This window comes from Streptomyces sp. NBRC 110028, assembly GCF_001417735.1.
Taxonomy (GTDB): Bacteria; Actinomycetota; Actinomycetes; order Streptomycetales; family Streptomycetaceae; genus Streptomyces.
In genome coordinates this window covers 115,344-171,293 of sequence record NZ_BBUZ01000022.1, presented here as the reverse complement: position 1 = coordinate 171,293, position 55,950 = coordinate 115,344, and the positions used below count along the sequence as shown (strand labels likewise).

General features: G+C 70.7%; 54 protein-coding genes, 1 tRNA gene and 2 pseudogenes (2 of these 57 running past the window's edge). 37 read left to right on the top strand and 20 right to left on the bottom strand.

Annotated elements, in window-relative coordinates; genetic code table 11:
* Window positions 1-481, bottom strand: partial view of an SDR family oxidoreductase gene (locus tag ASC60_RS00895; RefSeq protein WP_055545681.1) — the 5' portion only. Its footprint begins 206 nt before the window's first position; the window shows 481 of its 687 coding nt (coding positions 1-481); it begins with the start codon at window positions 479-481; the stop codon falls past the left edge of the window.
* A 120-nt stretch (window positions 482-601) separates the two neighbouring features.
* On the opposite strand from ASC60_RS00895, the gene ASC60_RS00890 reads away from it, so the two are divergent.
* Complete coding sequence (locus tag ASC60_RS00890) at window positions 602-1,162, top strand: TetR/AcrR family transcriptional regulator (protein ID WP_055545679.1); 561 nt, start codon at window positions 602-604, stop codon at window positions 1,160-1,162.
* A gap of 321 nt (window positions 1,163-1,483) precedes the next feature.
* Here ASC60_RS00890 and ASC60_RS00885 read toward each other — a convergent pair whose 3' ends face one another.
* Window positions 1,484-2,185, bottom strand: coding sequence for an MFS transporter (locus ASC60_RS00885; protein WP_055545677.1), 702 nt, complete (start codon window positions 2,183-2,185; stop codon window positions 1,484-1,486).
* 83 nt (window positions 2,186-2,268) lie between these two features.
* Here ASC60_RS00885 and ASC60_RS43660 point away from each other — a divergent pair, with 83 nt between their 5' ends.
* Window positions 2,269-2,802 carry a nitroreductase family deazaflavin-dependent oxidoreductase gene (locus tag ASC60_RS43660; protein WP_079038077.1) on the top strand — a complete coding sequence of 178 codons (534 nt, stop codon included), beginning with the start codon at window positions 2,269-2,271 and terminating at the stop codon, window positions 2,800-2,802.
* 31 nt (window positions 2,803-2,833) lie between these two features.
* Here the strand turns inward: ASC60_RS43660 and ASC60_RS00875 are convergent, their stop codons facing one another.
* The 3 genes from ASC60_RS00875 to ASC60_RS00865 form a co-directional block, all read right to left on the bottom strand.
* Window positions 2,834-4,552, bottom strand: a complete 1,719-nt coding sequence (locus ASC60_RS00875; protein ID WP_055547059.1) for a chloride channel protein — start codon at window positions 4,550-4,552, stop codon at window positions 2,834-2,836.
* Window positions 4,553-4,762: 210 nt separating this feature from the next.
* Window positions 4,763-5,254 (bottom strand): MarR family winged helix-turn-helix transcriptional regulator, encoded by a 492-nt coding sequence (locus tag ASC60_RS00870; RefSeq protein ID WP_055545673.1) that lies wholly within the window; start codon window positions 5,252-5,254, stop codon window positions 4,763-4,765.
* 102 nt (window positions 5,255-5,356) lie between these two features.
* Window positions 5,357-6,118, bottom strand: coding sequence for a class I SAM-dependent methyltransferase (locus ASC60_RS00865; RefSeq protein ID WP_055545671.1), 762 nt, complete (start codon window positions 6,116-6,118; stop codon window positions 5,357-5,359).
* A gap of 50 nt (window positions 6,119-6,168) precedes the next feature.
* Between ASC60_RS00865 and ASC60_RS43920 the strand changes: the two genes are divergently transcribed.
* From ASC60_RS43920 to ASC60_RS41980, 3 genes are all read left to right on the top strand, one after another.
* Window positions 6,169-6,507: a hypothetical protein gene (locus tag ASC60_RS43920; RefSeq protein ID WP_370592878.1), complete on the top strand. Its 339-nt coding sequence runs from the start codon at window positions 6,169-6,171 to the stop codon at window positions 6,505-6,507.
* 391 nt (window positions 6,508-6,898) lie between these two features.
* Window positions 6,899-7,264 carry a PadR family transcriptional regulator gene (locus tag ASC60_RS00860; protein WP_055545669.1) on the top strand — a complete coding sequence of 122 codons (366 nt, stop codon included), beginning with the start codon at window positions 6,899-6,901 and terminating at the stop codon, window positions 7,262-7,264.
* Window positions 7,261-7,839 (top strand): hypothetical protein, encoded by a 579-nt coding sequence (locus ASC60_RS41980; RefSeq protein ID WP_055545667.1) that lies wholly within the window; start codon window positions 7,261-7,263, stop codon window positions 7,837-7,839. Before ASC60_RS00860 ends, ASC60_RS41980 begins: the two co-directional genes overlap by 4 nt.
* A gap of 313 nt (window positions 7,840-8,152) precedes the next feature.
* Here ASC60_RS41980 and ASC60_RS00850 read toward each other — a convergent pair.
* The 3 genes and pseudogenes from ASC60_RS00850 to ASC60_RS00835 all read right to left on the bottom strand — a co-directional run.
* A pseudogene (locus tag ASC60_RS00850) lies at window positions 8,153-8,644 on the bottom strand (serine/threonine-protein phosphatase); the annotation flags it as partial.
* A 245-nt stretch (window positions 8,645-8,889) separates the two neighbouring features.
* Entirely contained in the window at window positions 8,890-9,150 is a 261-nt protein-coding gene (locus ASC60_RS00845) for a hypothetical protein (protein WP_044581650.1), read from the bottom strand.
* Between the two features lie 316 nt (window positions 9,151-9,466).
* Window positions 9,467-10,051, bottom strand: a complete 585-nt coding sequence (locus tag ASC60_RS00835) for a DUF5994 family protein (protein WP_055545665.1) — start codon at window positions 10,049-10,051, stop codon at window positions 9,467-9,469.
* A 260-nt stretch (window positions 10,052-10,311) separates the two neighbouring features.
* Between ASC60_RS00835 and ASC60_RS00830 the strand changes: the two genes are divergently transcribed.
* From ASC60_RS00830 to ASC60_RS00820, 3 genes are all read left to right on the top strand, one after another.
* Window positions 10,312-10,839, top strand: coding sequence for a DUF5994 family protein (locus ASC60_RS00830; RefSeq protein ID WP_055545663.1), 528 nt, complete (start codon window positions 10,312-10,314; stop codon window positions 10,837-10,839).
* A 763-nt stretch (window positions 10,840-11,602) separates the two neighbouring features.
* On the top strand, window positions 11,603-11,863 hold the full coding sequence (locus tag ASC60_RS00825) for a CopG family transcriptional regulator (protein ID WP_055547057.1): 261 nt from the start codon (window positions 11,603-11,605) through the stop codon (window positions 11,861-11,863).
* Window positions 11,860-12,303, top strand: coding sequence for a PIN domain-containing protein (locus ASC60_RS00820; protein ID WP_055545661.1), 444 nt, complete (start codon window positions 11,860-11,862; stop codon window positions 12,301-12,303). The genes ASC60_RS00825 and ASC60_RS00820 overlap by 4 nt, the downstream gene beginning before the upstream one ends.
* 414 nt (window positions 12,304-12,717) lie before the next feature.
* Here ASC60_RS00820 and ASC60_RS00815 read toward each other — a convergent pair whose 3' ends face one another.
* The 6 genes from ASC60_RS00815 to ASC60_RS00790 form a co-directional block, all read right to left on the bottom strand.
* Entirely contained in the window at window positions 12,718-13,119 is a 402-nt protein-coding gene (locus ASC60_RS00815; RefSeq protein ID WP_055545659.1) for a hypothetical protein, read from the bottom strand.
* Entirely contained in the window at window positions 13,116-13,364 is a 249-nt protein-coding gene (locus ASC60_RS00810) for a hypothetical protein (protein ID WP_055545658.1), read from the bottom strand. The genes ASC60_RS00815 and ASC60_RS00810 overlap by 4 nt, the downstream gene beginning before the upstream one ends.
* Window positions 13,365-13,765: 401 nt before the next feature.
* Window positions 13,766-14,056 (bottom strand): hypothetical protein, encoded by a 291-nt coding sequence (locus ASC60_RS00805; RefSeq protein ID WP_055545656.1) that lies wholly within the window; start codon window positions 14,054-14,056, stop codon window positions 13,766-13,768.
* Window positions 14,053-14,454 (bottom strand): DUF6247 family protein, encoded by a 402-nt coding sequence (locus tag ASC60_RS00800; protein ID WP_063787051.1) that lies wholly within the window; start codon window positions 14,452-14,454, stop codon window positions 14,053-14,055. The genes ASC60_RS00805 and ASC60_RS00800 overlap by 4 nt, the downstream gene beginning before the upstream one ends.
* 260 nt (window positions 14,455-14,714) lie before the next feature.
* Window positions 14,715-15,008, bottom strand: coding sequence for a hypothetical protein (locus tag ASC60_RS00795; protein ID WP_055545655.1), 294 nt, complete (start codon window positions 15,006-15,008; stop codon window positions 14,715-14,717).
* A 190-nt stretch (window positions 15,009-15,198) separates the two neighbouring features.
* A tRNA-Gly gene (locus ASC60_RS00790) sits at window positions 15,199-15,272 on the bottom strand.
* 561 nt (window positions 15,273-15,833) lie between these two features.
* Between ASC60_RS00790 and dcd the strand changes: the two genes are divergently transcribed.
* Window positions 15,834-16,409, top strand: coding sequence for a dCTP deaminase (gene dcd, locus ASC60_RS00785; protein WP_055545653.1), 576 nt, complete (start codon window positions 15,834-15,836; stop codon window positions 16,407-16,409).
* A gap of 6 nt (window positions 16,410-16,415) precedes the next feature.
* Window positions 16,416-16,913 (top strand): phosphoribosyltransferase, encoded by a 498-nt coding sequence (locus ASC60_RS00780; protein ID WP_055545651.1) that lies wholly within the window; start codon window positions 16,416-16,418, stop codon window positions 16,911-16,913.
* Between the two features lie 44 nt (window positions 16,914-16,957).
* Here the strand turns inward: ASC60_RS00780 and ASC60_RS00775 are convergent, their stop codons facing one another.
* Window positions 16,958-17,917, bottom strand: a complete 960-nt coding sequence (locus ASC60_RS00775; protein ID WP_055545647.1) for a Yip1 family protein — start codon at window positions 17,915-17,917, stop codon at window positions 16,958-16,960.
* Window positions 17,918-18,015: 98 nt separating this feature from the next.
* Complete coding sequence (locus tag ASC60_RS00770) at window positions 18,016-19,539, bottom strand: VCBS repeat-containing protein (RefSeq protein WP_055545645.1); 1,524 nt, start codon at window positions 19,537-19,539, stop codon at window positions 18,016-18,018.
* A 418-nt stretch (window positions 19,540-19,957) separates the two neighbouring features.
* On the opposite strand from ASC60_RS00770, the gene ASC60_RS00765 reads away from it, so the two are divergent.
* A complete protein-coding gene (locus ASC60_RS00765; protein ID WP_234356729.1) occupies window positions 19,958-22,948 on the top strand; it encodes a SpoIIE family protein phosphatase/ATP-binding protein in 2,991 nt (996 codons plus the stop codon).
* A gap of 56 nt (window positions 22,949-23,004) precedes the next feature.
* Here the strand turns inward: ASC60_RS00765 and ASC60_RS00760 are convergent, their stop codons facing one another.
* The gene (locus tag ASC60_RS00760; RefSeq protein WP_055545644.1) at window positions 23,005-25,281 is read right to left on the bottom strand and encodes a (Fe-S)-binding protein; all 2,277 of its coding nucleotides are present in this window, start codon (window positions 25,279-25,281) and stop codon (window positions 23,005-23,007) included.
* A gap of 260 nt (window positions 25,282-25,541) precedes the next feature.
* Between ASC60_RS00760 and dnaK the strand changes: the two genes are divergently transcribed.
* The 6 genes from dnaK to ASC60_RS00730 all read left to right on the top strand — a co-directional run bounded on the left by dnaK (window position 25,542) and on the right by ASC60_RS00730 (window position 30,997).
* On the top strand, window positions 25,542-27,413 hold the full coding sequence (gene dnaK, locus ASC60_RS00755) for a molecular chaperone DnaK (RefSeq protein ID WP_055545642.1): 1,872 nt from the start codon (window positions 25,542-25,544) through the stop codon (window positions 27,411-27,413).
* Entirely contained in the window at window positions 27,410-28,069 is a 660-nt protein-coding gene (grpE, locus tag ASC60_RS00750) for a nucleotide exchange factor GrpE (protein WP_055545640.1), read from the top strand. The genes dnaK and grpE overlap by 4 nt, the downstream gene beginning before the upstream one ends.
* A gap of 54 nt (window positions 28,070-28,123) precedes the next feature.
* On the top strand, window positions 28,124-29,302 hold the full coding sequence (dnaJ, locus tag ASC60_RS00745) for a molecular chaperone DnaJ (RefSeq protein WP_055545638.1): 1,179 nt from the start codon (window positions 28,124-28,126) through the stop codon (window positions 29,300-29,302).
* A gap of 4 nt (window positions 29,303-29,306) precedes the next feature.
* On the top strand, window positions 29,307-29,792 hold the full coding sequence (locus ASC60_RS00740) for a heat shock protein transcriptional repressor HspR (protein ID WP_055545636.1): 486 nt from the start codon (window positions 29,307-29,309) through the stop codon (window positions 29,790-29,792).
* Window positions 29,793-30,008: 216 nt separating this feature from the next.
* Window positions 30,009-30,650 (top strand): Uma2 family endonuclease, encoded by a 642-nt coding sequence (locus ASC60_RS00735; protein ID WP_234356728.1) that lies wholly within the window; start codon window positions 30,009-30,011, stop codon window positions 30,648-30,650.
* 74 nt (window positions 30,651-30,724) lie between these two features.
* Window positions 30,725-30,997, top strand: a complete 273-nt coding sequence (locus ASC60_RS00730; protein ID WP_055545634.1) for a hypothetical protein — start codon at window positions 30,725-30,727, stop codon at window positions 30,995-30,997.
* Between the two features lie 15 nt (window positions 30,998-31,012).
* On the opposite strand, the gene ASC60_RS00725 is transcribed toward ASC60_RS00730, so the two are convergent.
* On the bottom strand, window positions 31,013-31,447 hold the full coding sequence (locus ASC60_RS00725) for an ATP-binding protein (protein ID WP_055545632.1): 435 nt from the start codon (window positions 31,445-31,447) through the stop codon (window positions 31,013-31,015).
* A 278-nt stretch (window positions 31,448-31,725) separates the two neighbouring features.
* On the opposite strand from ASC60_RS00725, the gene ASC60_RS00720 reads away from it, so the two are divergent.
* From ASC60_RS00720 to proP, 4 genes and pseudogenes are all read left to right on the top strand, one after another.
* The gene (locus ASC60_RS00720) at window positions 31,726-32,532 is read left to right on the top strand and encodes a helix-turn-helix transcriptional regulator (RefSeq protein ID WP_370592846.1); all 807 of its coding nucleotides are present in this window, start codon (window positions 31,726-31,728) and stop codon (window positions 32,530-32,532) included.
* Window positions 32,533-32,543: 11 nt separating this feature from the next.
* Window positions 32,544-32,744, top strand: a complete 201-nt coding sequence (locus ASC60_RS00715) for a DUF397 domain-containing protein (protein ID WP_055545628.1) — start codon at window positions 32,544-32,546, stop codon at window positions 32,742-32,744.
* Between the two features lie 741 nt (window positions 32,745-33,485).
* A pseudogene (locus ASC60_RS42520) lies at window positions 33,486-33,705 on the top strand (hypothetical protein); the annotation flags it as partial.
* A 102-nt stretch (window positions 33,706-33,807) separates the two neighbouring features.
* On the top strand, window positions 33,808-35,337 hold the full coding sequence (gene proP / locus ASC60_RS00705; protein WP_199830867.1) for a glycine betaine/L-proline transporter ProP: 1,530 nt from the start codon (window positions 33,808-33,810) through the stop codon (window positions 35,335-35,337).
* 12 nt (window positions 35,338-35,349) lie between these two features.
* Here proP and ASC60_RS00700 read toward each other — a convergent pair whose 3' ends face one another.
* Window positions 35,350-35,754 carry a pyridoxamine 5'-phosphate oxidase family protein gene (locus ASC60_RS00700; protein WP_055545622.1) on the bottom strand — a complete coding sequence of 135 codons (405 nt, stop codon included), beginning with the start codon at window positions 35,752-35,754 and terminating at the stop codon, window positions 35,350-35,352.
* Window positions 35,755-35,877: 123 nt separating this feature from the next.
* Here ASC60_RS00700 and clpB point away from each other — a divergent pair, with 123 nt between their 5' ends.
* On the top strand, window positions 35,878-38,472 hold the full coding sequence (clpB, locus tag ASC60_RS00695) for an ATP-dependent chaperone ClpB (RefSeq protein WP_055545620.1): 2,595 nt from the start codon (window positions 35,878-35,880) through the stop codon (window positions 38,470-38,472).
* A gap of 105 nt (window positions 38,473-38,577) precedes the next feature.
* Window positions 38,578-39,114 (top strand): YbjN domain-containing protein, encoded by a 537-nt coding sequence (locus ASC60_RS00690; RefSeq protein ID WP_055545618.1) that lies wholly within the window; start codon window positions 38,578-38,580, stop codon window positions 39,112-39,114.
* Between the two features lie 87 nt (window positions 39,115-39,201).
* On the opposite strand, the gene ASC60_RS00685 is transcribed toward ASC60_RS00690, so the two are convergent.
* Complete coding sequence (locus ASC60_RS00685; RefSeq protein WP_055545616.1) at window positions 39,202-40,371, bottom strand: pyridoxal phosphate-dependent aminotransferase; 1,170 nt, start codon at window positions 40,369-40,371, stop codon at window positions 39,202-39,204.
* A gap of 750 nt (window positions 40,372-41,121) precedes the next feature.
* Between ASC60_RS00685 and ASC60_RS00680 the strand changes: the two genes are divergently transcribed.
* The 14 genes from ASC60_RS00680 to ASC60_RS00615 all read left to right on the top strand — a co-directional run.
* Window positions 41,122-41,685, top strand: coding sequence for a DUF2617 family protein (locus ASC60_RS00680; RefSeq protein WP_055545615.1), 564 nt, complete (start codon window positions 41,122-41,124; stop codon window positions 41,683-41,685).
* A gap of 95 nt (window positions 41,686-41,780) precedes the next feature.
* The gene (locus ASC60_RS00675) at window positions 41,781-43,376 is read left to right on the top strand and encodes a polyamine aminopropyltransferase (RefSeq protein ID WP_055545614.1); all 1,596 of its coding nucleotides are present in this window, start codon (window positions 41,781-41,783) and stop codon (window positions 43,374-43,376) included.
* A gap of 122 nt (window positions 43,377-43,498) precedes the next feature.
* Window positions 43,499-44,350 (top strand): SRPBCC domain-containing protein, encoded by an 852-nt coding sequence (locus ASC60_RS00670; RefSeq protein WP_055545612.1) that lies wholly within the window; start codon window positions 43,499-43,501, stop codon window positions 44,348-44,350.
* A 57-nt stretch (window positions 44,351-44,407) separates the two neighbouring features.
* Window positions 44,408-45,220, top strand: a complete 813-nt coding sequence (locus ASC60_RS00665) for an aldose epimerase (RefSeq protein WP_055545610.1) — start codon at window positions 44,408-44,410, stop codon at window positions 45,218-45,220.
* Between the two features lie 53 nt (window positions 45,221-45,273).
* A complete protein-coding gene (gene pyrE, locus ASC60_RS00660) occupies window positions 45,274-45,813 on the top strand; it encodes an orotate phosphoribosyltransferase (protein ID WP_055545608.1) in 540 nt (179 codons plus the stop codon).
* A 410-nt stretch (window positions 45,814-46,223) separates the two neighbouring features.
* Complete coding sequence (fbaA, locus tag ASC60_RS00655; protein WP_055545606.1) at window positions 46,224-47,246, top strand: class II fructose-bisphosphate aldolase; 1,023 nt, start codon at window positions 46,224-46,226, stop codon at window positions 47,244-47,246.
* A 149-nt stretch (window positions 47,247-47,395) separates the two neighbouring features.
* Window positions 47,396-48,973 (top strand): MFS transporter, encoded by a 1,578-nt coding sequence (locus ASC60_RS00650; RefSeq protein ID WP_055545604.1) that lies wholly within the window; start codon window positions 47,396-47,398, stop codon window positions 48,971-48,973.
* 85 nt (window positions 48,974-49,058) lie between these two features.
* On the top strand, window positions 49,059-49,472 hold the full coding sequence (locus ASC60_RS00645) for a DUF3151 domain-containing protein (RefSeq protein ID WP_055545602.1): 414 nt from the start codon (window positions 49,059-49,061) through the stop codon (window positions 49,470-49,472).
* A 222-nt stretch (window positions 49,473-49,694) separates the two neighbouring features.
* Complete coding sequence (locus ASC60_RS00640; protein ID WP_234356727.1) at window positions 49,695-50,579, top strand: tryptophan 2,3-dioxygenase family protein; 885 nt, start codon at window positions 49,695-49,697, stop codon at window positions 50,577-50,579.
* Window positions 50,572-51,801 (top strand): kynureninase, encoded by a 1,230-nt coding sequence (gene kynU, locus ASC60_RS00635; RefSeq protein ID WP_055545600.1) that lies wholly within the window; start codon window positions 50,572-50,574, stop codon window positions 51,799-51,801. Before ASC60_RS00640 ends, kynU begins: the two co-directional genes overlap by 8 nt.
* A 3-nt stretch (window positions 51,802-51,804) precedes the next feature.
* Window positions 51,805-52,674, top strand: a complete 870-nt coding sequence (locus tag ASC60_RS00630) for an alpha/beta hydrolase (RefSeq protein WP_055545598.1) — start codon at window positions 51,805-51,807, stop codon at window positions 52,672-52,674.
* Window positions 52,675-52,785: 111 nt separating this feature from the next.
* Entirely contained in the window at window positions 52,786-54,174 is a 1,389-nt protein-coding gene (locus ASC60_RS00625; RefSeq protein WP_055545596.1) for a sensor histidine kinase, read from the top strand.
* Window positions 54,171-54,890: a response regulator transcription factor gene (locus tag ASC60_RS00620; RefSeq protein ID WP_055545594.1), complete on the top strand. Its 720-nt coding sequence runs from the start codon at window positions 54,171-54,173 to the stop codon at window positions 54,888-54,890. The genes ASC60_RS00625 and ASC60_RS00620 overlap by 4 nt, the downstream gene beginning before the upstream one ends.
* Window positions 54,891-54,953: 63 nt before the next feature.
* Window positions 54,954-55,950 carry the 5' portion of a cytochrome P450 gene (locus tag ASC60_RS00615; protein WP_055545591.1) on the top strand. Its footprint extends 221 nt past the window's final position, so 997 of the gene's 1,218 nt are visible here — the first part of the coding sequence; the start codon lies at window positions 54,954-54,956; the stop codon falls past the right edge of the window.

The following is a 55,950-nucleotide window of genomic DNA, read 5'->3' as shown; positions in this document are numbered from 1 at the left end:
GTGCCAGCTCCTCCCGGGCCGCGTCGGTCAGCGCCCATGCCGCGGCCTTGGCCGCCGCGTAGGACCCGAGGCCGGCCGGGTGCAGCCAGGACAGCACGGACAGGACGTTGAGCACGGCGCCGCCGCCGTTGCCCTCGATGACCGGGGTGAACGCCCGTGTCACGGCGAGCGGGCCGAAGAAGTTCGTCTCCATCTCCAGGCGCACCGCGTCCAGGCCGCCCGCGACCAGCGGCGTGGCGGTGGAGATGCCCGCGTTGTTCACCAGCAGTGTCACGTCGGATGCGGTGCGGGCCGCGGCCCGGATCGACTCCTCGTCCGTCACGTCCAACCGCAGCGGGGTGACGCCCGGAAGATCCACCGTCTCGGGGCGGCGGGCCGCCGCGTAGACCTTCGCTCCGCGCTCCACGAGCTGGACGGCCAGGTGGCGGCCCAGTCCCCGGTTGGCGCCGGTGACCACCGCGACCGCGTTCGTCAGTTCCATGTGTGCTCCCAGCGATGCGGGGCCGTTCGACCCGGCCCACACTCATTAGATGATGACGACAATCTAAAACCTCCCCTAGGATAGATGTCAACCGGCATCCAATCGGGAGGTGGCTGGCTGATGGGCCGCGTATCGAAGGCGCAGGCGGAGGAGAACCGCAGGCGGGTCGTGGAAACCGCCTCCCGGCTGTTCCGGGAACAGGGAACCCAGGTCAGCGTCACCGACCTGATGAAGGCGGCCGGTCTGACCCACGGCGGCTTCTACAAGCAGTTCGTCTCCAAAGAGGCGCTCGTCGACGAAGCCACCGCCCACGCGTTCGACGGGCTCACCCGGCTCCGCGACGAAGGCCTCAAGCGGCACGGCGGGCAGCGCGGCGCCGCTCAGCGGGAGCTGATCGACAGCTACCTGTCCATCGAGCACCGCGACAGCGCGGCAGACGGGTGTCCCGCTGCCGCGCTCGCCGCCGACATGGCGCGCGAACCCGGAGATCGCGAGGCCCGCCGCGTCTACACCGAGGGAGTGGGAGAGTTCGCCGAGTGGCTCGCCACCGAGGACCAGGACGGCATCACCCGGCTGTGCACCATGCTCGGCGCACTGGTCCTGGCCCGGGCCACCAAGGACTCCCCGCTCTCCGAGGAGATCCTCACCGCCGCGCACGCAGCCTTGACGACCACCAGCTGATCAGGGATGCGGTGGCGGACGGCAGGCCGCAGGAAACCACCGGCCTGTCCGGGGCAAGGCCGCATGCGGGGCCGACGGTGAGAGCGCGCCATTGCCCCTGGAGGCCCTGCCTGGGGGCCCATGCCGGGGCTGGGTAACGTGGTTTTTCCTCCGCCAGAGGCAACAAGAGGTCGCGGAGGGCATCGACGCGAGGGTGCGTGCGGCGCGCGACAAGGCCCTCTCCCGGCCACGGCCGGCGCGGGAAGCCTGACGGTGAAGGGGCTGGGGCGAATCGATGCGCCTCAGCCCGCCTCCGCTTTCGCTCGGGTCAGGGCTGGTGGGTCAACCGGGTGGCTTGGCTGCGAGGGTGGCCAGGGCGAGGCAGACGGCCATGACTGCTGCCATCGGCGCGGGGCTGTGGGTGCCGAACAGCCCGACCAGCGGGGAGGCGGCCGCGCCGAGGAGGAACTGGCCGCCGCCCAGGAGGGCGGAGGTGGCCCCGGGCGCCGTGCGCCCGCGGCTTTGGGCGATGGTGACCACCGCGGGGAAGAAGACCCCGAACGCGGTGAGGGAGAGCGAAAGGCACAGCCATGTCACGGACAGGGTGCTGCCGACGGTCACTTGGACGAGCAGCAGGGCCGCTGGGCCCGCCATCGCCAGTACGGCACTGCCGATGAGCAGGGTTTCGGCGGACCAGCGTGTGGCCAGCCGTCCGAAGGCCGGACTGCCGGCCATGTTGCCGAGGGCATTGACGCCGTAGACGAGGCCGGCGAGGCTCGGGGCGAGGTGGTGGATGTCCTGGAAGACGAAGGTGGTCCCGGCGATATAGGCGAAGACCGCCGCCCCGCCGAAGGCCAGGGTGAGCACCGGGGCGATGACGGTGCGCCGGGCGGCCACCTGGCCGATGGTGCGAAGGCTGCCGATCAGCCCTCCGGTCAGGCGCGCATGTGGCGGACGGGATTCCGGGACCCAGCGCAGTACGCCCAGGACGAGGAGCAGACCGACGAGGGCGAGCGCCGCGAAGACGTAACGCCAGGACACCACGAGCAGCAGGGCTCCCCCCGCCAGTGGGGCCAGAACCGGGGCCGTGGCGGTGATCGGCCAGTTCGGAGGGCGTCAACGCGCCGCTGTGCCGAAGGTTCGCCAGCACCGAAGCGGCCAGTCGCGTCAGCGCCCGGCCGCTTCCCGGCTGCTCGGCGCGAAGCCGCGACGCAAGCCGGGACACCCCCCAGCGCAGCGACTCGGCCAGCAGGAGATCCGGCTTCGCTTGGCGGACGGGACGCACCAGTGGTCTGCCGCGGCAGACCGTCCTGGAGGTGACCGGCCGTGATCCGGAGACCGGCGCCTATCACCTCGCCTCCGGGTTCGGCCCGGGAGCGCAGTGGTACCGCAACATCCAGCGCACCCCTCACGTCACCGTCCAGGTCGGACGGCGCCGGACATCCGCGGTCGCCGAGCCGCTGGGCCCGGAGGAGTCCGGGCGCCTGTTGGCCGCCTACGCCCTGCGCCATCCGCGCCTGGCCCGCGGCCTGATGCGCATGTGCGGCCTGGAGCCCGACGGCAGCGCCGAGGACTACGACCGCATCGGACGCGCCCACATCCCCTTCGTCCGGGTCCTCCCCGACGAACGCCCCGCGCGGCGGTTGAGCCCCGGCGCGTAAACGCCGCCGAGCCCAGGTCAGGGGCCCCAGGTCAGGGGGCCGCCGGCGAGGCCGGGTGCGCGGGGGTGTGGAGGGCGCTCAGGACGGTCTGGTGGGTGAGCCAGCCGACCGGCTCGCCGTGCTCCGCGCCCAGGACGGGAACCCCGGCGCCGTCGGCGGCGACCAGCGTGTGCAACGCCCCGGACAGTGGCATGCCGGCGGTCACCGTCTGAGGCCGCTCGGCGAGGTCGGCAACGGTGCATGGGGTGGCGGGCGCGTCGAGGGCGGGGTCGGGCTCGGTGAGCGCTTCGGCCACGGCGCGTGCGGTGACCACGCCCAGATACCGCCCGTCCCGGCCGGTGACGGGGAGGACACCGTGCCCGGAGCGGGCGAGGGTGTCGGCGGTGTCCGTCAGCGGCAGCGTTCCGGGGAGGGCGGTGGGGAGGTCCTCCATCACGTCGTGGACGGTCGCGCCGGACAGCGGGGAGGTGAGCCGCGCGCTGTCCAGGTCGATGCCGCGGCGGCGGAGCTTGAGGGTGTAGATGGTGTCGCGCGACAGCAGGCGGCTGGTCAGGGTGGCCAGGACGATGGCGAGCATCATCGGCAGGATGATGGAGTACTCGCCGGTCAGCTCGAACAGCACGATCACCGCGGTGATCGGGGCGCGGGCCGAGCCGGCGAAGGCCGCACCCATGCCGACGAGCCCGTAGGCGCCCACCGCTCCTGTGGCGCCGGGCAGGAGCTGGTGGGCGGTGACACCGAACGCGGTCCCGGTCATCGCGCCGAGAAAGAGGCTGGGGGCGAACACCCCGCCCGAACCGCCGATGCCGATGGTCAGACTGGTCGCGACGATCTTGCCGACCAGCAGGACCAGCAGCAGGCCGACGGCGTACCTGCCCTTGATGGCGTTCTCCAGGACCGGGTAGCCCACCCCGTACATCTGGGGCAGCGCCAGCAGCAGTCCGCCCAGCAGCAGTCCGCCGACGGCCGGGCGCAGCCACTCCGGGCCGCGCCAGGCCCAGTCGCAGGCGTCCTCGATCAGGTAGAGCACCCGGGTGAACGCCACGCCGACCGCGCCCGCGACCGCCCCGAGCAGCGCGAACAGCAGATACTGCGCGGGATGTCCGACGTGGAAGGCGGGCAGCGTCAGGAACGCCTCGTTCCCCAGCGCCGCCCGGCCGATGACGCTGGCGGTGACGCTGGAGAGGACCACGGCGCCGAAGGACTCCACGGCGAAGTCCCGCAGGATCAGCTCCATGGCGAAGAACACCCCGGCCAGCGGGGCGTTGAAGGTGGCGGCGATCCCACCGGCCGCACCGCACGCGACCAGCAGCCGCCTGCGGTCCTCCGGCATCCGCAGCACGCCCCCCACGGTCGAGCCCAGCGCCGAACCGATCTGCACGATCGGTCCCTCCCGGCCCACCGAGCCGCCCGACCCCATGCACAGGGCCGAGGCCAGTGCCTTGACCACCGCGACCTGCGGGGCGATCCGGCCCCCGCGATGGGCGACCGCGTACATCACCTCCGGTACGCCGTGTCCGCGCGCCTCCTTGGCGAAGCGCTGCACCAGCGGCCCGTACAGCAGGCCGCCGACCACCGGGGCCAGCACCACGAACCATGGGCCGAGCCATGGCAGGCCCGGGTGGGCGGCGTGTCCGGCGGCGGAGTAGTCGGCGTGGCCCGACAGCAGCCGGGTGAAGGTCTGGATCAGCCACCGGAAGGCGATCGCCCCCAGCCCGGCGCCACAGCCCACCACCAGCGCGAGCGCGATCACCCTTCCCTGCCCCTGCGGTACGCCGCTCAGCAGCCGGGTGCCCGCTCGCGCGGGAAGAGAGGGCGTTCGCCGGAGACCGATCGTTTCGCTACCCATATTTGCATTATGCAAAAGAATGGGTGTGGTGCACAGGTGACACCCGTCGGGTCAGCAGTGAGGAACGGATACCGGGGGTGCCCTGTGCGCGCTGAAGCCGCCCCCGGGTGGTCACCAGGTCGCGTGCGCCTGCGGTCCCCCCTCGACCGACGGCTCGCCGCCCGCTTCCGTGAACGCCCGCAACGCTTCGATGAGATGGCGTCGCTTGCCGGGCGGCATCTCATCGACAATGCGCGCGATCTCCCGCCGCCGCCTGCCGGTGGCCTCGCTCACGACCCGCCTGCCGTCCCTGGTGAGGGAAATCACACTGGCGCGCCGGTCCTCGGCGGAGACACCCCGCGCGGCCATGCCCGCCGCGACCAGGCGGTCGATCATGCGCATCGCGGTCGACGGCTGCACCCCCAGCTCCCCGGCCAGCCCGGACAGGCTCAACGGCCCCCGGCCGTCGAGGACGACCAGCATCCGGAACTGCGGCAGCGTCAGGGTTTCCTCCACCGCGGCCAACGACCGGGCGGAAACGGCGACGAGCAGCCGGGACGCGGTCAGCAGGGCGGTGACCATCGCCTCGGCATCGGACTCGGAGGCGGATGAAGGCTGGGGCATACGCCCTTTCTATCGTCCTGGCTCCGAGGCCGCGTGCCCGGCGGTCCCCGATATGGCGTCCGCCCACGTGAGGAGAACCCGGCCGAGGTGTGCCTCGGACCGTCAGGGGCGGGCCGCCACCAGGAGATCGACCACATAGGTCTCTTCCACGGCCTCGTCGGGGAAAGCCCTGCTGAGCCGCTCACGCTCATCGGTGAGAAAGGCGTGACGGCCGGCCTCATCGAGGACGAGGAACGCCGAGCGGCTGCCGATGTTGGCGAGGTGCGTGTCCAGGGGGACCATACGACTCCAGCGCACCTGACGGCGCGTGACCCGCAGCCCCGTCAGGCCCGCCAGCGTGACGGCTTCACCGTCGTCCGGACGCACCGCGGACCTCGGCTTCACGCCGCAGTGGTGAGCGATGCGCTCGTGCTGCTCACGGATCCACGGCACATCGAAGGCCGTGGTGTTCCACCAGATCGCCAGCGCGCCGCTCGGCCGCAGGACCCGCAACGCTTCCGGAACGGAGCGGCCGGGATCGGTCCATTGCCAGGACTGGGCGTAGACCATGAGGTCGAAGGAAGCATCGGCCAGCGGCAGCGCGTTACCGTCCCCCCGTACGATCGGCACATCCGGAAGCGCCCGGCGGAACACGGCGGCCATTCGCTCACCGGGCTCGACAGCGACCGCATCGGCTCCCCGCTCCCGCAGCAGCACGGTGGCGATTCCGGTGCCCGCCCCGACGTCGGCGACCCGGGCACCGGCCAGGCGACGGCCCGCGAACTCCTCGATGGTGTCGAAGAGCGCGGGTGGGTAAGACGGCCGACTCGCCGCGTACTGGGCAGCGGCCACATCGAATGACTGGGCACGCGGGCTGATGGACATCCCCCCATCATCGCCTTCAGACCACAAGGCTTTCGACGGACGAAGCGGATCTGGAACGGTTCGACAAGTGGCTGGCCAAGATCGCCGCACGCGACTACTTCCACGCCCCGGGCGGCACGGCGGCGCGGGAGGCAGTGGAGCGGTGCCGCACCGCATTGGCCGCTTTCGAAGCCGCCGCCCTCGCCGCCCAGGCCGGAACACACCCCGCGTGGCCGCCGCGGGCTCGTACGCAGGCCCTTCCGCGCCGAGTTGGGGCACGCGGAGGGCACGGCGGCCCCGGAGAGGTCTGGACAACAAACCAGGCCCGGGTCTGTGACCCGGGCCTTCGCTGTGGAGCGGGTGACGAGAATCGAACTCGCGCTCCGAGCTTGGAAATCACTGGGTGCTAGACGGCTTGCATGGCATCTGACCTGCATATATGCATGCTGATGGGTGCTGTCGGCGTGGCTTCATGGCACCGCTGTTGACCCCCTTGCGCTGCCCTGAAGGGCACGGACAGGGCACGTGCACGCCCGACTACCGAGCAAGGGGCGCAGGTGGGGCAAGGCGGCGCGCAACGCGTTGTGGACCCGGTCACAGCGTTGCAGCCGCGACCAGTCCGTAGGGGGTCCGACCGCCGGCGGTCCCGACGCAGCGCAAGGCCCACCGCGAGTACGAGAACCGCGCCAACATCCTCGTGTCCGACACCCTGTAGCGAACTTTCCGAGCCCCAAGATCATCCCGTAGCGGGTTTCTGGCGTATCTGGACTGCGGTTGACACGTTCGTCTAGTATGCATTGCATGGTAGCTGGCAAAGCAAGCAATCACGTGGAGGCCCGCGGTGTCAGCCAGCTGCGCAAGGGCGTGCTGGAGTACTGCGTCCTGGCGTTGCTGTGTGACAGGCCCCGCTATGGGGTGGAGCTGCTGGAGGCTCTTGCGGATACGCCGGTCATGGCGACCAGTCAGGGAACGCTGTATCCGCTGCTGTCCCGTCTGCGCAAAAGTGGCCTGGCGGACACGTTCCTGGTGGAGTCGGCCAGCGGGCCGTCTCGCAGGTACTACGAGCTGACCGACCAGGGTCGGCAGGCCCTGGACGAGTTCTCCGGGCACTGGCCCGGTTTCCGTGATGCTGTCGACCGTTTCCTCGTTTCTGGAGCTGAATCATGAGCGACCCCCTGACCCACCCGCTGGTTCGCACTTACCTGGCCTCGGTCGACAGGGAGGCAGCAGTGCTGTCCGGCGACCGGCGCCGTGACCTGGTGGCGGACCTGCGCGAGCACATCGAGTCTGTGCTGCCGCAGGGCGCCGATGACGCAACGGTCCAGCAGGCCCTGGACCAGCTCGGCACCCCCCGGGAGATCGCCGCCGCCGCGATCGCCGAAGAGCCCGGCGTCAACCCGCTGCAGCCGGAAAGCAACGCGCGCACCACTCTGACCCTGGGCATGATGGTTTTGGCCGCCCCGTTCTTCTGGGTCCTCGGTATCGGCCTCGTACTGGCCGTCCCTGCCGCCGTGCGGATCTGGCGCTCTACCGCATGGACCAGGCGGGACAAGCGCCTGGGCAGCATCTGCGCCCTCTCACCCCTCCTGGTGACCCCCGCGGCTGCCGCACCGTTCGCTTTCGCCGACGGGCTCGACGCCGCCGCACTCATCGGCGCATTCCTGATCGCCATGGTGATCCCGCTGGCCGGAGCCATCCGACTGGGACGCAGCGCCGCACGCCTGCACCTGCACGCAGCCTGAATGACCCGCGGCGCCGGGACGCCAAGTACTGCTCAGCCCGTTGTCGAGACCGTGCTTACCGGCGTCGGCACCGTCAGTACGGTGACGTCGAGGCATCGGGAAAACGAGCTGTACCGACGGGTACGACGCGCTGACGTCACGCAACGCCAATCTCTTCGCGGAGCCGTCCCAGGTCAGCGATGGCGCTGAAACCTACCGGCGGGTTACTTGCTCCCTGGCGTCTGAGCCAGGACTCCGGGGGCCCTGCACCGATGTTCCCCAACGCGGCTTCAGCTCACGATGTGCAGGGGAGCCAACGGGTTCGGCAGACGGCACGGCGGCGGGCGTGGAAGAACTGATCGGTATAGCTGTTCTTGGTGACCAGCATGTCGGCGACCAGGCCGGCGAGTCGCCGCAGCAACCGCCGGTCGTCGTCATCGACGCTGTTCAGGGTGACGGCCAGCACCCCCACCTCGTCGCTGCCGTCCAGCAGCGGCAGGAACACCCGTACGCCATCGGCCTGCGGATGTTCCACCGCCGCCGCGCTCAGAAAAGCCCTGCCGGCCTCGGAATCGTCGATCCGCTCGGACTCCCCGACCACGAGTCTCATGCCCGGCAGGGGAGCCAGTATCAGCTGGTCGTAGTCCTGGAGGAGGATCGAGACGTCCCGACCGCCGATCCTGCTCACTTCCTCCGAGACCAGCGGGGCGATCAGCTGGGGCGGCATCTCGTGAGCCCGGTCCAGCAGCACGCCCAGCAGCCGTTCACCGAATCCCTCTGACCGGTCCACCGTGACTTTGCGGAAGCCCTCTTCACCTTCTGTCATGGCGACCTCGTTTCGTGCACCGCCCTCACCCAGGGGTAAGCGCTTGTGCCGCTTGCCGCGCTGTGGCCGTCCTGCCCCCTCCACCCCGGCGTCGCCGCGCTTTCCTCAACGGCTCCGGCGTGGAAACACCGGAGCCGCCCTTTCGGGTCGGTCGCACGTGAGAGTGAACCGGCCCATTCGCCATCCTATGCCGGGCGCACCTTTCCGGCATGACGAACATTTCGGGTCCACTGACGGGCATCCCTTCAGACTTCGTCCGTCTGCGTGGCCTCCTGCCCGGAGGGCCGACTTGCTACCAGCCAGGACCGCGCCGGCTCTGCCGTGTGCGTGGTGTCCACGGTGAGATGGAGGCGGGTTCCGCCGTCCGCACCGGCGGGATAGCTCCGCTGTTCGGCGCCGGCGAAGCAGCGACGGAGTACCTCCGCGACCTGACGGGCGACCTCGGGGGACGCGGCGACGATACGCACCTCGGCGCGCCCTGCCGGGAGTGATTCCGGTGGCTGCATGGTGACCCCGTTCATCAGGAAGGCGCTCCGCTGGGCGTGGGGCCCCGCTGCGCGCCCACCGGACCCGGTCAGGAGAAGGCCATGCGTCGTCCGCGGCCCGTCGCGGTGTTCGGGGTGAGGAGGGGGCGACGCGTGATCAGACGGGCTTGCCGGCTGTCGGCTCTTCCGGCTCCGTCTGCCGACTCCCGGCAGGGCATCGCTGTAGTGGAATGCTGCGATGCGTTCGTTGTGCCGGCCATTGAGCAGGTGGATCAGCAGCACTCCGAGCATGATCATGCCGATGATCACGGACACCGTGATGACGGTCTCCACATCCTCACCTCCCCTGGAACTCGGAAGTCCGGTGGAGCTCAGGAGTCCGGCCGGGTTCGGCCTCCGGCCGCCACTGAGGCGGCCCACCATCGGTCTCCCACTCCTCCTCCCGGCTGCGATCCTCCCCGGCCTCACGGAAGGCGGTTTCGCTCGCCATCAGACCGCTGGCGGTGAGGAGGCCACCGACGGTGGCCGCGGCGGCCATCAGCCGGGCGGCTGCTGCCGCACTCGTCTCCGGCGGGATCACCAGAAGGTCCCAGCGGCCTGCGGCGTAGGACAGCAGGATCAACTTATGCGGGTCCTGCTCATCGGTGAACCAGCCCACGTTCACCGTGTGCCCGGTCGCCGGCACCTTGCGCGGAATCACGGGCCAGTGGGCCGGGTTCACGGAGACCCGCGTGATCCGGCCCCAGCATGCGTCCAGCACGTCCGTCAGGGTGGGCAGCTCACGGAGGAGATCGCGGGAGCGAGGCCACCACGCACCGTCCAGAAGACCCGGAACCGGGCTGGACGGCGTCAGTGACAAGCGGGCCGACGCTGACGAGGTCACACACTCATCGGTCGTCGTACGGTCGACGGTCACGGTCATGGCGCGGACCCGTCCCCGGGCATGTCTTGCGACGTCCCGGTGTTGTTGCTCGCCGAGAACGACACCCGCGTGGAAGCCGGTGTGCGAAATGCTCCCGGTGTTTTCACTGTACTCCGGGGCGTGCCCCCGGCCCGCGTGCGATCAGTCACTTCTCCAGGACCCGGGTCCGGTTTCCGCAGGGCGCGGCTGAGCCTGTGAGTGGGTTCCCGGAGTACGGTGAAACCGGCGGTCCACCGAACCCCGCAGGGGGTGAGCAGACCATGTCCGACGCCGACACCCCGCATGAAGTGAATCTTCTGCCGGACGCGATCCAGCATGCCGTGAAACCGGGAACAGCCCTGCTGCGGTTGGCGACGACACATACCCGCGAGGGCATCCTCGACGGTGCGTGGTGGCCGCGATCCCGCGACATAGGCACCGAGCTTCCCGTCCTGGTCACCGCGCTGACCGAGCACCTCGGACCCGTCGTGCGCGTCGGTCTGGACGCCGGTGCCTGGGAAGAACTGCCGACACGACTGATCATCGACGACCGCATCGTGCACATCGACTCGTTCCCGGTGGGTGACGACACCATCCTCATCACCCGAGGCGATCAAGACCTCTTCTCCCTGCTGGTGATCCCGCCGCACGCGACGCCCGACGCGGCACGCGCGGCGATGGCCCGGGCCGTCCGCGCCGACAACATCACACCGGCCAAGCAAATCCTCATCGACACCGGCACCGGCCGAGCCCGCCCGATTGCCGAGAAAGGCGCGCACACAGGCCCGGAACGCCGTAGCACGTCCTGACGACCCCCTTGCGGTGCGACCACAGCCTCAGCCTGCTGACACCCAGTAAGGCACCGACGTCACACCCCCTGATGAACGGCCGCCCGCGAACTTTGCCTGATCGCCGCCTCATGGGCCCATTGCGACTCCTTCTGGTGGCTCCGCGCCCGTCTATGCGGATCGAACGGCGTCGTCGCCGCCCCGTTCGGCCCGCCCACTCGTGGTGGGGAAGGGCGGGCCAGGGCGAGGCGAAGCATGGTGGCACGCTCATCTGGTGAGCGCGAGTCTGGGAAGGGATCGCCAGGCTCAGGGCACCTCGCCGCTGTCGATGTCGGGGCTGCTGCCGAAGAGCGGGTCACGAGGCACGGTCGACTCTGCCGAGATGCCGTTCTCGGTGCGTGCCCCGAGGATCGTGCCCTTATACGTGACCCATCAGCAGGGCACGTATAGGGCAATGTGCCGTCGACGCAGAGGGGACGGTCCGGATGACAAACCAGGCCCGGGTCTGTGACCTGGGCCTTTGCTATGGAGCGGGTGACGAGAATCGAACTCGCGCTCTGAGCTTGGGAATCACCGGGCATTGCGGACTTGGAACTGGTTCTCACCTGCTGGAACCGGTGATGTGCCGAGCCACGTCCGGGCTGGCCCTACGCCCTGATTGACCGTGGTTCGCCGCTCCATCGGGCACACGTCGGGCACGACTGACTCTGGAAGCCCCGCGTCTACATCGAGGGGATCGAAACACTGACATACATCAATGTGGTACATGTGTTACTCTAGGTACATGTCCATGAAGCGCACCAACGTCTACGCCGACCCGGAAGACCTCGCCATCATCAAAGAGGCGGCCAAGCGTCGCGGCATCAGTGAGGCCGAGATCATCCGGCAGGGCATCCATCTCGCTGCCATGGCCAATCGCGTGTGGGACGAGCCGTTGTTCTCCCGCACTTTCGCCGGCCCTGGGCGCACGCTCACCAAGGACGAGGTACGTGATGTTGTTGCTGATGCTGCCCAGCGCGTAACCGGTTCAGGGACTACTGCGTGATCGTCGTCATCGCTGACACCTCCGGCCTGCTGGCAGCGCTCGATTCCACGCATCCGGAGCACGAAGCGGCGCAGGAGGCCATCATGGCCGCCGGTCTGCTCGTCATGTCGCCATTGCTGCTTGCTGAACTCGACCACGTAGCCACCCGCGAACTGGGCCGCGAGGCCGCAGTGAGCGCGATCGATGACATCCGGGGCTGGATGCGCCGCGGCCGGGTGTCCGTACCGGAGATCACCGAGGGGCACCTCGGCATCGCTCAGACCGTCCGATCCCGCTACCTTGCGCTCGACCTTGATCTCACCGACGTGGTGAACGTTGCCCTGGCGGCCGACTACGACACCGACGCGATCCTCACCCTGGACCGCCGGGACTTCCGTGCTGTACGCCCCCTCGGCCATCACAAAGCGTTCCGCGTCCTGCCTGACGATCTATCCCTCTGAAGTCCCACTGCATTCCGGAACGCCTCTAAGGCCAGTTCGCGCTCTCCCGTGCGGAGTTGTCGACCCGTGGTGGGTCGGTGCATCCATTCGGTTGGAGGGGTAAGGACCTCTGGTGCGGATCTGGCACGAGACGCTTAGCGCGGTCTGGAAGACGGCAGACAACAGACAAGGCCCAGGTCGCTGACCTGGGCCTTTGTCGTGGAGCGGGTGACGAGATTCGAACTCGCGCTCTGAGCTTGGGAATCACGTGGCTGTTGGCGTGCATCTTGCCGCTGACCAGTGTAAAAGGGTACTGACGGCGGGCTCGTGCGCCCGCCGTCAGTACCCGTCATTGACCGTTGTTTACCACTCTATCTGGTGCGCATCTGGTGCGGGTGTTCAGCGCGCATTCGTCTGTCCTGCGAGGACCGCGTCTCATAGGGCGATCAGCCGCACACGGGCACCGCAGAGCTTGGCCATATCGTCGGTGTCGGATGTGAGTACGGCGACTGGGGGCGGTTGGCGTAGGGCTGCCTCGGCGACGGTGGCGTCGATCGCGTACTTGTGGCCATGGAGCCCGGTGGCCTTGAGGAGTTGGGCTGCTGCCTTCGCTGCCTCTGCTGTGACCGGTTCGACTTTGACGCGCGACAGTGTCCAGTTAAGGCGCGGGAGGTTCACGCGTGTGTGGCTGACCTCCGCGATGGTGTTGGCGCCGACCACGAAATCGGCTCCCATTTTGTGGAACACCGGAAGCATCGCAAGAAGCTTCCGATCTTGCGCGATCCATGCGGACAGTCCCTGTGAGTCCAGGACGACCGTCTCGAAGTGGGTACTCATGCGGCGTCCGTGTGATCGACGGCGCCGGCGGTGCCGAAGATCTTGGAGTGGGCATCGGCCAGTTCCTCCTCCGTGAAGGCGCCGTGCTCCTCCTGGTGCTGTCGCAGGTCTTCGCCGAGGAGCTGATGCCTGATCTGACGGGCGACCGCCTCGGCCACGTAGCCGGAGACGTTGTCCGTCAGCTTCCTCAGCTCGGTGACCTGCTCGGTTGGGAGCGTGACGGTGATGCGCGTGGTAGCGGACATGCGCCAAGCATACTGTGGTATGCGTGCTAGTGCCTGAGCTTTGGCTCCCTGCTGGGAATCGGGTACGGATCGGGCGTGCGAGTCATAGAGAGGTCAAGACAACAAACAAGGCCCGGGTCTGTGACCTGGGCCTTTGTTATGGAGCGGGTGACGAGAATCGAACTCGCGCTCTGAGCTTGGGAATCACCGGGTGCTCGACGCTGATCACGCCGCTGACCAGCGTAAACGAGTGCTGACGGCAAGCTGTCGTGCCTGCCGCAGCACCCGTCATTGACCGCTGTTTACCGCTCTATCTGGTGCGCTTCTGGTGCGCTTCTGGTGCGTTTCTTGTGCGGAACCTGGCGCACTGCCGACCAATCCGCCCCGGAGTCCAGTCCCTCGAAGCGAGATCTGTTCACCCGCTAAAGATCGGAGAATGGGGGGATGACTCGCGTGATCGCGATGAGGTGCAGACGGGGGAGGGGCAGCGCGTAGAACCAGCCGTCGACGAGCAGGGGGATGCGCCGCACTCCGCCTGGCACGCCCCGTCGCGGTCCTTGACCGAGATCCGTGACGTCAACGCCGACCTCGGCCAGTGCAACCATCTCTCCCGCGAGGCGTTCAACCTCGGCGACCACCTGCGGGGGCAGGCCCGCCACGACGTGCTCGGCGTCCGGGTCATACTCCCAACGCCATGGGTCCCGGTCGCTCACGCTGCTCCCTGCTCCTGGTCGATGCCGGCTTCAGCGCATGCTTTGTCAAGGATGCGGCCGATCTCCGCCGCAAGTTCGCGAGCCTCGTGGATATCGTCGGTCTCGGCCGCACGGGCTTCCAGCGCCCGCAGGCGGGCGGCTCGGTCCGGGTGGCGCTCGACGGCGACGTAGACGGCCCACTGCCCGACGAAGCGACGCATGGGTGCCGCGCTCACCTGCTCTCGGGACTGCCGGAGTGCTGCGGCGCGCTCGGCATCAAATGTCGGCAATGCGTCTGGGGCGAGCAGCGCAAGAGCAGCGCGCAGTTCCTCAGGTGTGCTCGCTGGCTGGGCGATGCGGTGAGCTTCCGGATCACTGTCGGCGATGTCGTGCATCGGATGTTCGGGCTGCGTGGTCATCGCGGTCTCCAGTAAGGATCGGCAGGTCCGCTGTGCGCCCTACGGTACGTGTTCGCCCTGCTCGTGCGCATGGAGATGCGCTCGTCCGCTTCAGTTCACTCGGCGGGCTGCTGACCCCCGCGACCTTGACGGCTGCTGTCCTCCGCCGACCTTCGGATCTTCCCAGCGACTGTTTTCAGCGTGTCCAGACCGTGGCGGATCAGCCGACGGTGCAGTTCGTCCACTAGGCCGCGGCTGCCGGCGTGCCGGGTTCACGGAGCTCAGGGAAACCGGGCTTCCCAAGCGGTCTTGACCGAGAGGGGAAGGAACAGGCCCCACCACCCCCGCCGCAGCGATGTCGCGTTCAGATACGCGTTGAGGCCGTCGCGTGTCTGGGCCTCGCGGATGACGCGCTCGTACATCAGCTGGAAGTCTGCTTCGTCGGCCAGGTCGTAGACGTAGTGCGGTCCCCAGTCGATGTGGCGCGGCAGCGTGACGCTACCAGTCGTGGGGCCGCCCAACTCGGCGAGGGACTCCGGCAGTACGTACGGCTTCGCCGCTGCATACCTGCTCATGACTTCAGCATGGCTGATGTGGTCCGTGAGCGGCCCCCGATCACGCAGCCGAGCGCACTACGGAGTGAACGCCGACGCGAGGCGACCGGTCGGCATGCCCGACGCCTGATCTGGCACGCACCGGGCACGGGAGGCGTAGAGAGGTCTAGACAACAAACAAGGCCCGGGTCTGTGACCTGGGCCTTTGCTATGGAGCGGGTGACGAGAATCGAACTCGCGCTCTGAGCTTGGGAAGCTCATGTTCTACCATTAAACTACACCCGCGAGTGAGGCGCCGATCTCTCGGTGCCGCATCGTCGCTCACTTTACCTCATGGCTGACCCCCGGTGCATGCGCTGTGGGGTTTTCGCGTTTTTCGGGTGCGGGAGGCCCCCGGCCGGGGAGGGCTTAGTGGGGAAAGGTGCTCTTGGGGTGGGGGAGTTGGGGCGTACCGTGGGGGGCGGAGTGCCGCTTGGAGTGGCGTGCGGTTGATCCCCTAATGTGGCTTTTGTCGTCCGCGTTGTCCACGTTCATGGGGAAGGGACTCAATGGAGCGCACCGTCGTCCGTTGTGCCGAAGGGCATGTGTTCAGCACCGCTTCGTTCCCGATGCGGCACCTTACGGTCGACCGCATCGGTCCCGGGCGGCTGCTGCGGTGTCCGCGTTGCGCCAGGCTCCGGCACGCGGTGCCGGTGGCGCGCGAAGAGCGGTAGGTGCCGTAGGGGCCGTTAGGAGCCGTAGGAGCAGCGGGTAGTTGCGGTAGTCGAACGAAGATCGTGGGCGCGGGCCCGGTCCGGTGGGCCGGGCCCGCGCCATGGGGTGGGGGTGGTTGCGTATCCTCGTTCCGTGCTTCTCTCAGACAAGGACATCCGGACGGAGATCGACGCCGGACGGGTGCGGATCGATCCGTATGACCCGGCGATGGTGCAGCCGTCGAGCATCGACGTCAGGTTGGACCGGTTCTTCCGGGTTTTCGAGAACCACCGCTATCCGCACATCGATCCGGCGGTCGAGCAGCCGGATCTGACGCGGCTGGTGGAGCCGGAGGGGGATGAGGCGTTCATCCTGCATCCGGGGGAGTTCGTGCTCGCCTCCACGTACGAGGTGATCACGCTGCCGGTGGACCTCGCCTCGCGGCTGGAGGGGAAGTCGAGCCTGGGGCGGCTGGGGCTGCTGACGCATTCGACGGCCGGTTTCATCGACCCGGGGTTCTCGGGGCATGTGACGCTCGAGCTGTCGAACGTGGCGACGCTGCCGATCAAGCTGTGGCCGGGGATGAAGATCGGGCAGCTGTGCATGTTCCGGCTGACCTCGCCCGCCGAGCACCCGTACGGCTCGGCGCGGTACGGCTCCCGCTACCAGGGGCAGCGTGGGCCGACGCCCTCGCGTTCGTTCCAGAACTTCCACCGGACGAAGGTGTGAGCAGCGGTGGCTGAGGAGCGCGAGAATCTGTCGTACGAGCGGTTCGGCACGGCGGTCCGCGAGCTGGCGCAGGAGATCGCGGACGACGGGTACGAGCCGGACGTCGTGCTGTCCATAGCCCGCGGCGGGGTCTTCGTCGCGGGCGGGCTGGCGTACGCGCTGGACTGCAAGAACATCCACCTGGTGAACGTGGAGTTCTACACGGGGGTGGGCACCACCCTCGACATGCCGGTGATGCTCGCGCCCGTGCCCAACGCGATCGACTTCTCCGACAAGAAGGTGCTGATCGCCGACGACGTCGCGGACACCGGCAAGACGCTGAAGCTGGTGCGCGACTTCTGTCTCGGGACGGTCGCCGAGGTGCGCAGCGCCGTGATCTACGAGAAGTCGCAGTCGCTGGTGAAGTGCGAGTACGTGTGGAAGCGCACCGAGCAGTGGATCAACTTCCCCTGGAGCGTCGAGCCGCCCGTCGTGCGGCGTGACGGGCAGGTCCTCGACGCGTAGGACGCGGGCAGGGGGGTGTGAAGGGGCCCTTGCGGGCCCCTCTCCTACAGGGTTCCGAGCTTCACCAGCGACAGCAGCGCGATCAGCTGGATCGCCGACGCCCCCAGCGCCTTCTGCCACGGCAGGTCGTGCGACTTGCTCACCATGACCGTGAACAGCGCGCCCGAGGCCAGCCAGGTCGCCCACCCCAGCACCTGCACCAGGGAGCTGTCGCCGCCCAGGAAGACCGCGAACAGCAGCCTCGGCGCGTCGGTGATCGACATGATCAGCATCGAGAGGCCGATGGTCGGTCCCCAGGTGCCGTCGCCGCCGAGCTGGCGGGCGAGGGTGTGGGTGACCGCGCCGAGCACCAGGGCGCTGATCGTGACGGCGACGCCCGCGCTGAGGATCCACGGGATGCTGTTGGCCATCGGGGCGTTCAGGACGTCCTTACGGGCGTCGTCGAAGCCGAAGACCGCCAGCAGGCCGTAGACGAAGGTCACGATGAGGGCGGGGCCCCACACCGTGTAGTCGCGCATCTGCCAGAAGGTGGGCGCCGGGCGCAGCACGATGCCGCTCAGCAGCTGCTTCCAGTGCAGCCGGGGTCCGGCGGGCGGCACGGTGGAGGAGCCGGCGCGGTAGGTGCTGCCGTCGTCGTACGAACCGGGGCCCTGGCCGTACGGGTCGTACGCGTCGGGCGCCTCGCCCACACTGAACGCCTGGGTGTGCCCGGAGTTGTTGTCGGCGTACCCGCCGGGGGCCCCGGGGCCCGGTCTGTACCCGCCGCCCTGGCCGTAGCCCTGGTCCGGGCCCGGCCCGCCCCCGGGCCCGCCGCCGGGTCCGTAGTACGGGTCCTGGCTGCCGAAGTACTCCGGCTCTCCCTGTGTAGCGGGCTGCTGCCACTGCGGCTGCGTGCGGCCGTACGGGTCCTGCGACCCGTGCGGCGGCTGCTGCGGTCGCTGCTGCTGCCCTTGTTGCGCGGAGTGGGAGTCCCGTCCGCGTCCGATCCTGAATCCAGCCACCATTCGAACGTACCCGGTCGCGGAGGGTGGGGAGCCGGAGCGGGGGGACAGGCCCGGCATTGCTGCCGAGCTGTGACATCCCTTAGGGGGACCCTGGGGGGTTAACCCCCCGCTCGAGGGCCAGTTGGTGTCTCCTGGGAGGTCGCGGCGAAGGGCCGGCTGGAGAAGGTGATCTTGTCGGAGGCGCCGTTGGTGATCCACCACCGCTCGGGCCGCTCGCCGTACAGGGAGAACGCGATGCCGGGGCCCCAGGCGAGCACGATCTCGTCCTTGCCGTCGTGATCGAAATCGGCCGCGCCGTAGAGCCGGGCGGCGCGCTCGTCCCGGCGTACGGCCCTGCCGTCCACCCGGTCCGGGACGGTACGGGTGAGGGTGCGGCGGGCGAGGGCGGTACGTCCGGGGCGCGGGGCCAGCAGCCGGGCGCCGCCGGAGCCGAGCGGGACGGCCAGCTCGTCGGTGCCGTCGCCGTCGGTGTCGGCGGCCACCATCGTCCCCGACATGCCGGGCACCGGGATCGACGGGGAGGAGCGGACGGCGCGGCCGGTGGCGGTGCCGTAGTAGACGCTCACCGTGCGGCCGATGTCCGGCTTCTCCGTCGCGTCGCCGCCCTCGTCGGCGCGGGTGCCGCTGGCGCCGACCGCGACGTCCCGGCGGCCGTCGCCGTCGAAGTCGCCGAAGGCGATCGAGTTGCCCTTGCGCAGCGGGCGCCCGGTGTGGCGCAGCCCGTGCGGGCCTGCGGACAGCAGGGCGGAGCCGGACTGGGTGGCGGCGCTGATCCCGTGCACGACCAGGTCGGTGGGGCGGTCGCCGTGGATCCGGTCGGCGACGAGGTCGCCGATCTCGGCGCCGCCGCCGTGGAACGGGCTGCGGTACGGCACGGTCCGGGCGGCCCGGCCCGCGCGGTCGAACGGCCCGTACAGGACGAGGAACGAGCGCCGGTCGGCGCGGACCACCGCCAGGTCGTGGTGGCCGTCGCCGTTGAAGTCGCCGACGGTCGGGCGCGCCGGGTCGACGGATTCGGAGGGGCCGGTGAGCTGGACGCGGGCGGCGGAGCGGGCGTGCGGCGGGCCGCCCGCGCTGCCCCAGGCGATGTACGGGACGGTCCGGACGGTGGCGTGGGTGCGCTTGGCCTCGGCGGCGCCGAGCCGTTCGCCGCCGGTGGTGGTCACGTCGGCGTAGCCGTCGCCGTCGAGGTCGGCGGTGGCCACCTCGGTCGCGCCCGCGACGGCGACGTCGCCGTCGGGCAGGCCCAGGTCGGCCCGGCGCAGGACGGTGCGGGTGGCGGGGTGGAGGCCGTCGTGCGAGCCGTGGACGAAGGCGATCCGGCTGGGCAGGCCGCGCTTGCGGGGCGGGACCGGAAGCTGGAGGTCCGGGTAGCGGTCGCCGTTGACGTCGTCGGGCAGCTTGCTGCCCTTGCCGCGCGGGACGGGGGCGGTGGCGGTGGACCCGGCGCCTGCGGAGGCCGCCGAGGCGTGGGAGGGGCGCTGGGCCCGTGGCCCGTCGGCGGAGGCCCCCGCGCCGCATCCGGTGAGCAGGGCGAGCACACCGGCCCATGCCGCGCAGGCGGCGAGGGCGGCGGGGGCGGGGGAGCGCGTGGGGGGAGTGGGCGGAGGCGCGGGCGTCATCGGTCACCCCTAACCCATGCGGCACGGTCGCGGCAACCAAGGGGTTACGGAGGTTCTGGACGCCATCAGTCCGCTTGGCTGTAAAGATGACCTTTGGAGCACAAGGGCGGTCCAGGACATTTACCCACCCATGGGTGGGGCATGATCCTGTGAGGATCCACGGGGATCCACGGGAATCCACAGGGATCCACAACCTTGTTGTGAGAAGGGATACTTCACGGCCAGGATCGGTTCATGTTCGAAGCGGGCGAGCGGGGGCTGCCATGTGCGTATCGCACGATGCGTCAGTGACGGGTGAGGCACCGAGACTCATGGAGGGTGCGAGCGGGGTGTAGGCGCGATGTCGGACGGGTGTGGCCGGTCGGCAGCGGCGGATGCCGCTCGCCCGCCAGAGCATGAGGATGCTAGAAATAGCGACATGGCCGGACTTTTCGGTCGAGCACGGGTCCCCCTGGCGCGGACCGTGACCGAGTGGCGGAATCAGCGCGGCCATCAGGGCCCCCGCAGTCAGCGGAATGCCCCCGAGCGGTACGGGCACGACCCCGCGGCGCACGGGACCGAGGGGCGCCTGACGAGCGGGGCGCGCCAGACGCTGCGGACCCGTGAGGGGCACGAGGGACACGCGGGGCAGGGCGTCCGGGGCCGCCGGGGCGGGCGGTCGCGCCGCCTGCCGGGCCGTGGGGTGCGTACGGTCGCGGGCCAGGTGTTCGTCCTCCAGGTGGGCGTCGTGCTGCTGCTCGTCGTCGCCGCCGTGGTGGCGCTCGTCCTGCAGTCGCGGTACGACAGCGAGCGCGAGGCCCGTAACCGCTCGATCGCCGTCGCCGAGAGCTTCGCGAGCGCCCCGGGGATGGCCGCCGCCATGCGCGGCCCCGATCCGGCCGCCGTGCTGCAGCCGCTCGCCGAGCGGGCCCGCAAGGGCGCGGGCGTCGACTTCGTCGTGGCCATGTCGCCGCACGGGATCCGCTACACCCACCCCAATCCGGACCGGATCGGGAAGCACTTCATGGGCAGCATCGAGGGCGCGGTGCGGGGCCGCACGGTCACGGAGACCTTCACCGGCACCCTCGGCCTGTCCGTGCGGTCCGTGGTGCCCGTCTTCGACCACCAGGGAAACCAGGGAGACCGCCAGGGGGGCCACCGGGGCAAGGTCGTGGGCCTGGTCTCGGCCGGGATCACGATCAAGAAGGTGAGCGGCGCGGCCAATCACCAGCTGCCGCTGCTGGTCGTCGCCGCCGCTGCCTCGCTCGCCCTGGCCACCGGCGGCACCGCCCTGGTCAGCAGGCGGCTGCGGCGCCAGACCCACGGTCTGGACCCGGCCGAGATGACGCGGATGTACGAGCACCACGACGCGGTGCTGCACGCCGTGCGGGAGGGCGTGCTGATCGTCAGCGGCGACGGCCGCCTGGTGCTCGCCAACGACGAGGCGCGCCGCCTCTTCGCCCTGCCGCCGGACGCGGAGGGCCGTCCCGTCGCCGAGCTGGGCTTCGATCCGTACACGACCGAGCTGCTGGTGTCGGGGCGTCCGGCCACCGACGAGGTGCACACGGCCGGGGAGCGGCTGCTGTCGGTCAGCCACCGCCCCACCGACCGCAACGGCGGCCCGCCCGGCAGCGTCGCGACCCTGCGCGACACCACCGAGCTGCGCGCGCTGACCGGCAAGGTCGACCTGGCCCGCAACCGCCTGAGGCTGCTGTACGACGCGGGTGTGTCCATCGGCACCACGCTGGACGTGGTGCGCACCGCGCAGGAGTTGGCGGAGTACGCGGTGACCCGGTTCGCCGACTACGTCTCCGTCGACCTCGCGGACTCGGTCCTGCGCGGCGAGGAGCCGCAGGAGGGCGCCGCCGGTACGGCGGGCGGCGGGGGCGGCGCGGACGGCCGCCCCACGCCCCTGCGGCGTACGGCGCTCAGCGGCATCCGCGACGACGTGCCGCTCTACCCGCTGGGCAAGCTGATCCGGTTCACGGCGAACGCGCCCCAGGCCCACGGCTTCCGCACCGGCACCGTCACGGTCGTCCCCGTGCTGAGCGACCACGGGGGCTGGCGGGAGCAGGATCCCGACCAGGCCCGGAAGATCGTCGACTCCGGTATCCACTCGATGATCACGGTGCCGCTGCGGGCCCGGGGCGTGGTGCTGGGCGTGGCCAGTTTCATGCGTGCGGAGAAGCCCGAGCCGTTCGAGGAGGACGACGTCTCGCTCGCCGAGGAGCTGGTCACCCGGGCCGCCGTCAGCATCGACAACGCCCGCCGTTACACCCGCGAGCACACCATGGCGGTGACGCTGCAGCGCAGCCTGCTGCCCCGGGTGCTGCCCGAGCAGAACGCGCTGGACGTGGCGTACCGCTATCTGCCCGCCGAGTCGGGCGTCGGCGGCGACTGGTTCGACGTCATCCCGCTGCCGGGCGCGCGGGTGGCGCTCGTGGTGGGCGATGTCGTCGGCCACGGGCTGCACGCGGCGGCCACGATGGGGCGGCTGCGGACGGCGGTGCACAACTTCTCCACCCTCGATCTGCCGCCGGACGAGATCCTGTCCCATCTGGACGATCTGATCGCCCGCATCGACCATGACGAGGGCCACAGCGCCCTGGCGGACGGCGACGGCGGCGGTGAGGTGATCATCGGGGCCACCTGTCTGTACGCGATCTACGACCCGGTGACGCGGCGCTGCACCATGGCCCGGGCCGGGCATCCGCCGCCCGCGGTGGTGAGCCCGGACGGCTCGGTGGAGTTCCTGGATCCGCCCGCGGGTCCACCGCTGGGCCTGGGCGGGCTGCCGTTCGAGACGGATGAGCTGGAGCTGCCCGAGGGCAGCCACCTGGTGCTCTACACGGACGGGCTGATCGAGAAGCGCGACCGGGACATCGAAACGGGCCTGGAGATGCTGGGCGAGGCCCTGTCCCACCCCGGGCGCACCCCGGAGCAGACCTGTACGGCGGTGCTGGACGCGCTGCTGCCCGAGCGCCCCAGCGACGACATCGCGCTGATCGTCGCCCGTACGAGGGTGCTGGAGCCGGGGCGGATCGCCGACTGGGAGGTGCCGTCCGACCCGGCCCAGGTCGCCGAGGTGCGGGCGGCGGTGGCGGGGAAGCTCGCGGAGTGGGAGCTGGGGGAGGTGGCGTTCACGACCGAGCTGATCCTCAGCGAGCTGATCACCAACGCGATCCGTTACGCCACCGGCCCGATCCGGGTGCGGCTGCTGTGTGACCGTAGCCTGATCTGCGAGGTGTCCGACACCAGCAGCACCTCACCGCATCTGCGGTACGCGGCGACGACGGACGAGGGCGGCCGCGGGCTGTTCCTGGTCTCCCAGTTCGCCGACCGGTGGGGCACGCGGTACACGGCGGAGGGCAAGGTCATCTGGACGGAGCAGACGCTGCCGTTACCGAAGAACGGCAAGCCGCGGGCATAGACGGGGCCCGCCCGCGTGGTGCGCGGGCGGGCCCCGTCATGGTCGACGCGGGGGCGTCACTTCACCGGGGCGGGCTCCGGGGCCTCGGTCGACGTGCCGTCGCCCTCCGGTTCGGCGGGGGTCTTCACCGAGTCCAGCAGCAGTTGCGCCACGTCCACGACCTGGAGCGATTCGGCGACCTTGCCGTCGTTCTTCTTGCCGTTGACCGAATCCGTCAGCATGACCAGGCAGAACGGGCAGGCGGTGGAGACGATGTCCGGGTTCAGCGACAGGGCCTCGTCGACGCGCTCGTTGTTGATGCGCTTGCCGATCCGCTCCTCCATCCACATGCGCGCGCCGCCCGCGCCGCAGCAGAAGCCGCGCTCCTTGTGGCGGTGCATCTCCTCGTTCCGCAGGCCCGGCACCTTGGCGATGATCTCGCGCGGCGGGGTGTAGACCTTGTTGTGGCGGCCCAGGTAGCAGGGGTCGTGGTAGGTGATCAGACCTTCGACCGGGGTGACGGGGATCAGCTTGCCCTCGTCGATGAGGTGCTGGAGCAGCTGGGTGTGGTGGATGACCTCGAAGTGGCCGCCCAGCTGCGGGTATTCGTTCGCGATGGTGTTGAAGCAGTGGGGGCAGGTCGCGACGATCTTCTTCTTCGCCTTCTCGACCACCACGCCCTCGTCGGCATCTTCGCCGAAGGCCATGTTCAGCATCTCGACGTTCTGCTGACCGAGCTGCTGGAACAGGAACTCGTTGCCCAGGCGGCGGGCGGAGTCACCGGTGCACGCCTCGTCGCCGCCCATGATCGCGAACTTGACGCCCGCGATGTGCAGCAGCTCCGCGAAGGCCTTGGTGGTCTTCTTGGCGCGGTCCTCCAGGGCGCCGGCGCAGCCGACCCAGTACAGGTAGTCGACCTCGGTCAGGTCCTCGATGTCCTTGCCGACGACCGGGACCTCGAACCCTGCGTCCGCCGCAAGCTCCTTGGTCCACGCCAGCCGCTGCTTCTTGGCCAGCCCCCAGGGGTTGCCCTTCTTCTCCAGGTTCTTCAGCATCGCCCCGGCCTCGCTCGGGAACGACGACTCGATCATGACCTGGTAGCGGCGCATGTCGACGATGTGGTCGACGTGCTCGATGTCGACGGGGCACTGCTCGACGCAGGCGCCGCAGGTGGTGCAGGACCACAGCACGTCCGGGTCGATGACCCCATTCTCCTCCAGGGTGCCGATCAGCGGGCGCTCGGCCTCCGCGAGCGCGGCCTGCGGAACCCCGGCGAGCTGCTCGGCGCTCGCCTTCTCCTCGCCCTCGGCATCCTTGCCGCCACCCGCCAGGAGGTACGGGGCCTTGGCGTGCGAGTGGTCGCGCAACGCCATGACCAGCAGCTTCGGCGAGAGCGGCTTGCCGGTGTTCCAGGCCGGGCACTGCGACTGGCAGCGGCCGCATTCGGTGCAGGTGGAGAAGTCGAGGATGCCCTTCCAGGAGAAGTGCTCGATCTGCGAGACGCCGAACTGGGCGTCCTCGTCCGGGTCCTCGAAGTCGATGGGCTCGCCGCCGGAGGTCATCGGCTGGAGCGCGCCGAGCGCCACCTCGCCCGAGGCCTCGCGCTTGAACCAGATGTTCGGGAAGGCCAGGAAGCGGTGCCAGGCGATGCTCATGTCGATGTTCGTGCTGACCACGATCATCCAGATCATGGTCGTGCCGAGCTTGATCATCGCGAAGAGGTAGGTCAGGTTCTGCAGCGTGCCGAGCCCCAGGCCCTTGAAGAGCAGCACCAGCGGGTACGAGGCGAAGTACGCCGGCTCGTACGTGTCGACGCCGTGCAGGGCGCCCTCCAGGCCGCGCAGCGCCATGATGGCCAGGCCGATGATGAGGATGACGTACTCGACGAAGTACGCCTGCCAGGCCGTGGAGCCCGTGAACCGCGACTTGCGGCCGGCCCGGCTGGGCAGGTTCAGCAGCCGGATCACGATCAGGGTCGCGATGCCGAGGGTGGTCATCGTGCCGATGAACTCGATGTACAGCTCATAGGGGAGGAAGCCGCCGATGACCGGCAGCGTCCAGTCGGCCTGGAAGAGCTGGCCGTAGGCGTTGATGATGGTCGGCGGCAGGGTCAGGAAGCCCACCGCGACGAACCAGTGGGCGATGCCGATGACACCCCACTTGTTCATCCGGGTGTGCGCGAGGAACTCCCGGACCAGCGTCACGCTGCGCTGCCAGGGGTTGTCGGTCCGGGTGCCCGCCGGGACCGGCGCGCCGAGCCTGAAGAACCGTACGAATTGCGCGACGGCGCGGCCAAGCAGGGCAACGCCGACCGCGGTGAGGACCAGCGACACGATGATCGCGGCGAGTTGCATGGAGGCTCCTCGAACCTGCGAGTGCGGGCATTACTAAGCAGTAACTTAATTTGTCTTGACTGACATTACCCGTCCGGGTGCACCCCCATGTAGTCGGCCGGCCGGTGATTTGCGTCGCCGGACGGCCCCGCGGTGCGCCCCCTTGGGCGTAAGGCTCATATAAAAGTTGAGTGGTGGCGACTCAGGTCTGTTGACAGCGAAGAGTTGATCATGCACGCTTGAGTCTGTTCCACTCAATGCTGTAGCTGGAGGATTCCGAAATGGCACGTGCGGTCGGCATCGACCTGGGTACGACGAACTCCGCCGTCAGTGTTCTCGAAGGCGGTGAGCCCAACGTCATCACCAACGCCGAGGGCGCCAGGACCACGCCGTCCGTCGTCGCCTTCGCGAAGAACGGTGAGGTGCTGGTCGGCGAGGTGGCCAAGCGCCAGGCGGTCACCAACGTGGACCGGACCATCCGGTCGGTCAAGCGCCACATGGGCACCGACTGGAAGGTCAACCTCGACGGCAAGGACTTCAACCCGCAGCAGATCAGCGCCTTCATCCTGCAGAAGCTCAAGCGGGACGCGGAGGCGTACCTCGGCGAGAAGGTCACGGACGCGGTCATCACCGTCCCGGCGTACTTCAACGACACCGAGCGCCAGGCCACCAAGGAAGCCGGTGAGATCGCGGGCCTCAATGTCCTGCGTATCGTCAACGAGCCTACCGCCGCCGCGCTCGCCTACGGGCTGGAGAAGGACGACCAGACCATCCTGGTCTTCGACCTCGGCGGCGGCACCTTCGACGTCTCGCTGCTGGAGATCGGCGACGGCGTGGTGGAGGTCAAGGCCACCAACGGTGACAACCACCTCGGTGGTGACGACTGGGACCAGCGCGTCGTCGACTACCTGGTGAAGCAGTTCAACAACGCCAACGGCGTGGACCTGTCCAAGGACAAGATGGCCCTGCAGCGCCTCCGTGAGGCCGCTGAGAAGGCGAAGATCGAGCTGTCCAGCTCGACCGAGACCACCATCAACCTGCCCTACATCACGGCCTCCGCCGAGGGCCCGCTGCACATGGACGAGAAGCTCACCCGCTCGCAGTTCCAGCAGCTGACCTCGGACCTGCTGGAGCGCTGCAAGACCCCGTTCCACAACGTCATCAAGGACGCGGGCATCTCGCTGTCCGAGATCGACCACGTGGTCCTGGTCGGCGGCTCGACCCGGATGCCCGCCGTCGCCGAGCTGGTCAAGGAGCTGACCGGCGGCAAGGACGCCAACAAGGGCGTCAACCCGGACGAGGTCGTCGCCATCGGCGCGTCCCTCCAGGCCGGTGTCCTCAAAGGTGAGGTCAAGGACGTCCTGCTGCTGGACGTCACCCCGCTGTCCCTCGGTATCGAGACCAAGGGCGGCATCATGACCAAGCTGATCGAGCGCAACACGACGATCCCGACCAAGCGCTCGGAGATCTTCACCACGGCCGAGGACAACCAGCCGTCCGTGCAGATCCAGGTCTACCAGGGCGAGCGCGAGATCGCCGCGTACAACAAGAAGCTCGGGATGTTCGAGCTGACCGGCCTGCCGCCGGCCCCGCGCGGGGTGCCGCAGATCGAGGTCACCTTCGACATCGACGCGAACGGCATCATGCACGTCGCGGCGAAGGACCTGGGCACCGGCAAGGAGCAGAAGATGACCGTCACCGGCGGCTCCGCGCTGCCGAAGGACGACATCGACCGCATGATGCGCGAGGCCGAGCAGTACGCGGAGGAGGACCACAAGCGCCGCGAGGCCGCCGAGACCCGCAACCAGGCCGAGCAGCTGGTCTACCAGACCGAGAAGTTCCTCAAGGACAACGAGGACAAGGTCCCGGGCGAGGTCAAGACCGAGGTCGAGGAAGCGGTGACCGACCTCAAGGAGAAGCTCAAGGGCGAGGACACCGCCGAGATCCGCACCGCGACCGAGAAGGTCGCCGCGGTCAGCCAGAAGCTCGGACAGGCGATGTACGCCAACACCGAGGCCGGCGAGGCCGGCGAGGCCGGTGCCGCCGGTGCGGCCGGTGGCGAGGGCGCCCAGGCCAAGGCCGACGACGATGTGGTGGACGCCGAGATCGTCGACGACGAGAAGGCCGACAAGGGCCAGGGTGGTGCCGCGTGACGGAGGAGACCCCGGGCTTCGAGGAGCAGCCCGACGTCCCCCCCGAAGCCGCGCAGACCCCCGACGACGCGGCGAAGGGCGCCGGGTCCGCCGACAAGGCGGGCCCGGGTGCCCCGGCCGGGGACCTCGAACAGGTAGCCATCCAGGCGCAGCTGGACCAGGTGCGTACCGCCCTCAACGAGCGGACCGCCGACCTCCAGCGACTTCAGGCCGAGTACCAGAACTACCGGCGCCGGGTCGAGCGGGACCGGGTGCAGGTCAAGGAGGTCGCGGTCGCGAACCTCCTGAGCGAGCTGCTTCCCGTGCTCGACGACATCGGCCGGGCGCGGGAGCACGGCGAACTCGTCGGCGGCTTCAAGTCCGTCGCCGAATCGCTGGAGACGGTGGCGGCGAAGCTGGGCCTGCAGCAGTTCGGCAAGGAGGGCGAGTCCTTCGACCCGCTGGTGCACGAGGCGCTCATGCACTCGTACGCGCCGGATGTCACCGAAACGACGTGCGTGCAGATTCTCCAGCCGGGGTATCGAATCGGCGAACGAACGATCCGCCCGGCGCGGGTCGCGGTCGCCGAGCCCCAGCCGGGTGCCTCGCCCAAGGGCCCGGGCGAAGGCGACGGCACGGCGCCGGACGAGGAGAGCGGTGGCCCGGAAGAGGGCTGACGCGACGGTGACAGCAGGGCCGACAGGATCCATAGGAAAGGAGGGACGTCGGGGATGAGCACCAAGGACTTCGTCGAGAAGGACTACTACAAGGTTCTCGGCGTCCCCAAGGACGCGACCGAGGCAGAGATCAAGAAGGCGTACCGGAAGCTCGCCCGCGAGTATCACCCGGACGCCAACAAGGGCGACGCCAAGGCCGAGGAGCGCTTCAAGGAGATCTCCGAGGCGAACGACATCCTCGGCGACCCCAAGCGGCGCAAGGAGTACGACGAGGCCCGCTCCCTGTTCGGCAACGGGGGCTTCCGCCCCGGGCCGGGCGGGGCGGGCTCCACCGGAAGCTTCAACTTCGACCTGGGCGACCTCTTCGGCGGCGCCCAGGGCGGCCCCGGTGGCGCGGGCGGCTTCGGCGGCGGGCTCGGCGACGTGTTCGGCGGGCTCTTCAACCGCGGCGGGGCCACCCGTACCCAGCCGCGGCGCGGCCAGGACGTCGAGTCCGAGGTGACGCTCAGCTTCACCGAGGCCGTCGAAGGGGCCACCGTTCCGCTGCGGATGTCCAGCCAGGCCCCGTGCAAGACGTGCTCCGGCACCGGCGACAAGAACGGCACCCCGCGGGTCTGCCCGACCTGCGTCGGCACCGGGCAGGTCAGCCGGGGCGGCGGGGGCGGCTTCTCGCTCACCGACCCGTGCGTGGAGTGCCGGGGCCGCGGTCTGATCGCGCAGGACCCGTGCGAGACCTGCAAGGGCAGCGGGCGGGCCCGTTCCGCCCGCACCATGCAGGTCCGCATCCCCGCGGGCGTCAGCGACGGCCAGCGCATCCGGCTGCGCGGCAAGGGCGCCCCGGGCGAGACCGGCGGTCCGGCCGGTGACCTCTACGTCATCGTCCATGTGGACCCGCATCCGGTCTTCGGCCGCCGCGGCGACAACCTGACCGTCACCGTCCCCGTCACCCTTCCGGAGGCGGCGCTCGGCGGCGAGATCAAGGTCCCGACGCTGGGCGGTCCGCCGGTCACCCTGAAGCTGCCGGCCGGCACGCCGGGCGGCCGGACGATGCGCGCCCGCGGCAAGGGCGCGGTGCGCAAGGACGGCACCCGCGGCGACCTGCTGGTCACCGTGGAGGTCACGGTGCCGAAGGACCTCAGCGACTCGGCTCGTGAGGCGCTGGAGTCCTACCGGGAGGCGACCGCGGGCGAGGACCCGCGGGCGGAGCTGTTCCAGGCCGCGAAGGGAGCATGACCCGATGGAGACGCACGGCCGAGGGGGCCTTGGAGGCAGGGGAGCCGGCCGATCCCGCAATCCGTACGAGCTGACCGACGAATCGCCGGTGTACGTCATCTCGGTCGCCGCTCAGCTCTCCGGCCTGCATCCGCAGACCCTGCGTCAGTACGACCGCCTCGGTCTGGTCTCCCCGGACCGCACCCCCGGCCGCGGCCGGCGGTATTCCGCGCGCGACATCGAGCTGCTGCGCCAGGTGCAGCAGCTGTCCCAGGACGAGGGCATCAACCTCGCGGGGATCAAGCGCATCATCGAACTGGAGAACCAGGTCGCCGCGCTCCAGTCGCGCGTGGCCGAGCTGCAGTCGGCCGTCGAGGGCGCGGCCGTCGCGATGCAGCAGCGCGAGGCCCAGGTCCATGCCTCGTACCGCCGTGACCTGGTCCCCTACCAGGATGTCCACCAGGGCAGCGCGCTGGTCGTCTGGCGCCCCAAGCCCAAGCGCAGGGACTAGCGTCTCCCTTGATGCGAGCGACAGGCCCGGCGACCGACCTCGGTCACCGGGCCTGTCGCATGGCGAGGTCTGCGATGCTCCCGTCCGAGGACTCATCCGTTCGAGTGGCACGCCACCCCAACCCGGGCCGTCAGGCCACTCGTCTCCCTAGCGTGAGGCCGTTGCCTGTGCCGCAAGGGCACGCTTGGCCCACACTTGAGGAGGAGGTGCTGCGCCGTGATCGCACTCGCCCATGAGGCGCCTACGACGTCGGAGGTGCCCGAGACCATGTCCCCGATCTCGCTCGATGAGGCCCTGTGGCAGGCGTGGAAGTCCCTGGAACTCCCCGAGGGCTTTCGCGCGGAGATTGTCGAGGGGTTCATCGAGGTGTCGCCGACCGGACGTTCCAGCCATGGTTTGATCATTCACCGCATGTACCGCGCGATGGCGCATTGCCTGGATGACTCTGATTGGGCTGCGTATCGCGACCTGAACGTCATCCACGGAATGAAGGTGTGGGTCCCTGACATCTTCGTCGCGCCGGAGGAACCCGAAGAGCACCTCACCGAGGACGGCCTCGGCTTCGCCGCATCCGCCGTGAAGCTCGTCGTTGAAGTGGTCTCTCCCGGGCATGAGAACCAGCAGCGCGATCGGGTGCGCAAGCGCCGCGCCTACGCCGGGGCCGGAATTCCCGTCTACGTCATGATCGACGACCACGATCAGCATGGCACGGTCACCGTGCTGACCTCGCCCTCTCCGGACGAGCAGACGTACGCGGCCGAGACTCGTGTCCCGTACGGCACGGTGGTGGAGATTCCGGAGGGCCCGGCGAAGGGTTTCGCGATCACGGAAGAGATCACCGGCCCGCGCCAGTCGTGATCGGAGCGCGATGAGTTCCGGGCCGCTGGACGGTCCTACCTGCTGAACGGAGCATTCCACCGCAGGAGACCTCGATGCACGCAGTCCTTGTCACCCTGACCATCGACCCGGACCAGGCCCCCGCGGCCGCCGCCGCGCTCATGAACGACATACTGCCGAAGCTCACCGCCGCGCCGGGCTTCCTCTCCGGGCAGTGGCTGGAGCCCGTGGACGGCCGCGGCATGTCGATCCTGACGTTCGAGGACGAGGAACGGGCCCGCGCCGCCGCCCCGCTGCTGAGCGCCTCCGCCCCCGGCGTCACGATCGAGTCCGTCGAACTCCGCCGCGTCGCCCTCACCGCGCCCTGACCCACCGGCTACGGCCTACGCCCAGGCAGCGGGCGGCTTCCGGCTGATCTCGCACCAGACGACCTTGGACGCGGGCCCCCACCGCTCGCCCGTCAGCGGGTAGTGGCTCCACCGGTCGGCGAGCAGTCGCAGCAGGTGCAGTCCTCGCCCGCTCTCGCTGCCCACCGTGAGCGGCCGGAGGCCGGGCGGGGCGGCGCTGGAGTCCCACACGGTCATCCGCAGCGTCTCGGTGGACCACTTCAGCCGAAGGTCGGCCTCGCCGCCCGCGTGCACGAGGGCGTTGGTGAGCATCTCGCTCGCCAACAGCTCGGCCCGATCCACGAGTTCGGACAGCTCATGGGCAGTGAGGGCGCTGCGGAGGGAGGCTCTGGCCACGCCGACGGCCCGGGGGTCGTGCGGGATATGGAAGCAGTACTCGAACGGGGCGACGGGTGGCGTGACGAGGGGCATAGGGGCCTCCTGCTGGCGCGATGGGACGGGCCGACCGGTGTCGATGCCGCCGCCCTGCGTTTGCGGGCATGGCGGTGCGCTTCCGGCTGGCCGGTTGCTTCGCTGGGTGAGCGATGCGATACGTAACGTAGGGTGCAGCCCTGCTACGTTGCAAGCCTTATCCCTTTAATTCGCCCGGCCGAGTCGAGCCGTGTCATCGTTGCCACAACAGGCCATCAGGAAAGTGAGGGCGCATGCCGCCGAGAAGTAACCCCACGGCCCGCCAGGTGCGGTTGGGCGTGGAGCTGCGGAAGATGCGGGAGCGTGCTGACATGACCGCGCGTGAGGCTGGAGAACTTCTCGGTACCGGCCCGATTCAGATCAGCCACATCGAGGCGGGGCGCATCGGTGTCAGCGAGGAACGGTTGCGCAGACTCGCGGAGAACTACCACTGCGACGACAGCGAGTTGATCGAGACGCTTGTCGACATGGCGACAGAACGGGGCCGTGGCTGGTGGGAGGACTACCGGGGCGCCCTCGCCACCCCGGCTCTGGACATCGCAGCCCTGGAGTGGCACGCCCGCAGCCTGTCCACCCTGCAAGTCGTGTACGTCCCGGGCCTGCTCCAGGCAGAGCCGTACACGCGTGCCCTTCTCACCTACGCGCGATCGTCCTTCTCGGCAGACCACCTTGAAGCGCTGGTCGACTTCCGTATGCAACGCCGCGCAGTGCTCCACCGTGAAGACCCGCCCGAGTACACGGCAACCATTCACGAGGCGGCTCTGCGCATGAGGGTGGGTGACCGCGTGGTTGCGGGCGAGCAGTTGAGGTACATCCTGGAGAGAAGTGAGCTTCCCGGTGTCACTGTGCGGGTGATCCCCTTCTCCGCCGATGGCTTCGCGGGAATGGGAGACTCCATGCTCTACGCGACGGGGCCGGTGCCCCGGCTGGACACGGTCCAGGTGGATCAGGCCCACGGAAGCGCCTTCTTGGACGGGGAATCGCAACTGGACCATTATCGGAAACGACTGGTCATCGCGGAGCGAGCAGCGCTCAGCCCCGAGGGATCGCGCGACTTCATCCGACGGATCGAGCTGGACCTGTGAGAGGTAGCACGATGCAGCACATCAGCTGGCGGAAGTCCTCCTTCTCCGGCAACGGGATCAACAACGAGTGCGTCGAACTCGCCACCATCAAGGGCGGCGGCATACATCTGCGCGAGAGCGATACCCCGGGGGCTGTCCTCGCCGCCACCTCGCCCGCCCTCGCGGCCTTCATACGGGCGGCCAAGGCGGGGGAGTTCGACCGGTTGAGGTGACTCCCGGACAGCCATACGGCTTGGGATCGGCGTATCGCTGTCCGTGAGCCACCCCAACCGCGTTATCCACAGGCCCGAGCGCCGACGGATGATCGACGGCACGCTGGGGGCATGGCGGAAACGGGGGACGCGGTCCCGCTGACCGAGCTGGCCAGAGCGCACGGCGGGGTCCTGCTGACAGCCCAGGCCATGGCCTGCGGATGGCCGCAGCGGAGGCTGAACCGGCGCCTGGTGAGCGACGGATGGACGCGTATCCGTACCGGGGCTTGGCTTGAGCCGGGGCGGGTGCTGGACGAGATGGTGCTGTTGCACGCCAACCAGGCGGGGCGCCCACAGCTGGTGGTGAGCCACACCGCCGCAGCGGTGCTGCATGACATCGAAACCCGCACCCAGCGTGTGGAGTTCACCGCCCCACGCGGGGTCAGCGCGACCGTCCACGGTGGGGTGCTGCACAAGATGCGGCTCGGCGAGGAGGAAACCACGACGGTGGACGGGCTGAGGGCGACCACCGTGGTACGCACCATGGCAGACCCTTTACGGGCCGGGCCGCGTGACGACGCGCTGGTGGCGGTGGAGTCGGCGGTGAGCCGGCGGCCCAGCCGGTACGGGGGCGGGAGGGGCCGCAGGGCGCCGCCCGGAACTGTTTCCGTGTGTGAGCAAAGCCTTGCAGAATGCCACTGGGGCGTCGTGCCGCACAAGGGCTTTGCGAGAACGACGAGGCTCTTGACGCACGCCAAGGCGCACCATGGAGGTGTGGGAGGGGGGATGCGGCTGCGCATGAACAACGGGCCGAGGCCGAGGTGGGGCCCGGCGACGCGTACGTGGTGCCGCCCGGTCACGACGCGTGGGTGGTCGGTGACGAGGGGTGGTGGTGTACGACACGGGCGGTGGGATGGTCGAGGCCCGCTCCAGCCGCGCTGATCCACGGTGTTTGGCCGGGCGCGGTGCCGGTAACGCGTAGCAGCCCGGATCCGTCGACAGGTATGAAATGAGTACCGGCCCCACTCCCCCGCACCAGGGCGGCCGCCCGGCCAGAGGCGGCGGCAGCGCTCGTACCGACCGCATGCTGCGGACCCTGCTCCGCCGCCGCAAGAAGTCGCTCGCCTACGAGGACGTCACCGTCGTCGACCGGCCCCGGCTGCGGCGCGCGGTGACGGCGACCGCGGTCGGCAACACCATGGAGTGGTTCGACTTCGGCGTCTACGCGTATGTCGCGGTCACCCTCGGCAAGGTCTTCTTTCCGTCCAGTTCCCCGGCCGCCCAGGTGGTGTCGACGTTCGCCACCTTCGCGGTCGCCTTCCTGGTGCGTCCGCTCGGCGGGCTGGTCTTCGGGCCGCTGGGCGACCGCATCGGGCGACGGCGGGTGCTGTCCACCACCATGATCATGATGGCGGTCAGCACCTTCGCGGTGGGGCTGCTGCCCGGTTACGGCTCGATCGGCTTCGCCGCGCCGGTGCTGCTGCTGGTGTGCCGGGTGCTGCAGGGCTTCTCGACCGGAGGTGAGTACGCCGGGGCGACCACGTACATCGCGGAGTTCGCGCCCGACCGGCGGCGGGGCTTCCTGGGCAGCTGGCTCGACTTCGGCACGTTCGTCGGCTATTCGCTGGGTTCCGGGCTGGTCACGGTGCTCACCGCCGTGCTCGGGGACGACGGCATGGTGGACTGGGGCTGGCGGATTCCGTTCCTGGTCGCCGGGCCGCTGGGCGCGATCGGTCTGTACATGCGGCTGCGGCTGGAGGAGAGCCCGGCGTTCCAGCAGGAGGCCGACCGGGCGGCCGAGGCGGCGAAGGCCGCGGCGGCCGGCGGGGGCACCGTGCCGGTGGAGGACGCGCGGCAGTCCGGCAAGGGACGGCTGAAGGAGATCTTCACCCGGCACTGGCAGGCCGTGCTGATCTGCATGGGTCTGGTGCTGCTGTACAACGTCACCAACTACATGGTGACGTCCTATCTGCCGACGTACATGACCTCCACGCTCGGCGAGGACGCCACCACCGCCCAGCTGCTGGTGCTGGGCACCATGGTGGTCGTGGCGCTGACGATCACCGTGGTCGGGCGGTCCTCCGACCGCTGGGGGCGGCGTCCGATGTTCATGGCCGGGAGCGGGGCCATGATCCTGCTGGCGATCCCCGCCTTCCTGCTGATCCAGGAGGGCGGCATCCTGCTGCCCGCGATCGGCTGCCTGGTGCTGGGGCTGCTGCTGGTCACGTTCGCGGGGACGAGCGCCGCCACGCTTCCGGCGCTGTTCCCGACCCGGTTGCGCTACGGCGCGCTGTCGATCTCGTTCAACCTCTCCGTGTCGCTGTTCGGCGGGACGACGCCGCTGGTCGCGTCGTCGCTGGTGGAGTCGACGGGCGATCCGCTGGTGCCCGCGTACTACCTGATGGCGGCCGGTGTGGTGGGCCTGGCCGCGGCCGTGTTCCTGTACGAGACGGCCGGGAAGCCGCTGCGCGGCTCGGGCCCGATGGTGGAGACCGAGGAGGAGGCCCGTACGGCGGTGGCGGAGAGCCGCACCGAGGCCGGGCGCAGGGCGCGCGACATCTGGATCAGGGTGCGCCACCCCCGGGGGTATCACCGGTACGACGAGGAGCGCTGAGCCCGGGTCCGGTCAGGCGCGGCCCATCGCACGGGTGATCGTGATCTCGATCAGGACGCGGTGCGGGTTGGGGCGGGGCGTGCGCTCGTAGCGTTCGGTGTAGCGGCGTTCGGCGTCGGCGATCAGCTCGGGTTCGGTGCGTACCCGCGCGGTGCCCTCCAGCGTGGCCCACCGCTTGCCCGCCATCTGGCAGACGGCGACCCGCGCGCCGTCCTCGCCCGCCGCCCGGACGTGGGCGACCTTGCGGCTGTGGCCGCTCGCGATGACGCGGGCGAGCCCGGCGCCGGGGTCGTAGGTGACGCCGATCGGGACGACGTGCGGGGTGCCGTCGGGGCGGAGGGTGGTGAGGGTGCACACATGGCGTTCGCGCCAGAACGCGAGGTACGCGGGGTCCGGGTGACGGGGATCGAGGGCCATGGACGGGAACCTATGGCCAGAACGCTGGCGGAAGCACAGTTGAGTGGAATAGACTCAACTTTACGCATGTTGTGCAGTGCAGGATTGTGGGCCGCCGCCGCATGACGAGGAGGAGCACAGAACGTGGACGCCGAACTGACCAACAAGAGCCGGGCGGCACTGAGCGCCGCCAATGACCGGGCGGTGTCCGCCGGGCACGCCGACCTGACCCCGGCCCATCTGCTGCTCGCCCTGCTCGAAGGGCAGGACAACGAGAATGTGATGGATCTGCTGGCCGCCGTCGACACCGACGCGGCCGTCGTACGGAACGGGACCGAGCGGCTGCTCGCCGCCCTGCCCAGCGTGCAGGGCTCCACCGTGGCCCCGCCGCAGGCCAGCCGCGACCTGCAGGCCGTCCTGGTGGACGCCGCGCAGCGCGCGAAGGACCTCGGCGACGACTACATCTCCACCGAGCACCTTCTGATCGGCACCGCCGCCAAGGGCGGCCGGACCGGGGAGCTGCTCGACCAGCAGGGGGCGGGCGCCAAGAAGCTGCTCGCCGCGTTCGAGAAGGCCAGAGGTGGACAGCGGGTGACGACTCCCGACCCGGAGGGCACGTACAAGGCGCTGGAGAAGTTCGGCACCGACTTCACCGCCGCCGCCCGCGAGGGCAAGCTCGACCCGGTCATCGGCCGGGACCAGGAGATCCGGCGCGTGGTGCAGGTGCTCTCGCGGCGCACGAAGAACAACCCGGTGCTGATCGGCGACCCGGGCGTCGGCAAGACCGCCGTGGTGGAGGGGCTGGCGCAGCGCATCGTCAAGGGCGATGTGCCGGAGAGCCTGCGCGACAAGCGGCTGGTCGCCCTCGACCTCGGCGCGATGGTCGCGGGCGCGAAGTACCGGGGCGAGTTCGAGGAGCGGCTGAAGACCGTCCTCGCCGAGATCAAGTCCAGCGACGGCCAGATCATCACCTTCATCGACGAGCTGCACACCGTGGTCGGCGCGGGCGCCGGCGGCGACTCGTCCATGGACGCGGGCAACATGCTCAAGCCCATGCTGGCCCGCGGCGAGCTGCGCATGGTCGGCGCCACCACGCTCGACGAGTACCGCGAGCGGATCGAGAAGGACGCCGCGCTGGAGCGCCGCTTCCAGCAGGTGCTGGTCGCCGAGCCGACCGTCGAGGACACCGTGGCGATCCTGCGCGGGCTCAAGGGCCGCTACGAGGCCCACCACAAGGTGCAGATCGCGGACGGCGCGCTGGTGGCCGCCGCGACCCTCTCCGACCGGTACATCACCTCCCGCTTCCTGCCCGACAAGGCCATCGACCTGGTCGACGAGGCCGCCTCCCGGCTCCGCATGGAGATCGACTCCTCACCCGTGGAGATCGACGAGCTCCAGCGCTCCGTCGACCGGATGAAGATGGAGGAGATGGCGCTCGCCAAGGAGACCGACGAGGCCAGCAAGCTGCGGCTGGAGAAGCTGCGCCGCGACCTCGCCGACAAGGAGGAGGAGCTGCGCGGCCTGACCGCCCGCTGGGAGAAGGAGAAGCAGGGCCTCAACCGGGTCGGTGAGCTGAAGGAGAAGCTGGACGATCTGCGCGGCCAGGCCGAGCGCGCCCAGCGCGACGGCGACTTCGGCACCGCCTCCAAGCTGCTGTACGGGGAGATCCCGGCCCTGGAGCGCGAGCTGGCCGAGGCGTCCGAGGCCGAGGAGGAGGTGCAGCGGGAGGACCGCGGCACCATGGTCAAGGAGGAGGTCGGCCCGGACGACGTGGCCGATGTGGTCGCCTCCTGGACCGGCATCCCGGCGGGGCGGCTGCTGGAGGGCGAGACCCAGAAGCTGCTGCGCATGGAGGACGAGCTGGGCAAGCGGCTGATCGGCCAGACCGAGGCCGTACGGGCCGTCTCCGACGCCGTGCGCCGCACCCGGGCCGGGATCGCCGACCCGGACCGGCCCACCGGATCGTTCCTCTTCCTCGGCCCCACCGGCGTCGGCAAGACCGAGCTGGCCAAGGCGCTCGCCGACTTCCTCTTCGACGACGAGCGGGCCATGGTCCGCATCGACATGAGCGAGTACGGCGAGAAGCACAGCGTCGCCCGGCTGGTCGGCGCCCCGCCCGGCTACGTCGGCTACGAGGAGGGCGGCCAGCTCACCGAGGCGGTGCGCCGCCGCCCGTACAGCGTGGTGCTGCTGGACGAGGTGGAGAAGGCCCATCCCGAGGTCTTCGACATCCTGCTCCAGGTCCTGGACGACGGGCGGCTCACCGACGGCCAGGGCCGGACGGTGGACTTCCGCAACACCATCCTGGTGCTCACCTCCAACCTCGGCAGCCAGTACCTGATGGACCCGCTGCTCGGCGAGGAGGAGAAGAAGCAGAGCGTCCTGGAGACCGTGCGCAGCTCCTTCAAGCCCGAGTTCCTGAACCGGCTGGACGACCTGGTGGTCTTCTCCGCGCTCAGCCAGGACGAGCTGGCCCGCATCGCCGAACTGCAGATCGCCGCGCTCGCCCGGCGCCTCGCCGAGCGGCGGCTGAGCCTGGAGGTCACCCCGGAGGCCCTGGCCTGGCTCGCCGAGGAGGGCAACGACCCCGCCTACGGGGCGCGCCCGCTGCGCCGCCTGGTGCAGACCGCGATCGGCGACCGGCTGGCCCGGGAGATCCTGTCCGGCGAGGTCCGGGACGGCGACACGGTCCGGGTGGACCGCGTCGGCGACGGCCTTCTGGTGGGCCCGGCACAGTGACGCGTCCCCCCGTGCGGACTTGATCGTGCCAAGGTGCGTCCGGGGTTGCACGCCGGGGGCCGGTGTGAGGGAGGATGGCGGTATCCATACGAAGGGAAATCCACGGTGAGCATCGACCCGTCCTCGATTCCGAATTTCGGGGGCCAGCCCGAGCCCGAACCGGCGGGTCCGAGCGGCCCCGTGCTGCCCGACCAGGACCTGGTCAAGCAGCTGCTGGAGCAGATGGAGCTGAAGTACGTCGTCGACGAGGAGGGAGACCTCGCGGCGCCGTGGGAGCAGTTCCGCACGTACTTCATGTTCCGCGGTGAGGAGGAGCAGCAGGTCTTCTCCGTCCGGACGTTCTACGACCGGCCGCACGGCATCGAAGAGAAGCCGCAGCTGCTCGAGGTGACCGACGACTGGAACCGCCGCACCCTGTGGCCCAAGGTCTACAGCCACACCAATGACGACGGCACGGTCCGGTTGATCGGCGAAGCGCAGATGCTGATCGGCACCGGCGTCAGCCTGGAGCACTTCGTATCCAGCACGGTCAGCTGGGTGCGGGCTTCGATCGAGTTCGACCGCTGGCTGGTCGAGCAGCTCGGTCTGGAGACCGACGTCGAGTCCGGCGACGACGAGAAGCCGGGCGACGACGAGGCCTGAGCCAAAGAGTCCCCGGAGCCCGGTCGGCGCGCCGCCCCTGAAGGCGACGGCGCGCGGCCGGGCTCTTGCCATGTCCACCCGCCCGGGTCAGCCGGAGAGGGCCTTGAGGCGGGATACGGCGTCGGTGAGGACGTCCTTCCGCTTGCAGAAGGCGAAGCGGACGAAGGGGGCGCCCTGGGACTGGTGGTCGTAGAAGACGGCGTTCGGCACGGCCACGACGCCGCAGCGTTCGGGGAGGGAGCGGCAGAAGGCGAAGCCGTCGGAGGTGCCGAGGGGGCGGATGTCGGTGGTGATGAAGTAGGTGCCGGCCGGGCGGAAGACGGTGAAGCCCGCGTCGGTGAGGCCGTCGGCCAGCAGGTCGCGCTTGGCGCGCAGGTCCTCGCGGAGGCCGTGGAAGTAGGTCTCCGGCAGGCGGAGGGCCTCGGCGACCGCGTATTGGAAGGGGCCCGCGGAGACGTAGGTGAGGTACTGCTTGGCGGAGCGGACCGCGGTGATCAGCTCCGGGGTGGCGGTGATCCAGCCGACCTTCCAGCCGGTGAAGGAGTACGTCTTGCCCGCACTGCTGATGGTGACGGTGCGCTCGCGCATGCCGGGGAAGCCGGCGAGCGGGGTGTGGGCGGTGCCGAAGACGAGGTGTTCGTAGACCTCGTCCGTGATCACCAGCAGATCGCGCTCGACGGCGAGGGCGGCGACGGCGGCCAGCTCCTCATGGGTGAGGACGGTGCCGGTGGGGTTGTGGGGGGTGTTGAGGAGGATGAGGCGGGTGCGGTCGGTGACCGCGGCGCGCAGTTCGTCGAGGTCGAGGCGGAAGGCGCCGTCGTGCGGGCGGAGGGTGACGGGGACGCGTGTGCCGCCCGCCATCGCGATGCACGCCGCGTACGAGTCGTAGTACGGCTCCAGGGCGATCACCTCGTCGCCCGGTTCCAGCAGGGCCAGCAGCGAGGCGGCGATGGCCTCGGTGGCGCCCGCGGTGACCAGCACCTCGGTGTCGGGTTCATAGGACAGCCCGTAGAAGCGCTGCTGGTGCTCGGCGACCGCGGTGCGCAGCTCGGGGATGCCGGGGCCGGGCGGGTACTGGTTGCCGCGGCCGTCGCGCAGGGCGCGCACCGCGGCTTCGCGGACCTCTTCGGGGCCGTCGGTGTCGGGGAAGCCCTGGCCGAGGTTGATGGCACCGGTGCGCACGGCGAGGGCGGACATCTCGGCGAAGATCGTGGTGCCGAATGCGGCCAGCCGGCGGTTGAGCAGCGGTCGTCCCATGGGCCTATCCTCCGTCGAACCTCTGGACTTCCTCAACTCCGCTTTTGAGGGGTACCAGGCCGGGCAGGAGCCCCGCAGACACGACAGAGCGGTACCTCGTCATGGGGGCTCGCTACGGGGGATGGAAGGAGTGAGGACCCCATGGGTTTCATCATCTTTTTCGTCGTCGGCGTCTTCGCGATCATGGCGGTCGCGGCGCTGAGTGCCGGTAGGGCCAGGAAGCGGAACGGCGGTCGCCGGGGAGTGTACCGGGCGGGGTCGGCCGGTGGAGCGGCCGGCGGTGGCTGGTGGCTGGGCAGCAGTGGTTCGAGCGGCGGTGGCTGCGGTGGTGGCGGGGGCCATCACGGCGGTGGCGGCTGCGGCGGTGGCAGCGGCTGTGGCGGCGGAGGGGGCTGCGGCGGCGGTGGCGGTGGCGGCGGTGGCTGCGGGGGAGGCGCCTGAGCCGCCCTCGGGGAGGCCCGGTTCGGGGGGAACTTCGGTGATTCGCGCCCGGCGCGCCAACGTGCGCCGGGCGTCGGCGTGTTGAACACTTGAGCTGGAGACCGCCCTAGAGGGTGGAAACCCGGCGAAGGTGGGTAAAAATGATGTGGCGCCGACCATTTCATGATTCCGTATACCACCGCCCTACGGACCCCCACGTGCACCGCCCTACGGATCCCACGTGGGCACGAGCCGGCGTATCCGCATATCCCTGGACCACCGCGGGGCGAGCCGGCCCACCTTTCCCCTGCGTGCTTGCGGAGCCGACCCATGCTCACGACCCTCAAGACTGCCTACACCGACACTCGTGCCGACGACCTGGCCTGGGCCCTGGGGCGGGAACCGCTTCCGGCGCTGGCCGTTCTTGACCTTCGACTTCATGGTTTCGCCGTGCAGTTGAGGCTTCTCGGGGCCTCGCATCAGGTCCTTCTCGAAGCGGAGGACGGGCGCTGTTCGGAGACCGTGGCCTGCATGTCCGGTAGCAGCACCCCGCTTCCGCTGGGGGTTTCCACCCTCGTCGACGGCCGCGAGTACGAATTCGCGGCGCGGGTCGAGGAGTTGTCGCAGGGCTCGTTCGCGGGGCGGGCCCAGGAGTTACTGGCCCTGGTCGCCGACCATCCGCACGGCCTGGCCGGGACGTTCCCCGGCAGCCCGCACGCGTTCACCGCGCTGCTCGCGCAGTGGCACGAGGGCACGGTCGGCTGGCGCACCTGGCACGCGTATCCGCAGGAGGGGCGGTTGGTCACCACCCGTACCTGCCTGGGGGTGACGTCCATACCGATGCCGCTTAGGCCGCCCGCCGATCCGCCACCCGCCGATCTGGTGTCCGGATGATGCGGTGTACGGATGAGCGGCGGTCAGTGCACCCTTGTGGGTGACCAGGCGTGGGTGATTTGTAACGTAGCGTTCCGTTCGTGACCGAATCCCCGATGCCCGCGCCGGAGTCTGAGAGTCCGGTGCGGCTGCCCGTACGGGCCGGGTTCGGGCGCTTCCTGATCCTCGTCACCGTCTTCGTCTGCGCCGCCTGCGGACTGGTCTACGAACTCGAACTCGTCGCCCTCGCCTCCTACTTGGCGGGCGACTCGGTCACCCAGGCCTCCGTCGTCCTGTCGGTGATGGTGTTCGCCATGGGGGTCGGCTCCCTGCTCGCCAAGCGGCTGCGCTGCCGCGCCGCGGTCGGCTTCGGCGCCGTCGAGGCGGTGCTCGCGCTCCTCGGCGGCTGTTCGGCGATGGCCCTGTACGCGTGCTTCGCGTGGTGCGGGCAGTCGCGCTCCGCGCTGGTCGGCTTCTCGTTCGCGATCGGTGTGCTCATCGGCGCCGAGGTGCCGCTGTTGATGACGCTCATCCAGCGGGTGCGGCGGCAGGACCCGGGCGGCGCGGTCGCCGATCTGTTCGCCGCCGACTACGTGGGCGCGCTGGTCGGCGGGCTCGCCTTTCCGTTTCTGCTGCTGCCCGCGTTCGGCCAGCTGACCGGCGCGCTGGTGACGGGCGCGGTCAACGCGGTCGCGGGCGGGGCGCTGGTGCTGTGGCTGTTCCGCCGCGATCTGAGCGCACGGTCCCGGTGGGCGCTGATCGTCACCAACGCCCTGGTGCTCGCCCTGCTGGCCGCGGGCGCCGTCCTCACCCCGTCCTTCGAACGGGCCGCCCGGCAGGCCGTGTACGGGCCGGAGGTGCGCGTCGCGCTGCGCACCGGGGTGCAGGAGGTCGTGCTCACCGGCGGCCGGACCCGCGGGCGCCCGCTGTCGCTGTTCCTCGACGGGCGGCTGCAGGTCAGCGGGAACGACGAACTGCGCTACCACGAGGCGCTGATCCACCCCGCGATGGCGGCCGGGCCGCACCGCCGGGTCCTGGTGCTGGGCGGCGGCGACGGGCTCGCGGCCCGCGAGGTCCTGCGGTACGCCGGGGTCCGGTCGGTCACCGTCGTCGAGCGCGATCCCGAGGTGGTGCGGCTGGCCCGCCGCGACCCCGCGCTCTCCGCCCTCAACGCGGGCGCGTACCGCGATCGGCGGGTGCGGGTGGTCACCGCGGACGCCTTCGACTGGCTGCGGCGCAGGGCGGCGTACGACGTCGTGGTGTGCGATCTGCCCGACCCCGGTCTCACATCGAGCGCCAAGCTGTACTCGCAGGAGTTCTACGGCCTGGCGGAACGCGTGCTGGCCCCCGGCGGCCGGCTCGCCGTGCACGCGGGGGAGACGGGCTCGCGGCCCCGCGCGTACTGGACGGTGGACGCGACGATGCGGTCGGTGGGGCTGCGGACAGTGCCGTACGTGGTGGCGGCGCGCCCCTCGGAGGACGGCCCTTCGGACGGCGGCCCGGCGGCGGACGGGCCGACGGGGGAGGGGCCGCGCGACTGGGGGTTCCTGCTCGCGGCCCGCACCCCGCCCCGGCTGGCCCTCGCCCGTCACGGCCCCCGCCCGCGCTCGCTCACCCCGGCCGGTCTGGACGCGGCGCGGCGCGCGGCCGGGCGGAGCCGGGAGCCGCGCCTGCCGCCGTCGACCCTCATGCACCCGCGGTACGGGGACTGACACCGCGCGGGCCCCGGGGGCCGGTGGGCCGGTGAATCCGGTTCGTGATCTCGTGGGCTCATGGGACGAAAGTTGCGTGGGAACGGGTCTCAGCCAACGTGCGATGGGTAGTGTCTTGAGCTATGGAGCATGAGGTGTTCGTTCCGTTTCCCGTCGACACCGTCCGGCAGGCGCTCTCGGAGCCCGACCGCATCGCCCGTTGCGTCCCCGGGCTCCAGCAGGATGCCGATGAGGACGCGGGTCCGCTCGCCGGGCGGCTGCGGCTGCGCATCGGCGGATCCACCATCACCTACCGCGGTGCGCTGCGCGTCACCGAGCGCGGCGGTGGTGTGGAGGTCGAGGGCGAGGGCGCCGAGGCGCGGGGCGGCGGTTCGGTGAAGCTCGCGCTGACCCTGATGCCCCGGGCCGTGGAGGGCGGCGGTACGGGGCTGCGCTGCTCCGGGACCGTGCGCTGCGAGGGGCGGCTGGCCGAGTTCGACGCGCAGGCGACCGAGACGGTGGCCCGCCGGTTGCTGGACCGCTTCGGGGCGGCGCTGGCGTCCGGTCTCGAAGCGTCCCCGGTCACCCCGCCCGCCGATCACGACCCGCTCGCCGAGGCGGAGCTGCCGCTGCGCGCCGACGACACCGCTCAGGCCGACGACCGGGCCGAGGGCGTGGAGGAGGCCGAGGACGTCGACGTGGACGACATCGGCGACCTCGACGACATCGACTCGGTGGGCGACGTCAGCGCCCTCGCCGAGCTGGGCGGGCTCGACGACGAGCCCCCGGCCGAGGCCGCGCACGCCCGCCGCACCATGATCGGCCGTTCGACCGAGGAGGTCGACCACGCCCCGCCCCGCGGCCGCTACGCGCCCGTACCGGCGCCCGAGGCCGGGTCCACCAGCGCCGCGCTGCGCTGGGCCGCGCCCGCCGCGGCGGTGGTGATCGCGTCGGCCGTCGTCGTCGGCCGGCGCGTTCTGCGCCGCCGCCGGTGAGCGGGCGGCGTCGCTGACCGGTCGCCGTCCCCGAGCGGCTGCGCATAGGGTCGTGACGTGACCGAAGAGACAACGGATACCAAGGGCGTCCGGCTGATCGCCGGGGACGCCGAGCTGACCGTTTCGCCCGACAACGGCTGCCGCATCGGCTCGCTGCGCATCGGTGGCACGGAGCTGCTGCGGCAGGGCCCGCGGTACGGGTCCTTCCCGATGGTGCCCTGGTGCGGCCGGGTCGAGCTGGGACGGTTCCGCGACGGCGGCCGGAGCCATCAACTGCCCGTCAACTCCCCGCCGCACGCGATCCACGGCACCGGCCGGGACCTCGCCTGGCGTACGGTCCGCACCGGGCCGGACAGCGCGGCCTTCACCTACGACCTCGCCGACCCCTGGCCGTACGAGGGCCGGGTCACCCAGAGCTTCGACCTGGCCGCGGACGCGCTGACCGTCACCATGAGCGTGGAGACCGACGGCGACTCCTTCCCCGCGCAGGCCGGGTGGCATCCGTGGTTCCTGCGCGATCTGGGTGAGGGCGGCGCCGGCGTCGAGCTGTCCTTCACCGCGGAATGGCAGGAGGAGCGCGGCGAGAACCACCTCCCCACCGGCCACCGCGTCCCGCCGCGCCCGGGCCCGTGGGACGACTGCTTCGGCATGCCGGACGGGGTGGACGTCACGCTGACCTGGCCGGGGCGGCTCGAACTGAAGGTCACCAGCCGCAGCGAATGGGTCGTGATCTACGACGAGCAGGCGGAGGCGGTGTGCGTCGAGCCGCAGTCCGGGCCGCCGAACGGTCTGAACACCCTTCCCCGCCTGGTCACGCCCATCGACCCGCTGGAGATCTCCATGACGTGGAGCTGGCGCGAGCTGGCGTAGGGGCCGGTGGGGGCCGGTGGGGGCCGGTGCGCACACCGCCTAAGCTCGTCCGCATGAGCGAAGCGCGTGACGCCCTGCTGCAGCAGATCAAGGACAAGGCCGTGGTCCACGGCAAGGTGACCCTCTCCTCCGGCAAGGAGGCCGATTACTACATCGACCTGCGCCGGATCACCCTGGACGCCGAGGCCGCGCCCCTGGTCGGGCAGGTCATGCTCGATGCCACGGCCCACCTGGACTACGACGCGGTGGGCGGCCTGACCCTGGGCGCCGACCCGGTGGCCACGTCCATGCTGCACGCGGCCGCCGCGCGCGGCCGCGTGCTCGACGCGTTCGTCGTCCGCAAGGCGCAGAAGACCCATGGTCTGCAGCGGCGGATCGAGGGCCCGGACATCGCGGGGCGGCGGGTGCTGGTGGTCGAGGACACCTCCACCACCGGCGGCTCGCCGCTGACCGCCGTCGAGGCGGCGCGTGAGGCGGGCGCCGAGGTCGTCGCGGTCGCCACGATCGTCGAGCGCGGGGCCGCGTCCGCGATCGCGGACGCCGGGCTGCGTTACGTACCGGCGTACTCGCTCGCCGACCTCGGCCTGAGTTGACCTCGGCCTGAGTTGACCTCGGCCTCAGCTGACCTCGGCCCGACCTGACCTCGGCCCGACCTGACCAGGAGCAGTCGCGTGGGTGGTTTCACGTGAAACCACCCACCCCCGTCCGTGTGGTCCCCGCGTGCGCCGTGTGGAGCAATCGACGGAGTCTGGGAAGATGGCCGCGACGATGACGTCGCCGCAGGACTCCCCGAGGTCCTGTCCGGCGGGTCTTCGTGGATCAGGCCGCGGCGTCTGGTGCCGTGCATCGCAAGGCGGAGGATCGTCCTCGTACTGGGCGTACTCGGACGACTCCGACAACGCAGCGAGGTGCGGTGCCAGACGTCGCGGCCCCGCGAAGATCCGCCGGACAGGGCCTAGGTCAGGGCCAAGAACCTCACCCGCACATCACAAGGAGCGGACAGATGCCCATCGCATCCCCTGAGATCTACAACGAGATGCTCGACCGGGCGAAGGCAGGCAAGTTCGCCTACCCGGCGATCAACGTGACCTCGACGCAGACGCTGCACGCCGCGCTGCGGGGCTTCGCCGAGGCGGAAAGCGACGGCATCGTCCAGATCTCCACCGGTGGTGCCGAGTTCCTGGGTGGCCAGTACAGCAAGGACATGGTGTCGGGCGCGGTCGCGCTCGCCGAGTTCGCGCACGTCGTCGCCAAGAAGTACCCGGTCAACATCGCGCTGCACACCGACCACTGCCCGAAGGACAAGCTGGACGGCTATGTGCGTCCGCTGCTCGCGGTCTCCCAGGAGCGCGTCGCGAGCGGCCAGAACCCGCTGTTCCAGTCCCACATGTGGGACGGCTCGGCCGAGACGCTGGACGACAACCTGCGCATCGCGCAGGAGTTGCTGGCCGAGGCGGTCAAGGCCAAGATCATCCTTGAGGTCGAGATCACCCCGACCGGTGGCGAGGAGGACGGCGTCTCGCACGAGATCAACGACGAGCTGTACACCACCGTCGCGGACGTCGAGCGGACCGCCGAGGCGCTGGGCCTGGGCGAGAAGGGCCGCTATCTGCTGGCCGCCTCCTTCGGCAACGTCCACGGCGTCTACAAGCCGGGCAACGTCGTGCTGCGTCCGGAGCTGCTGCGTCAGCTGCAGGACGGGATCGCCGCGAAGTCCGGCAAGACCGACCCGTTCGACTTCGTCTTCCACGGCGGCTCCGGCTCCACGGAGGAGGAGATCCTCACGGCGCTGGAGAACGGCGTGGTGAAGATGAACCTGGACACCGACACCCAGTACGCCTTCACCCGGCCGATCGCGGACCACATGTTCCGCAACTACGACGGTGTGCTGAAGGTCGACGGCGAGGTCGGCAACAAGAAGACCTACGACCCGCGCAGCTGGGGCAAGGTGGCCGAGAAGAGCATGGCCGAGCGCGTCACCCAGGCCTGTGCGAACCTGCGCTCCACCGGCACCAAGCTGAAGTAACCGGCTCCGCCCTCCGGGCCCGGCGGCCCGCCCTCGCGGCGGCCGCCGGGCCCGTGCGCTCGCCGTGCCGGCGGGCCGGGGCGCCGCGGCCGCCGACGGACCGCGGTCGTGGGCTGGCTCCTCGTGGGGGACGCGAGGATGATCCAGGTATGAGCGATGACGCGCCCGCCGCCGCGGTGCGGCTCTCCAGCGCCGCTGGGCGGTGGGTCGTGCTGACCACCGTGCTGGGCTCCGCGATGGCGCTTCTGGACAGCACGGTGGTCAATGTCGCGCTGCCCCGCATCGGTCTCGACCTCGGCGCCGATCTCGCCGTCCTGCAGTGGACCGTCAACGCGTACATGCTCACCCTCGCCGGGCTCATCCTCCTCGGCGGGGCGCTCGGCGACCGCTTCGGGCGGCGGCGGGTGTTCACCATCGGCGTGGTGTGGTTCGCGCTCGCGTCCCTGCTGTGCGGGATGGCGCCGAACGCCGCGGTGCTCATCGGCGCCCGCGCCCTCCAGGGCATCGGCGGGGCGCTGCTCACCCCCGGTTCGCTGGCGCTGATCCAGTCGGTCATCCACCCCGACGACCGGGCCCGGGCGGTCGGGCTGTGGTCCGGGTTCGGCGGGGTGGGGGCGGCGATCGGGCCGTTCCTCGGGGGCTGGCTGGTGGACGGCCCGGGCTGGCGCTGGGTGTTCTTCCTCAACGTGCCGCTGGCGGCCGTATGCGTACCGGTCGCGCTGCGGCACGTATCGGAGTCCCGGGATCCGCGGGCGCACGGCCGGTTCGACGTCCTGGGCGCGGTGCTCGGCGCGTTCGCGCTCGGCCTGGTGACCTACGCGCTGATCGCGGCGCCGCAGCGGGGCGCGTCGCTCTCCGTGGTGCTGCCCGCCGTGGCCGGGCTGCTGGCGGGGGTGGCGTTCGTGTACGTGGAGCGGGTCCGCCCCGAGCCGATGCTGCCGCTCACGCTCTTCTCCTCGCGCCAGTTCACCGCCGTGAACGCGGTGACGCTGTGCGTGTACGCGGCGTTCGGCGGCTTCTTCTTCCTGGTCGTCCTCAACCTCCAGGTGGTCGTCGGCTACTCGGCGCTGGCCGCCGGGACCGCGCTGCTGCCGACGACCCTGCTGATGCTGCTGCTGTCGGCCCGCTCCGGCGAGCTGGGCAAGCGCATCGGCCCGCGCATCCCGCTGACCGTCGGCCCGCTGCTGTGCGCGGCCGGAATGCTGCTGATCACCCGGGCGGGGGTGGGGGCCGTCTACTGGCGGGACGTGCTGCCCGCGCTGCTGGTGATGGGTCTGGGCATGGTGGTGCTCGTCGCCCCGCTCACCGCGACGGTCCTGGCTTCGGTGGACGTCGGGCGGGCGGGCCTGGCCAGCGGCATCAACAACGCGGCGGCGCGGGCGGCGGGCCTGGTCGCGGTGGCGGCGCTGCCGCTGCTGGCGGGCATGGGCTCGGAGGCGTACCGGTCGGCGGACCGGTTCTCGGAGTCCTTCCGGAAGGCGATGCCGATCTGCGCGGCGGTGCTGGTGGTGGGCGCGTTCATCGCCTGGCGCACGGTGCGGGCGGACGCGCTGGAGTGGGCCGGGGGCGCGGAGGCCGAGGCGGAGACCGAACAGGAGGGGGCGCGGGCGGCGGGTGAGCGCCCCTGCCGTCCCGAGTGCGCGTACCACTGCGGGGTGGGCGCCCCGCCGCTGGACCCGGGCGAGCGCCCGGGCCGCCCCCGCCGCTCCGACGGCCCACCCGCCTGACTCAAGGCCCCTTCGGGGGGCCGGGGGTGGACGGAGCCGGGTGTGGGGCGGCGGGCGGGGCGGGTGGTCCGGCAGACTGGAACCCATGGCCATTCACGAGAACCTGCTCGGGGGACCGCCCCCGACCCATCTGCCCGACGACCCCGAGCCCCGGGAACTGCTCGCGTCCGGCGCGGCTCCCTCCGAGGTCGCCGCGAAGTACCCGGCCTCCTCGCTCGCCTGGGCCCAGCTCGCGGACGAGGCGTTCGAGAACGGCCGGGTGGTCGAGTCGTACGCGTACGCCCGCACCGGCTACCACCGCGGACTGGACGCGCTGCGGCGCAGCGGCTGGAAGGGCCACGGTCCCGTGCCCTTCGAGCACGAGCCCAACCGCGGCTTCCTGCGCGCCCTGCACGCACTCGCCCGTGCCGCGCAGTCCATCGGTGAGCAGGAGGAGTACGAGCGCTGCTCGACGTTCCTGCGCGAGAGCTCCCCGACCGCGGCGGACACGCTGTCCTGACCCCTTCGGGGGCTGATGCCGAGACGCGCCCGCCGGGGCGATTCGCACCGGTGGGCCCGTCTCGCGTCGCCGTGAACGTGCCGCACGCACTTGCGGGCGGCGCGCGCGGGACGCATGATGCGGGCAGGGACCACACGGGTGGCCCCTGAGGGGACCGGGGCTCCGAGACCGAAGGGATGGGGCGGACCGCTACCCGGTGGCGAGCAGTACACAGGAGATGCGATGTCGCAGCAGCCTGCCCCGAAAACCGCCCCCGATGAAGCCGTCCGTGAGGACGCCATCACGTCCGACGGCGAGCCCGAGGCTCCCCATCTGGACTTCCAGGGCACGACCCCGTACGAGGACTACGTCCGGGCGTCCGTCCTCACCCACCTCCAGCACCCGCTCTCCGACGACCCCGGCGAGATGGTCTTCCTGGTCACCACCCAGGTCATGGAGCTGTGGTTCACCGTCATCGTCCACGAGTGGCACACCGCCGCGCAGGCGCTGCGCGAGGACGACCTGCCCACCGCGCTGGAGGCCCTGCGGCGCTCGACCTACGAGCTGGAGTCCCTGAACGCGTCCTGGAAGCCGCTCGCGCACCTCACGCCCGGCCAGTTCAACGCGTACCGCTCCGCGCTCGGCGACGGCTCCGGGTTCCAGTCCGCGATGTACCGGCGGCTGGAGTTCCTGCTCGGCGAGAAGTCGGCGTCCATGCTGGTCCCGCACCGGGGGGCGCCGCGCGAGTACGCGGAGCTGGAGAAGGCGCTGACCGAGCCCAGCCTGTACGACGAGGTGCTGCGCTTCCTGGCCCGCCGTGGCCACGCCGTCCCCGCCGCCGTACTGGACCGCGACCCCGCCCGCCGGTACGAACCGGACCCCGGGGTGGAGCGGGTGTGGCAGGAGATCTACTCCGGCCCGCGCGAGGACGAGCCGATCCGGCTCGGCGAGGCGCTGACCGAGGTCGCCGAGCTGGTGTGGCGCTGGCGCAACGACCATCTGGTGGCCACCCGGCGGGCGATGGGCGCCAAGACCGGGACCGGCGGCTCCGCCGGGGTCGCCTGGCTGGAGAAGCGGGCCACGAAGAACGTCTTCCCCGAGCTGTGGACGGCGCGCAGCCATGTCTGACGCGACGCTCCCCACGGACGCCACGGAACTCACCGGCGAGGCCGCGGCGCTCGACGCGGCCGATGAACTCCGCGACCGGCGTGACGCCTTCGCCCTCGACGACGTCGTCTATCTCGACGGCAATTCGCTCGGCGCGCTGCCCCGCGCCGTCCCCGACCGGCTGGCCGATGTCGTGGCCCGCGAATGGGGACAGCTGCGCATCCGCTCCTGGGAGGAGAGCGGCTGGTGGACCGCCCCCGAGCGGATCGGCGACCGGGTGGGACGGATCGTCGGCGCCGCCCCCGGCCAGGTGGTGGTCGGCGACTCGACCAGCGTGAACGTCTTCAAGGCGGTCGTCGCCGCGGTACGCATCGCCCAGGAGCGCGGCGCCCACCGCGACCAGATCGTGGTGGACGAGGCCACCTTCCCCACCGACGGCTACATCGCCGAATCCGCCGCCCGCATGACCGGCTGCACCGTGCGGCCGGTGGCGGCGGGCGACGTACCGAACGCGGTCGGGGCGCGCACCGCCGTCGCGCTCGTCAACCACGTCGACTACCGGACCGGCCGCCTCCACGACCTGCCCGGCACGACGGCCGCCGTGCACGCGGCCGGGGCCCTCGTCGTGTGGGACCTGTGCCACAGCGCGGGCGCGCTGCCGGTGGGGCTCGACGCGCACGGGGTCGACCTCGCGGTCGGCTGCACGTACAAGTACCTCAACGGGGGGCCCGGTTCGCCCGCGTATCTGTACGTGGCGCGGGAGCACCAGCCGCGCTTCGACTCCCCGCTGCCCGGCTGGAACTCCCACGCCGACCCCTTCGGCATGGACCCCGGCTACACCCCCGCCGACGGCGCGGCCCGCGGCCGCGTCGGCACGCCCGACATCCTCTCCATGCTCGCGCTGGAGGCCGCGCTGGAGGTGTGGGACGACGTCCCCGTGGAGGCCGTACGAGCCAAGAGCCTGGCCCTGACGGACTTCTTCCTGCGCTGCGTCCAGCGGTACGTACCGGCGGGCCGCGTCGAGTCCGTCACCCCGGCCGCCCACGCGGAGCGCGGCAGCCAGGTCGCGCTGCGCTGCGCGGACGCGGGCCCGGCGATGGCCGAACTGGTGCGGCGCGGCGTCGTCGGCGACTTCCGCCGCCCCGATGTGCTGCGCTTCGGCTTCACCCCGCTGTACACCGGATTCGCCGAGGTGGAGCGGGCGGCGCGGGTACTGGCCGACGTCCTGGGCGAGGTGGGCTGACCGATGCGCCCCGACGCGGCCGCCGAGGAGGCGTCCCTGTTCGGCCACGCCCCGGTGGCGCCGGACACGACGGCCGCGTACGGCGAACACCCGGACCAGGTGGTGGACTTCCACCTGCCCCGCGATCCGTCGGGCCCCGCCCCGCTGGTCGTCCTCTTCCACGGCGGCGCCTGGCGCGCCCCCTACGACCGCCACCACCTCTCCCCGTTCGCCGCCCACCTGGCGGAGCGCGGCTTCGCGGTGGCCCTCCCCGAATACCGCCGCGGCGCCGCCGAGCCCGGCGGTGAGCACCCGCCGGGGGCGAAGCACCTGGCGGGACGGTGGCCGGAGACGTTCGACGACATCGCCGCCGTCGTCGACCGGGTGCCGCGGCTGGTGCGCGCATCGGGGCTCGGCGGGGTGGCCGACGTCGATCGGGTCGTGCTCGCCGGGCACTCCGCGGGCGGGCACGCCGCGTTGTGGGCGGCGGCGCGGCACCGCCTGCCGCCGCACACCCGGTGGCATCTGGCCGCGCCGCCCCGGCTCCGTGGCGTCGTCGCGCTCGCGCCGATCGCGGATCTCCGCGCCGCCCGCGCGCTGCGGGTGTGCTCGGACGCCGTCGACGAACTGCTCGGTGACCGGCTCGCCGCGCGGCTGCCGTTCGCCGACCCCGCCGGGCTGCTGCCGACCGGCGTTCCCACGGTCCTCGTGCAGGGCGGCACGGACGTCGACGTTCCGCCGCAGGTCGCGGATTCCTTCGCGGCGGCCGGGGCGGTCGCCGGGCAGCCGCCGCGGGTGGTGCGCATCGCCGCTGTCGGGCACTTCCCGCTGATCGACCCGGTCACCGCCGCCGCCCGCACGGTCGCCGACGAGATCGCCCGGCTCACCGCGTAGGACGCGTAGGACGCGTAGGACGCGTAGCGCGCGTAGTACTTGAGAGGGACGCCGGACAATCACCATCGGTGGGGACGACGGCGGGACCGCCCGCTCCCTACGGTGTGAGGCGTGACCCAGACGATTCCGCGGACCGAACTCCGCATCGCCCGCAGTGCGCTGACCGGCCTGCGGCAGGACCTGTTCCAGGACGCGTTCGCCATCCGCCCCCTGCCGCCGCTGAGTTCGGGCAATCCGCTGATGCGCCGGACCCCGGAGCGGGTCCGGCACTACGTGGCCTGGCTGCCGCATGCCGCGCTCACGGCCTGCGCGTTCTACGTCATGGCCCAGTCGGTCTTCATCGTGCCTGATGAGGCGGGCCCGGTGCTGGCCCTGCTGAGCGGGGTGCCGCTGCTTCTGACGCTGTTCCGGCCGGTCGGGGCCTGGTGGCTGTCGTTCGCGGCGAGCATCGTGACGGGAATGGGGCTGCTGCCTCTGGAGCTGGGGATGGGCTGGCCGTGGCCCATTCCGATGTTCACCTCGCACATCCTGGTGATGGCGGTGGTCGCGGCCCGGTCGCGCCCCCGGGTGGCCGCCGAGATATGGCTGATCACGGCCCTTCTCGGGGGTGTGGTCGAGCATTACGACCACGACATGTACGGCGCGGACTCCTTCCGGATGGTGCTCGTCTCCGGGCTGGTGCTCTGCGCCGTCGTCACCGGGCGCAGCCTGCGCGAGAGCAAGCGGGCGATAGCGGTGCAGGAGTCGGCGACGGTCGAGGAGCGTTCCCGCCGCACCACCTTGGAGGAGCGCGCGACCATCGCGCGGGAGCTGCACGACGTCGTCGCGCACCACATGTCCGTCATCGCCATTCAGGCGGAGGCGGCCCCGTACCGGGTGGAGAACCCGCCCGAGGAGCTGACCAGGAGCTTCGCGACCATCCGGGAGAACGCGGTGATCGCCCTCACCGAGCTGCGCCGCGTCCTCGGGGTGGTGCGGGCGGACGCGTCCGACGGCTACCCCGACGCCGGCCCCGAGGCGCCCCAGCCCACGCTGGCCACGCTCGACAGCCTCTTCCTGGGCGTCAGGGCGGCGGGCCTGGCGGTCGAGCACATCACGACGGGCGCGGTGCGCCCGTTGCCGCAGGGCGTGGAGCTGTCCGCGTACCGCATCGTGCAGGAGGCGCTGAGCAACGCGCTGCGCCACGCCCCGGGGTCGACCGCGCGGGTCGAGGTGTCGTACGTGCTCGGCGGCCTCGGGCTGCGCGTCGTCAACGGGCCGCCCACCAAGGCGGTGTCGCCCTCGCCGGGCATGGGCCAGGGGCTGCTCGGGATGCGGGAGCGGGTCACGATGCTGGACGGGGAGATACGGGCCGGGGAGCGGGAGGAGGACGGCGGCTACGAGGTCACCGTCTTCATCCCGGTCCCGGAGGCGCCGGCTCCGGAGACGGTCCCTCTGGAGACGGTCCCTCTGGGGAAGGCCGCTCTGGAGAAGGCCGCCGAGACGGAGCAGGGCGGATGACGCACGACACCGCGCCCGCCCCCGCCCCCGCCATCCGCGTGCTGATCGTCGACGACCAGATGATGGTCCGCGAGGGCTTCTCCGTGCTGCTGGGCGCCCAGCCGGACATCGAGGTCGTCGGCGAGGCGGTCGACGGGCGCGAGGCGATCGCCCAGGTCACGGCGCTGCGCCCGGATGTGGTCCTGATGGACATCCGGATGCCGGTGCTGAACGGGCTGGAGGCCACGCGGGAGATCGTGGCGGCGGACGCCGACGCCAAGGTCCTGGTGCTGACCACCTTCGACCTCGACGAGTACGTCTACCAGGCGCTCCGCGCCGGGGCGAGCGGCTTCCTGCTCAAGGACGCCTCGGCCCGGCAGCTCGGCGAGGCGGTGCGGGTGGTGGCGGCGGGGGAGGCGCTGCTGGCGCCGACCGTCACCAAGCGGCTCATCGCGACGTTCTCCCAGGGCAGCGGGCTCGACGCCCTGCCCGGTGGGTGGCGGCCGGGTCCGCAGGAGCGGCTGGAGGAGCTGACCGAGCGGGAGAACGAGGTGCTGGTGCTGGTCGCGCAGGGCCGGTCCAACGCGGAGATCGCGGAGCAGCTGGTGGTGGCCGAGTCGACGGTGAAGACCCATGTGAGCCGGATCCTGGTGAAGCTCGGGCTGCGGGACCGCACCCAGGCCGCCGTCTTCGCCTACGAAGCGCGGATCGTGACCCCCGGCGGCACCGGCGGCTGAACCCTGGCGGCAACAGACCAAAGGTCTCTTCAGGAGGGGCCGGTCCGGAGATACGGTCCGGTCATGAGCAGCGCAGCCCCTGCCTTCGACCCGTGGCAACCGTCGTTCGTCGCCGACCCCTACCCGGCCTACGCGAGCCTGCGCGAGCAGGGCCGGGCGCACTGGTTCGAGCCCTCGCGCCAGTGGCTGATCCCGCACTACGAGGATGTGCGCGCCCTGCTGACCGACCGGCGGCTGGGGCGTACGTATCTGCACCGCTTCACCCACGAGGAGTTCGGCCGCACCGCCCCGCCCCCCGAGCACGAGCCGTTTTACACCCTCAACGGCAACGGCATGCTGGACCTGGAGGCGCCGGACCACACCCGGCTGCGGCGGCTGGTCTCCAAGGCGTTCACGCCGCGCACGGTCCAGGCGCTGGTGCCGACGATCCGGCGGCTGGCGTCCGGGCTGGTGGAGTCGTTCGTGGCTTCCGGCGGCGGCGATCTCATCGCGGCGGTCGCCGAACCGCTGCCGGTCGAGGTCATCGCCGAGATGCTGGGCATTCCGCCCGCCGACCGCCCGGCGCTGCGCCCCTGGTCGGCGGACATCTGCGGGATGTTCGAGCTGAACCCGGGCGAGGAGACGGCTCGCCGCGCGGTGCGGGCGTCGGAGGAGTTCTCGGAGTATCTGCGCGGGCTGATCGCCGCCCGCCGCGAGGCTTCGGGTGAGGACCTGATCAGCGCGCTGATCGCCGCGCACGACGAGGGGGACCGGCTCTCCGAGCAGGAGATGGTCTCCACGTGTGTGCTGCTGCTGAACGCGGGCCACGAGGCCACCGTCAACACCACCGGCAACGGCTGGTGGACGCTCTTCCGCCACCCCGAGCAGCTGGCCCGGCTGCGGGCCGCCCCGGACGCGCTGTTGTCCACCGCCGTGGACGAGCTGCTGCGCTACGACACCCCGCTGCAGCTGTTCGAGCGCTGGGTCCTGGAGGACATCCGGGTGGGCGACACCCTCATCCCGCGCGGCAACGAGGTCGCCCTGCTCTTCGGTTCGGCCAACCGCGACCCGGCCCGCTTCG

Bases quoted from the DNA above. Each gene is read 5' to 3' on its own strand.
- ASC60_RS00890 (WP_055545679.1), top strand. From the start codon at position 602: ATGGGCCGCGTATCGAAGGCGCAGGCGGAGGAGAACCGCAGGCGGGTC.
- ASC60_RS00870 (WP_055545673.1), bottom strand. From the start codon at position 5,254: ATGCCCCAGCCTTCATCCGCCTCCGAGTCCGATGCCGAGGCGATGGTC.
- ASC60_RS00865 (WP_055545671.1), bottom strand. From the start codon at position 6,118: ATGTCCATCAGCCCGCGTGCCCAGTCATTCGATGTGGCCGCTGCCCAG.
- ASC60_RS00860 (WP_055545669.1), top strand. From the start codon at position 6,899: ATGGTAGCTGGCAAAGCAAGCAATCACGTGGAGGCCCGCGGTGTCAGC.
- ASC60_RS41980 (WP_055545667.1), top strand. From the start codon at position 7,261: ATGAGCGACCCCCTGACCCACCCGCTGGTTCGCACTTACCTGGCCTCG.
- ASC60_RS00845 (WP_044581650.1), bottom strand. From the start codon at position 9,150: ATGCAGCCACCGGAATCACTCCCGGCAGGGCGCGCCGAGGTGCGTATC.
- ASC60_RS00835 (WP_055545665.1), bottom strand. From the start codon at position 10,051: ATGACCGTGACCGTCGACCGTACGACGACCGATGAGTGTGTGACCTCG.
- ASC60_RS00830 (WP_055545663.1), top strand. From the start codon at position 10,312: ATGTCCGACGCCGACACCCCGCATGAAGTGAATCTTCTGCCGGACGCG.
- ASC60_RS00825 (WP_055547057.1), top strand. From the start codon at position 11,603: ATGTCCATGAAGCGCACCAACGTCTACGCCGACCCGGAAGACCTCGCC.
- ASC60_RS00815 (WP_055545659.1), bottom strand. From the start codon at position 13,119: ATGAGTACCCACTTCGAGACGGTCGTCCTGGACTCACAGGGACTGTCC.
- ASC60_RS00810 (WP_055545658.1), bottom strand. From the start codon at position 13,364: ATGTCCGCTACCACGCGCATCACCGTCACGCTCCCAACCGAGCAGGTC.
- ASC60_RS00800 (WP_063787051.1), bottom strand. From the start codon at position 14,454: ATGACCACGCAGCCCGAACATCCGATGCACGACATCGCCGACAGTGAT.
- ASC60_RS00795 (WP_055545655.1), bottom strand. From the start codon at position 15,008: ATGAGCAGGTATGCAGCGGCGAAGCCGTACGTACTGCCGGAGTCCCTC.
- ASC60_RS00775 (WP_055545647.1), bottom strand. From the start codon at position 17,917: ATGGTGGCTGGATTCAGGATCGGACGCGGACGGGACTCCCACTCCGCG.
- ASC60_RS00770 (WP_055545645.1), bottom strand. From the start codon at position 19,539: ATGACGCCCGCGCCTCCGCCCACTCCCCCCACGCGCTCCCCCGCCCCC.
- ASC60_RS00765 (WP_234356729.1), top strand. From the start codon at position 19,958: ATGGCCGGACTTTTCGGTCGAGCACGGGTCCCCCTGGCGCGGACCGTG.
- ASC60_RS00760 (WP_055545644.1), bottom strand. From the start codon at position 25,281: ATGCAACTCGCCGCGATCATCGTGTCGCTGGTCCTCACCGCGGTCGGC.
- dnaK (WP_055545642.1), top strand. From the start codon at position 25,542: ATGGCACGTGCGGTCGGCATCGACCTGGGTACGACGAACTCCGCCGTC.
- dnaJ (WP_055545638.1), top strand. From the start codon at position 28,124: ATGAGCACCAAGGACTTCGTCGAGAAGGACTACTACAAGGTTCTCGGC.
- ASC60_RS00740 (WP_055545636.1), top strand. From the start codon at position 29,307: ATGGAGACGCACGGCCGAGGGGGCCTTGGAGGCAGGGGAGCCGGCCGA.
- ASC60_RS00730 (WP_055545634.1), top strand. From the start codon at position 30,725: ATGCACGCAGTCCTTGTCACCCTGACCATCGACCCGGACCAGGCCCCC.
- ASC60_RS00725 (WP_055545632.1), bottom strand. From the start codon at position 31,447: ATGCCCCTCGTCACGCCACCCGTCGCCCCGTTCGAGTACTGCTTCCAT.
- ASC60_RS00715 (WP_055545628.1), top strand. From the start codon at position 32,544: ATGCAGCACATCAGCTGGCGGAAGTCCTCCTTCTCCGGCAACGGGATC.
- proP (WP_199830867.1), top strand. From the start codon at position 33,808: ATGCTGCGGACCCTGCTCCGCCGCCGCAAGAAGTCGCTCGCCTACGAG.
- ASC60_RS00700 (WP_055545622.1), bottom strand. From the start codon at position 35,754: ATGGCCCTCGATCCCCGTCACCCGGACCCCGCGTACCTCGCGTTCTGG.
- ASC60_RS00685 (WP_055545616.1), bottom strand. From the start codon at position 40,371: ATGGGACGACCGCTGCTCAACCGCCGGCTGGCCGCATTCGGCACCACG.
- ASC60_RS00680 (WP_055545615.1), top strand. From the start codon at position 41,122: ATGCTCACGACCCTCAAGACTGCCTACACCGACACTCGTGCCGACGAC.
- ASC60_RS00675 (WP_055545614.1), top strand. From the start codon at position 41,781: ATGCCCGCGCCGGAGTCTGAGAGTCCGGTGCGGCTGCCCGTACGGGCC.
- ASC60_RS00670 (WP_055545612.1), top strand. From the start codon at position 43,499: ATGGAGCATGAGGTGTTCGTTCCGTTTCCCGTCGACACCGTCCGGCAG.
- pyrE (WP_055545608.1), top strand. From the start codon at position 45,274: ATGAGCGAAGCGCGTGACGCCCTGCTGCAGCAGATCAAGGACAAGGCC.
- fbaA (WP_055545606.1), top strand. From the start codon at position 46,224: ATGCCCATCGCATCCCCTGAGATCTACAACGAGATGCTCGACCGGGCG.
- ASC60_RS00650 (WP_055545604.1), top strand. From the start codon at position 47,396: ATGAGCGATGACGCGCCCGCCGCCGCGGTGCGGCTCTCCAGCGCCGCT.
- ASC60_RS00645 (WP_055545602.1), top strand. From the start codon at position 49,059: ATGGCCATTCACGAGAACCTGCTCGGGGGACCGCCCCCGACCCATCTG.
- ASC60_RS00640 (WP_234356727.1), top strand. From the start codon at position 49,695: ATGTCGCAGCAGCCTGCCCCGAAAACCGCCCCCGATGAAGCCGTCCGT.
- kynU (WP_055545600.1), top strand. From the start codon at position 50,572: ATGTCTGACGCGACGCTCCCCACGGACGCCACGGAACTCACCGGCGAG.
- ASC60_RS00630 (WP_055545598.1), top strand. From the start codon at position 51,805: ATGCGCCCCGACGCGGCCGCCGAGGAGGCGTCCCTGTTCGGCCACGCC.
- ASC60_RS00620 (WP_055545594.1), top strand. From the start codon at position 54,171: ATGACGCACGACACCGCGCCCGCCCCCGCCCCCGCCATCCGCGTGCTG.